The 44,869-nt window shown below is 47.4% G+C and carries 48 protein-coding genes and 1 pseudogene; 17 read left to right on the top strand and 32 right to left on the bottom strand.

The window, feature by feature from the left end; genetic code table 11:
* The 4 genes from ABY044_RS09925 to ABY044_RS09910 form a co-directional block, all read right to left on the bottom strand.
* Positions 1-568 (bottom strand): hypothetical protein (locus ABY044_RS09925; RefSeq protein WP_373020329.1); only part of this gene is annotated, 568 nt, incomplete at its 3' end.
* 175 nt (positions 569-743) lie between these two features.
* Positions 744-1,277 carry a DUF2062 domain-containing protein gene (locus ABY044_RS09920; protein ID WP_373020327.1) on the bottom strand — a complete coding sequence of 178 codons (534 nt, stop codon included), beginning with the start codon at positions 1,275-1,277 and terminating at the stop codon, positions 744-746.
* Between the two features lie 66 nt (positions 1,278-1,343).
* The gene (locus ABY044_RS09915; RefSeq protein ID WP_373020325.1) at positions 1,344-2,639 is read right to left on the bottom strand and encodes a 6-phosphofructokinase; all 1,296 of its coding nucleotides are present in this window, start codon (positions 2,637-2,639) and stop codon (positions 1,344-1,346) included.
* A gap of 66 nt (positions 2,640-2,705) precedes the next feature.
* The gene (locus tag ABY044_RS09910; protein WP_373020331.1) at positions 2,706-3,881 is read right to left on the bottom strand and encodes a ribonuclease D; all 1,176 of its coding nucleotides are present in this window, start codon (positions 3,879-3,881) and stop codon (positions 2,706-2,708) included.
* A gap of 45 nt (positions 3,882-3,926) precedes the next feature.
* Here ABY044_RS09910 and mpl point away from each other — a divergent pair, with 45 nt between their 5' ends.
* From mpl to ABY044_RS09895, 3 genes are all read left to right on the top strand, one after another.
* Positions 3,927-5,297 carry a UDP-N-acetylmuramate:L-alanyl-gamma-D-glutamyl-meso-diaminopimelate ligase gene (mpl, locus tag ABY044_RS09905; RefSeq protein WP_373020323.1) on the top strand — a complete coding sequence of 457 codons (1,371 nt, stop codon included), beginning with the start codon at positions 3,927-3,929 and terminating at the stop codon, positions 5,295-5,297.
* Positions 5,298-5,424: 127 nt separating this feature from the next.
* On the top strand, positions 5,425-6,066 hold the full coding sequence (locus tag ABY044_RS09900; RefSeq protein WP_373020321.1) for a DNA-J related domain-containing protein: 642 nt from the start codon (positions 5,425-5,427) through the stop codon (positions 6,064-6,066).
* Positions 6,067-6,408: 342 nt separating this feature from the next.
* Positions 6,409-8,538: a methyl-accepting chemotaxis protein gene (locus tag ABY044_RS09895; protein WP_373020320.1), complete on the top strand. Its 2,130-nt coding sequence runs from the start codon at positions 6,409-6,411 to the stop codon at positions 8,536-8,538.
* A 64-nt stretch (positions 8,539-8,602) separates the two neighbouring features.
* On the opposite strand, the gene ABY044_RS09890 is transcribed toward ABY044_RS09895, so the two are convergent.
* The 9 genes from ABY044_RS09890 to ABY044_RS09850 all read right to left on the bottom strand — a co-directional run bounded on the left by ABY044_RS09890 (position 8,603) and on the right by ABY044_RS09850 (position 16,337).
* A complete protein-coding gene (locus ABY044_RS09890; protein WP_373020319.1) occupies positions 8,603-9,103 on the bottom strand; it encodes a GNAT family N-acetyltransferase in 501 nt (166 codons plus the stop codon).
* A gap of 5 nt (positions 9,104-9,108) precedes the next feature.
* Positions 9,109-9,639 carry an elongation factor P hydroxylase gene (locus tag ABY044_RS09885; RefSeq protein ID WP_373020318.1) on the bottom strand — a complete coding sequence of 177 codons (531 nt, stop codon included), beginning with the start codon at positions 9,637-9,639 and terminating at the stop codon, positions 9,109-9,111.
* Positions 9,640-9,735: 96 nt separating this feature from the next.
* A complete protein-coding gene (hemL, locus tag ABY044_RS09880) occupies positions 9,736-11,016 on the bottom strand; it encodes a glutamate-1-semialdehyde 2,1-aminomutase (protein ID WP_373020317.1) in 1,281 nt (426 codons plus the stop codon).
* A gap of 38 nt (positions 11,017-11,054) precedes the next feature.
* Complete coding sequence (locus ABY044_RS09875) at positions 11,055-11,558, bottom strand: peroxiredoxin family protein (RefSeq protein WP_373020316.1); 504 nt, start codon at positions 11,556-11,558, stop codon at positions 11,055-11,057.
* 110 nt (positions 11,559-11,668) lie between these two features.
* Positions 11,669-12,334: a ribose-5-phosphate isomerase RpiA gene (rpiA, locus tag ABY044_RS09870; RefSeq protein WP_373020314.1), complete on the bottom strand. Its 666-nt coding sequence runs from the start codon at positions 12,332-12,334 to the stop codon at positions 11,669-11,671.
* A gap of 162 nt (positions 12,335-12,496) precedes the next feature.
* Positions 12,497-12,967, bottom strand: a complete 471-nt coding sequence (locus ABY044_RS09865) for a hypothetical protein (RefSeq protein WP_373020312.1) — start codon at positions 12,965-12,967, stop codon at positions 12,497-12,499.
* A 93-nt stretch (positions 12,968-13,060) separates the two neighbouring features.
* Positions 13,061-13,564, bottom strand: coding sequence for a copper chaperone PCu(A)C (locus ABY044_RS09860; protein WP_373020310.1), 504 nt, complete (start codon positions 13,562-13,564; stop codon positions 13,061-13,063).
* Positions 13,565-13,644: 80 nt separating this feature from the next.
* Entirely contained in the window at positions 13,645-14,250 is a 606-nt protein-coding gene (locus ABY044_RS09855) for an SCO family protein (protein WP_373020308.1), read from the bottom strand.
* Positions 14,251-14,333: 83 nt separating this feature from the next.
* Positions 14,334-16,337: a TonB-dependent receptor domain-containing protein gene (locus ABY044_RS09850; RefSeq protein WP_373020306.1), complete on the bottom strand. Its 2,004-nt coding sequence runs from the start codon at positions 16,335-16,337 to the stop codon at positions 14,334-14,336.
* Between the two features lie 256 nt (positions 16,338-16,593).
* Between ABY044_RS09850 and ilvA the strand changes: the two genes are divergently transcribed.
* Entirely contained in the window at positions 16,594-18,120 is a 1,527-nt protein-coding gene (gene ilvA / locus ABY044_RS09845; protein ID WP_373020304.1) for a threonine ammonia-lyase, biosynthetic, read from the top strand.
* A gap of 136 nt (positions 18,121-18,256) precedes the next feature.
* On the opposite strand, the gene ABY044_RS09840 is transcribed toward ilvA, so the two are convergent.
* The 6 genes from ABY044_RS09840 to purM form a co-directional block, all read right to left on the bottom strand.
* Positions 18,257-18,679 carry a hypothetical protein gene (locus tag ABY044_RS09840; protein WP_373020302.1) on the bottom strand — a complete coding sequence of 141 codons (423 nt, stop codon included), beginning with the start codon at positions 18,677-18,679 and terminating at the stop codon, positions 18,257-18,259.
* Positions 18,680-18,877: 198 nt separating this feature from the next.
* On the bottom strand, positions 18,878-19,921 hold the full coding sequence (gene gshB, locus ABY044_RS09835) for a glutathione synthase (protein ID WP_373020301.1): 1,044 nt from the start codon (positions 19,919-19,921) through the stop codon (positions 18,878-18,880).
* Between the two features lie 269 nt (positions 19,922-20,190).
* Positions 20,191-20,808: a dCTP deaminase gene (dcd, locus tag ABY044_RS09830; protein WP_373020300.1), complete on the bottom strand. Its 618-nt coding sequence runs from the start codon at positions 20,806-20,808 to the stop codon at positions 20,191-20,193.
* Positions 20,805-21,587, bottom strand: a complete 783-nt coding sequence (locus tag ABY044_RS09825; RefSeq protein WP_373020299.1) for a DUF3108 domain-containing protein — start codon at positions 21,585-21,587, stop codon at positions 20,805-20,807. The genes dcd and ABY044_RS09825 overlap by 4 nt, the downstream gene beginning before the upstream one ends.
* Before the next feature lie 46 nt (positions 21,588-21,633).
* Positions 21,634-22,308, bottom strand: a complete 675-nt coding sequence (purN, locus tag ABY044_RS09820; protein ID WP_373020298.1) for a phosphoribosylglycinamide formyltransferase — start codon at positions 22,306-22,308, stop codon at positions 21,634-21,636.
* A gap of 108 nt (positions 22,309-22,416) precedes the next feature.
* On the bottom strand, positions 22,417-23,466 hold the full coding sequence (purM, locus tag ABY044_RS09815; RefSeq protein WP_373020296.1) for a phosphoribosylformylglycinamidine cyclo-ligase: 1,050 nt from the start codon (positions 23,464-23,466) through the stop codon (positions 22,417-22,419).
* 171 nt (positions 23,467-23,637) lie between these two features.
* Between purM and ABY044_RS09810 the strand changes: the two genes are divergently transcribed.
* From ABY044_RS09810 to ABY044_RS09775, 8 genes are all read left to right on the top strand, one after another.
* Entirely contained in the window at positions 23,638-24,789 is a 1,152-nt protein-coding gene (locus tag ABY044_RS09810) for a DUF2066 domain-containing protein (RefSeq protein WP_373020294.1), read from the top strand.
* Positions 24,790-25,497, top strand: coding sequence for a DnaA regulatory inactivator Hda (gene hda, locus ABY044_RS09805; protein ID WP_373020292.1), 708 nt, complete (start codon positions 24,790-24,792; stop codon positions 25,495-25,497).
* A gap of 113 nt (positions 25,498-25,610) precedes the next feature.
* A complete protein-coding gene (locus ABY044_RS09800) occupies positions 25,611-26,153 on the top strand; it encodes a TlpA disulfide reductase family protein (RefSeq protein ID WP_373020290.1) in 543 nt (180 codons plus the stop codon).
* Between the two features lie 63 nt (positions 26,154-26,216).
* A complete protein-coding gene (locus ABY044_RS09795) occupies positions 26,217-26,744 on the top strand; it encodes a thioredoxin family protein (RefSeq protein ID WP_373020289.1) in 528 nt (175 codons plus the stop codon).
* The gene (locus ABY044_RS09790) at positions 26,737-28,119 is read left to right on the top strand and encodes a TolC family protein (protein ID WP_373020288.1); all 1,383 of its coding nucleotides are present in this window, start codon (positions 26,737-26,739) and stop codon (positions 28,117-28,119) included. The genes ABY044_RS09795 and ABY044_RS09790 overlap by 8 nt, the downstream gene beginning before the upstream one ends.
* Positions 28,116-28,649: an efflux RND transporter periplasmic adaptor subunit gene (locus ABY044_RS09785; RefSeq protein WP_373020287.1), complete on the top strand. Its 534-nt coding sequence runs from the start codon at positions 28,116-28,118 to the stop codon at positions 28,647-28,649. Before ABY044_RS09790 ends, ABY044_RS09785 begins: the two co-directional genes overlap by 4 nt.
* Positions 28,650-28,732: 83 nt before the next feature.
* Complete coding sequence (locus ABY044_RS09780) at positions 28,733-28,996, top strand: hypothetical protein (protein WP_373020286.1); 264 nt, start codon at positions 28,733-28,735, stop codon at positions 28,994-28,996.
* Between the two features lie 17 nt (positions 28,997-29,013).
* Positions 29,014-29,832, top strand: a complete 819-nt coding sequence (locus ABY044_RS09775; protein ID WP_373020284.1) for a PilZ domain-containing protein — start codon at positions 29,014-29,016, stop codon at positions 29,830-29,832.
* An 83-nt stretch (positions 29,833-29,915) separates the two neighbouring features.
* Here the strand turns inward: ABY044_RS09775 and ABY044_RS09770 are convergent, their stop codons facing one another.
* The 7 genes from ABY044_RS09770 to ylqF all read right to left on the bottom strand — a co-directional run bounded on the left by ABY044_RS09770 (position 29,916) and on the right by ylqF (position 36,233).
* The gene (locus tag ABY044_RS09770) at positions 29,916-30,560 is read right to left on the bottom strand and encodes a dienelactone hydrolase family protein (RefSeq protein ID WP_373020282.1); all 645 of its coding nucleotides are present in this window, start codon (positions 30,558-30,560) and stop codon (positions 29,916-29,918) included.
* Between the two features lie 20 nt (positions 30,561-30,580).
* Entirely contained in the window at positions 30,581-31,228 is a 648-nt protein-coding gene (locus ABY044_RS09765) for a phosphoribosyltransferase (protein WP_373020280.1), read from the bottom strand.
* A gap of 147 nt (positions 31,229-31,375) precedes the next feature.
* Entirely contained in the window at positions 31,376-31,741 is a 366-nt protein-coding gene (locus ABY044_RS09760; protein ID WP_373020278.1) for a DUF4870 family protein, read from the bottom strand.
* Between the two features lie 124 nt (positions 31,742-31,865).
* Positions 31,866-33,071 (bottom strand): ABC transporter permease, encoded by a 1,206-nt coding sequence (locus tag ABY044_RS09755; RefSeq protein ID WP_373020277.1) that lies wholly within the window; start codon positions 33,069-33,071, stop codon positions 31,866-31,868.
* Entirely contained in the window at positions 33,068-33,763 is a 696-nt protein-coding gene (locus ABY044_RS09750; RefSeq protein WP_373020275.1) for an ABC transporter ATP-binding protein, read from the bottom strand. Before ABY044_RS09750 ends, ABY044_RS09755 begins: the two co-directional genes overlap by 4 nt.
* A complete protein-coding gene (locus tag ABY044_RS09745; protein ID WP_373020273.1) occupies positions 33,763-35,025 on the bottom strand; it encodes an efflux RND transporter periplasmic adaptor subunit in 1,263 nt (420 codons plus the stop codon). The genes ABY044_RS09750 and ABY044_RS09745 overlap by 1 nt, the downstream gene beginning before the upstream one ends.
* A 266-nt stretch (positions 35,026-35,291) precedes the next feature.
* Positions 35,292-36,233 carry a ribosome biogenesis GTPase YlqF gene (gene ylqF / locus ABY044_RS09740; RefSeq protein ID WP_373020271.1) on the bottom strand — a complete coding sequence of 314 codons (942 nt, stop codon included), beginning with the start codon at positions 36,231-36,233 and terminating at the stop codon, positions 35,292-35,294.
* Positions 36,234-36,495: 262 nt separating this feature from the next.
* Here ylqF and ABY044_RS09735 point away from each other — a divergent pair, with 262 nt between their 5' ends.
* Positions 36,496-36,816: a hypothetical protein gene (locus ABY044_RS09735; protein ID WP_373020269.1), complete on the top strand. Its 321-nt coding sequence runs from the start codon at positions 36,496-36,498 to the stop codon at positions 36,814-36,816.
* A 91-nt stretch (positions 36,817-36,907) separates the two neighbouring features.
* On the opposite strand, the gene ABY044_RS09730 is transcribed toward ABY044_RS09735, so the two are convergent.
* Positions 36,908-37,681: a zinc-dependent peptidase gene (locus ABY044_RS09730; RefSeq protein ID WP_373020268.1), complete on the bottom strand. Its 774-nt coding sequence runs from the start codon at positions 37,679-37,681 to the stop codon at positions 36,908-36,910.
* A gap of 196 nt (positions 37,682-37,877) precedes the next feature.
* Between ABY044_RS09730 and ABY044_RS09725 the strand changes: the two genes are divergently transcribed.
* Positions 37,878-38,765, top strand: a complete 888-nt coding sequence (locus ABY044_RS09725; RefSeq protein ID WP_373020267.1) for a DUF808 domain-containing protein — start codon at positions 37,878-37,880, stop codon at positions 38,763-38,765.
* Positions 38,766-38,838: 73 nt separating this feature from the next.
* Here ABY044_RS09725 and ABY044_RS09720 read toward each other — a convergent pair whose 3' ends face one another.
* Positions 38,839-39,150 carry a DUF6172 family protein gene (locus ABY044_RS09720; protein ID WP_373020265.1) on the bottom strand — a complete coding sequence of 104 codons (312 nt, stop codon included), beginning with the start codon at positions 39,148-39,150 and terminating at the stop codon, positions 38,839-38,841.
* Positions 39,151-39,292: 142 nt separating this feature from the next.
* Positions 39,293-39,592, bottom strand: a complete 300-nt coding sequence (locus ABY044_RS09715) for a peptidylprolyl isomerase (protein WP_373020263.1) — start codon at positions 39,590-39,592, stop codon at positions 39,293-39,295.
* 155 nt (positions 39,593-39,747) lie between these two features.
* On the opposite strand from ABY044_RS09715, the gene ABY044_RS09710 reads away from it, so the two are divergent.
* Complete coding sequence (locus tag ABY044_RS09710) at positions 39,748-40,296, top strand: DUF2058 domain-containing protein (RefSeq protein ID WP_373020261.1); 549 nt, start codon at positions 39,748-39,750, stop codon at positions 40,294-40,296.
* A 209-nt stretch (positions 40,297-40,505) separates the two neighbouring features.
* On the opposite strand, the gene ABY044_RS09705 is transcribed toward ABY044_RS09710, so the two are convergent.
* Positions 40,506-40,637 (bottom strand): hypothetical protein, encoded by a 132-nt coding sequence (locus ABY044_RS09705; protein ID WP_373020260.1) that lies wholly within the window; start codon positions 40,635-40,637, stop codon positions 40,506-40,508.
* A gap of 85 nt (positions 40,638-40,722) precedes the next feature.
* Between ABY044_RS09705 and ABY044_RS09700 the strand changes: the two genes are divergently transcribed.
* Positions 40,723-41,103, top strand: a complete 381-nt coding sequence (locus ABY044_RS09700) for a hypothetical protein (protein WP_373020259.1) — start codon at positions 40,723-40,725, stop codon at positions 41,101-41,103.
* A gap of 244 nt (positions 41,104-41,347) precedes the next feature.
* Here ABY044_RS09700 and ABY044_RS09695 read toward each other — a convergent pair whose 3' ends face one another.
* Together ABY044_RS09695 and ald are read right to left on the bottom strand one after the other, a co-directional pair.
* The gene (locus tag ABY044_RS09695; RefSeq protein WP_373020258.1) at positions 41,348-42,661 is read right to left on the bottom strand and encodes an NAD(P)/FAD-dependent oxidoreductase; all 1,314 of its coding nucleotides are present in this window, start codon (positions 42,659-42,661) and stop codon (positions 41,348-41,350) included.
* Between the two features lie 226 nt (positions 42,662-42,887).
* Complete coding sequence (gene ald, locus ABY044_RS09690; RefSeq protein ID WP_373020256.1) at positions 42,888-44,009, bottom strand: alanine dehydrogenase; 1,122 nt, start codon at positions 44,007-44,009, stop codon at positions 42,888-42,890.
* A gap of 263 nt (positions 44,010-44,272) precedes the next feature.
* On the opposite strand from ald, the pseudogene ABY044_RS09685 reads away from it, so the two are divergent.
* Positions 44,273-44,869, top strand: a pseudogene (locus ABY044_RS09685) (hypothetical protein); the annotation flags it as partial.

The following is a 44,869-nucleotide window of genomic DNA, read 5'->3' as shown; positions in this document are numbered from 1 at the left end:
GCATACCGACCCGAATCACAGGCTTATAAGGTAATTCCACTTGTTTGTTCTCTATATTCAGATCTATTCTTGAAATGTAAATTTCATTCGGAGCGAGTTTGGAAATATCCTGGATATAGTAACGGTGGGTTTTGTTTTGTAATTTGTCGTCAGGCACAATGCTGGCGTGGCCGTCGTCGTAATTGATCCGGATAATTTCCTGGCCGTTTTCGCCGATATAACGAATCTGATTGTAACGGCCCCGCGTTTGAGAAACGGTTTTATAGGTGTCGGCAAGTTGGGTTTTTATCGCTTGATTGAAGTTCTGATTCACCAGGGCGCTTGGTGTCATGGGGAGTGAGCCGAGTGTCAGCAGGTCTGATAAAACCGATTCGTATTCCTGAAAGATGGAGGTTTCATGCAGCTTAAGCAGGCGGAGTTCTTGTTGCTTTAAATATTGAAACTCTTGATTGGATTTTACGTTATACCAGCTGCTAATAATCAGGCCTACGGCGAGTAATAAACCAATAAAGACAAGTAGAAATTGCTTTATGAGAGCGCACTGTTTGGGGGTGAGTCTACTTAACATTTGGCCGTGTTTGTTCTGCTTATACAGAGCGTTGCCTGTAATGGTTGATATTTATTTTGCATTTTAAAGGGTAAGCCCGCTGCTTAAAAATCCGGTTCAGTATATCCATATTTTATGTAGGGTGTCTAGAAAAGCAGCGGTGACGGATATAGATTTAATTTTGTATGTAGGAGATTTATCGTGATTGGCGGTTTTGCAAACGAGTTCGTACGGTTTGCCAGACGTTTAGCCAGTGAAAATGCGCGATAAAGATATAAAGTACGCTTCCGATCATGACGCCCAGAATCATGTTACCGAAGAAGAACGGTTGCCAAATGTGTGGAAATACTTCGTTGAACCACTGTTCCGAGGCGATAGGGATGTTCGAAGAAATGTCGTATAGGTCTTCGGTTCCCATGACAAACACACCGAATTTATAACCGCCGTACCAGATAGGCCACATGGTGATCGGGTTGGTAATCCAAGCCAGAGCGGTTGCCAGGGGAATGTTGGCTCGCAGGTAATAGGCAAACACCGACCCCAAGACCATTTGGAAGGGAACCGGCAACATCATGCAGAACGAACCGATAAATCCGGCGCGTGCGAATGATTTACGATCTCCAGCCCAATAGATTCGGTCTTTGAAGCGGGGAAAATATTTATTCAAAAAAACCGAGCGCTTGGTTTTACGCCCGATTTGATGAATTTTTAAACGGATATAACGAAACATATCGATATCTTAGCAGAGTTTGGCGAAAGTATTTGCTCGTATTGTTAAAAAACAAATTAAAAACAATTACTTAATTGCCTGGTATTTAGGTAGTCGAAGTTCGACGGTGTCGAATTTCAACGGGTGGATATCCGGCAGGCCGTCTTTAAATTGTATTGCACGTTCGCCTTGAATCAACGGTAACAGGTAGTCCAAGGCCGCTTCGGTGACATCCATGCCGTCCTCGGTGATGAACTCGTCCGGCACGCGGTATTCCAAGTCGGCAACGGCAAACAGGTCGATGTTTTTGTAACGCCACGTCAATGGGTTGTGCCCGATGGCTTCGACGACCGGTAATACGCCGTGTTCGCCGTCAAGCGCTGCTTGCACCGCTGCCTGACCGGCACCGTATGCCATTTCCCAATCGGTTTGCGAAACCAGGTGGCTGGCGGCGCGTTGCAGGTAATCGGGCACGGCGCTGTGGGTTTTGCAGTCGAACTCTTTATTGACGATTTTAGCGATCGTATGTGCGACGCCGCCAAGTTGGGTATAGTCTTTCAAATGGGTGTGTTCGACGTTTTCGATGGAGATGTACTGACCGTTTTCATCGGTTAAGCCTTCCGAGACGATGCAGGTGCAGTAGCCTTTGGTTTCCATGAAATAACGGACTTTCTGAAGGAATTGTTCGCGTTTGAAAGGGCGTTCGGCCGTTAGGACGATTAGCGGTACGTCCGGAATTTGTTTTTTGATCAAACCGCCTGCAATCGCCAGCCAGCCGGCGTTACGTCCCATCGCTTCGATAGCGAAAAAGCGGGTGGAGGTATTGTGCATCGAATACAGGTCTAAGGTTGCTTCAAGTAAGCTGGTCGCTAAGTATTTGGCGGCGCTGCCGAAACCGGGACTGCAATGCGAAAGCGCCAGATCGTTGTCGATGGTTTTAGGTACGCCGATACAGACCACCGGATGACCGTGTTCCGAACAATAGTCTGCAACCTTTTGCGCGGTGACCATTGAGCCGTTGCCGCCGTTGTAAAAGAAGTAGCCGATGTCATAGGCCATGAAAACTTCCAGAACGCGTTGATATTGAGCCGGGTTTTCTTCAATCGGGTCCAGGTCGAAACGGCAGGCTTGGAATGCGGCGGCGGGCTGATTCTTGATACGTTCCATCACGTCGCCGGAAAGTTGGCTGACGTCGACTAATTGTTCTTCAAGTACGCCCTTAATGCCGTTGATGGCGGCGTAAATCGTTCCGAACGTTTCAGGATGAGCATGGCATTTTTCGATCACACCTGCGGCACTGGCGTTAATCACCGCTGTCGGGCCGCCCGCTTGGGCGAAAAGAACGTTTTTCGAGGGTTTGTTGTGTGAATGAGATGTGCTCATGATCCTAGCCTATCAATTTTATTAATAGGCATTATAAACGAATTACAAGCGTTTCTAGGTTGCTTTTTAATGACGCTTCAGTTGCAGTTTTCCCTGCTCGATTTGCAGGCAAGACTCGCCGGAAAGTACCGATCTTAAAGGCGCTTCGACCAATAATTTGCGCCAACCGCTTAGGGCGTCCGATTCTGGCGTACGGATCATTTTAAGCAGTTCCGATTTATGAATCAGGTTGTGTAGATTGATGTGGTAGTCGTGGGCGACTTGCTGGCAGAAACTCATGCACAATCCGACCAAAACGTCTTCTTGCGGACTGATCGGTTCCGGCTTCGGTTCCGGCTGCGGCCAGGAATCCGGCGAAGAGGCAAACACCTTGTCGATACATTCAATCCATTGATCACCAAAATCGCGAACGGATGAGGACTTGACGTTCGGCACTTTGTAGAGTGCTTCGACGACCTGCGGAGGACGTTTGGCGATGCCGATAATCACTTCGTCGCTCATAACCCATTTTTTAGGCTGGTTATGTTCGATCGCAAAGCGTTCGCGCCATTCGGCCAAAGCGTGAACGATCGCAAGTTGCTTCGGTTTGAAGTTGCGTACGCCTTTGACTTTTTCACCTGCCGACGCCGGATCGGGTCTGTACAAGGTTTCGTTCAGCAAAGCATCGCAGTCGTGCTGGATGGCGGCTTTCTGTTCCGGGCTTAGGTTGTGGATGAATTTTTCATACAAGGGAGCCAGATAATGAACGTCATCGATAGCGTATTGAATCTGTTCTTCGGTCAGAGGGCGCGCATGCCAGTTGGTGCGAGTTTGGGTCTTATCCAGTTTATGATTCAATTCGGCTTCGACCACACGCGCAAAACCGGCTATATCGCCGTGTTTGAAGAAGATGGCGGCCAACTGGGTATCGAAAATTGAAACGGGCATTTTATGTGCGAGTTGATACAATACTTCAATGTCTTGACGGGCCGAATGAAACACTTTGAGCAGGTCGGGTTGGATCAGTAGATCGATTAAACCGGTTAATTGACCGTTTTCCTGAATAGCCAGCGGATCGATAATCGCCACTTCGCCCAGATTGTCTTGGATTTGTACCAGACTCAGTTCGGCAAAGTAAGTGTCGGTACGGACGAATTCGGTATCGATCGCGATCCAGTTGATGTCGGCATGATCAATCAAATGCTGACTGTAACGGTTCAATTCGTCTTCGGTTTGGATATAAAGATAGGCTATATTTTGCATAGCCAAAGTGTAAGAGTAACCTCAATTGAGAGCAAGGATAATTGTGTGAAAAAGCAAAAGATTCATATTTTGGGTATTGCGGGAACGTTTATGGGCGGCATTGCCCAGATCGCTAAAGCGATGGGGCACGACGTAAGCGGTTCGGATAAAGCGATTTATCCGCCGATGAGCACACAATTGGAACAGGCTGGCATTGAGGTTAGCGACGAACAGGATCTGGAATTTTTAAAAGCCGAACCCGATGCGGTGGTGATCGGGAATGCATTGAGTCGCGGCCATGTTGCCGTCGAAGCGACCTTGAACGCCCAGCAGGTGTATACCTCCGGTCCGCAGTGGTTGGCGGAAACGATTCTTAAAGACCGTTGGGTAATTGCCGTGGCCGGTACGCACGGCAAAACTTCGACCGCCTCGATGGTGGCGTGGATTTTGGAATACGCCAAGCTTAATCCGGGCTTCTTGATCGGCGGCGTACCCGAGAATTTCGGGGTTTCCGCACGTCTGGGCGATTCGCCGTTTTTTGTGGTGGAAGCGGACGAATACGACACCGCCTTTTTTGACAAACGTTCCAAGTTCGTTCATTACCGCCCTAGAACGTGCGTGTTGAATAATTTGGAATTCGATCACGCCGATATTTTCGATTCGATCAAAGATATTCAAAAGCAGTTCCATCATCTAGTGCGCACGGTGCCGGGTAACGGTCTGATTGTGATGCCAACCGACGAACCGAATCTGGACGAAGTGATTGAAAAGGGGTGCTGGACGGCGGTCGAAAAGCAAGGCTCGGCAGGCGAATGGAGTTACAAGCTATACGAACAGGATGGCTCGGAATTCGAGGTGATGTTTAGAGGCAGTTGCATGGGACGGGTCAAATGGTCGATGAGCGGTTTGCATAACGTGCGTAATGCATTGAGTGCGATTGCCGCTGCCGTGCATTGCGGCGTACCGGCGCGTATTGCGGTGGAAGGCTTGTCGGAATTTAAAGGTATCCGTCGCAGAATGACCCTGATCGGCGAAGCCGATGATATTCAGATTTACGATGATTTCGCACATCATCCGACGGCGATCGCGACGACCTTGCAAGGGGCGAGAAACCAGCTTAAAAAGCTGAACAGGCCCGGTCGATTGGTCGCCGTGTTCGAACCGCGTTCCAACACCATGCGAATGGGCGTTCATGCACAGACATTACCGGCGGCCTTCTCGGAAGCGGATGCGGTTTATGCGTTTATCGATTCTGCCTGGAACTGGCAGTTGCCATTGGAGGCTTTCGAGGCGCCGGTGGTGGTTGAACATGAGTACGAAAGCCTGTTGAAACGTTTAACCGAAGAACTCCAGCCAAACGATACTGTGGTGATTATGAGTAACGGCGGTTTCGGCGGTATTCATTACAAATTGTTGAGCGCACTGGAAAATCGTTGATGTGGGCGTTGCTTGAAATTGGCGTTTTAATTTTGGTGGTGGCTTGGATTGTCTGGATGATCAAGCCGCCTAAGAAACAAGACGAAAAGTCACATAAATAATCAAACCTCAGGAAGGAACTTCAACTATGCCCGCTTCGATTGAGGTTCCGCCGATTCCCGAAAGATTCGAATCGTTGGTATGGCAAATTTTAAATGCCGAGGAAACGATCAGCGAATATCGGTTGATGCTGTATTTGGCGTCGAAAGGGCTGGAAGAGTTCAAACCGGACTTGGAGCCTTTGACAATGTTCCGGTCGCATTTTCTATTGTTCCATCTGCTTTATCGTCTCCAAGACCGCTGGCATGAAGAATGTCGCGGTTGGTTGAGCATTCATACCACGGACATTCATCTCGATGAAAACAGCCCGGTTGCCAATGCCTCCGGCAATTCTCAATCCGAACTGCTTAAACACGATCCGATCAAATCTTACTATTTGGACTACAACGAATTTTTAAGTACGCAGCAAGAAGACGTGCTTGGATTATTGGACGATTTTTGGCGAACAATGGCCGGAGAACCGCTTCAACCGATTGATTCGGCGGCTAAGTCGAACGCACTGGAAACCTTAGGCTTGGAGGAGGAGTCGTTATCTTCACAGCAAGTGAAGCAACGGTTTCGTGCTTTGTGCCAGCAACATCACCCCGATAAGGGCGGCGACCCTAAACGGTTTAGACAAATTTGCGACGCCAAAGATATTTTGTTATCGAGTTTAAGGTCGTCTTCTTAATAAATTTTAAGTGGCTGTAAATCGCGAATTGCCATCTAGGAACAGAACTGTTCTTAAAACAAATTTCTTATTGATAATTGTCAATATTAATACCCATTATCCAATGGGACACCCAATAAGTAACTATTCTAAGTTATTAATATTTAATACTTTTATTAGTTTTGCCTGATATTTAAAACTTTTCCCTCTCTATAAAAAGAAACTGTTCTTGGAAAGCCATTTTAATTTTATGGTTATGGGAGAATGGATGAGAAACAATAAAATAATAATAAGCATAGCGGGTTAAGCGTCATTCTCCTCAATTGGATACGCTTCAGCCGCTTATTGATGGAGTGGCTTATAGTGAACTATTTTTTAAATTTAAAGCTTAAAACCAAGTTGATTACGGTATTGGTCGCCGTACTCCTTTCTTTTGTTTTTATCGCCGGTTTGAACCTATACGGCCAATATAAACAAATGTCTAAAGACAAAGCTTTATTGATCGAATCCGTGGTGGACGGGTTGACCGATCAGGTCATAAACCTCAGCCAACAAGCCAAAGAAGGCAAGATGTCCGTTGAAGAGGCTCAAGGTTTGGCAAAGACTTTGATTGCTGCTTATCGTTATGACAATGGTAATTATATTTGGATCAATGATTATGAGCCTAAGATGGTCATGCATCCAATTAAACCCGAATTAAACGGCAAAAGTTTGAAGCAGTCCAAGGATCCGTACGGGGTTTATCTATTTAACGAGATGGTTGCGGCCGTCAAACAATCCGGTTCCGGGTATGTCAGTTATTACTGGAGCAAACCCGGAAGTGATAAGCCGGTAGAAAAACTGAGTTATGTCAAAGGCGTAAAAGAGTGGGGATGGATTATCGGCACGGGACTGTATGTCGATGACGTTAAAGCCACCTTGATCGACGAGTCGATTAAAACGGCGGTGATTATCGCGATTGTTCTATCCATTATTTCCGGGTTGTTCTTCGCTTTGAACCGTTCGGTCGTGTCTCCGGTGTTGATGATGTCGAATGCGTTGGGACAAGTACGCGATCAAGGCGATTTGACGGCGCAGATCAATTTGAACCAGAAAGATGAAATAGGCGAGATCGTTCGTCAATTCAACGAACATGTGGCATTTCTTCGTGAGACGTTTTCCGAAGTTAATCGGGTGGTGGCACACATTGCGATGGGTGAGTTTAAGGAACGAATTAACTTACAGATGGAAGGTGATTTCCTGAAACTGAAAAATGGGGTGAATCACTCTGCAGGACAGATCGACTCGACCATGCAGGAGTTGGTCGGTGTCATGCATGCGCTGTCCGAGGGGAATTTTTCGGTTAAGATCGAATCCGATGCGGAAGGCGGTTATCGGGAAATTCTCGATCAGAGCCAAGCCACCATAGATGTTTTAAACGCTTCCATTAACGGGATTGTCGGGGTGATGGAAAATATGCGGGCGGGACGCTTCGATCAAAGAGTGACCGTCGACGTCAAAGGCGATTTGGCTAAATTGAAGGACGGCATCAACCAGTCGATGGCCAACCTTGATAATGCCGTGAAAGATTTGACTAAAGTGATGGTGGCGCAATCAAAAGGCGATTTGACGCAGAGTATTACCAATAATTACGAGGGCGAACTGCATACCCTTAAAGAAGCGGTAAACACCAGCATCAGAAACTTGAATTCAATTGTGGCGGACATTCTCGATGTGTCGAGTAATGTGGCCGATACGTCGGGCGAGGTTTCGGAAGGTTCGTTGAGTTTGAACGAACGGACCCAACAAATGGCGGCGTCGCTAGAGGAAACCGCCGCTTCCATGGAGCAGATTACCGCAACGGTTAATCACAATATGGATACGTCCAATCAGGCCAATCAATATGCGGTTCAGGCTTCCGAGGAGGCTAAAAACAGCGGGGCAATCGCCAGTCGGGCCGTGGAAGCCATGCAAAGTATTACCGAGTCTTCCAAGCGTATCGCCGAGATTATCACTTTGTTGGATAGCATTACTTTCCAAACCAATTTGTTGGCGTTGAACGCAGCGGTTGAGGCGGCAAGGGCGGGTGAGCACGGACGGGGATTTGCCGTGGTTGCAGGTGAGGTTCGTTCTTTGGCTCAGAAGTCTGCAGAAGCGTCGAAAGAGATTAAGGTCTTAATCGAGGCATCGGTTGCCAATGTCGAAAACGGTTCCAAGTTCGTTGTGCAAACCGGTGAAACGCTGGAGAGCATTAACCAAACCATTCAAAAGGTTGCGGATATGGTTTCGGAAATTACCGGCGCTTCGAAAGAACAGGCGCAGGGCATTTCACAGATCAATCAGGCAGTGACCAATTTGGACGCCGTTACCCAGCAGAATGCGGCCTTGGTAGAAGAGACTTCGGCTTCTGCCGAAACCTTGAATCACCAATCAGCCAATTTGAAATCGTTGATGGAGTTCTTTGAAATTTTAGATAAGAAGGCCGGTGGAGAAAGCCTGATTCACAAACAGTAATGACGGTACAGGTTACTGATCTAGCGCTGTTGCCGTTGATGAGTTTGGACAAGCCGAAGGTTCGTTAGCTTTCGGCGTTAAACGCTTTATGAAATGTCACCGTACCTTTGGGCACCTTGTCGTAGAACGGTAGAACGAGGAATACTTCCTGTGGAATGCCTTCATGAATCAATTGCGGAAAATTCTTAAACCCGAAACGGTTGTAGTATTCCGGCATGCCTACCAATGCGCAACCTTGTGCTCCCAAGTCTTTTAATTCAGATAAGCCTTTGTTGATTAATGCTGTTCCGATGCCTTTTTGCTGATATTCGGGTAACACGGATATAGGCCCCAATCCGAACCATTCCTGCGTTCCGTCAGAGATTTCGATAGGCGAAAAAGCGATGTGCCCGACGATTTGGCCGTTGATTTCAACTACTAACGAAAGTGTTAACGCTTCCGCCGCTCTTAATGCCCTGATGATAAAGTGTTCAGTCTGACGGCTGATAGGGTGGCTTTTGAAAGCTTCAACGGTAACGTTGGTAATGGACTCAAAATCGGCTGGGGTTTCTTTTCGAATAATCATGCTGATTACTCTAATCGAAATTCGCCTGAATTCAATAGCGTGTCGGGGCGATAGTGATTCATCAGAGCGTCCGACCACATACGGGCGCGTTCGGGCAGGCCGTTGTTCAGATAGTCTTGCACTTGTTGATAAACCGCTTGTTTAAAGCTTGCAGACGGTTGATTGTCTAATGCCAGGTTGTCGGCGCTAAACTGAAATGGAAAACCGGCGGACTGCGAAAAAATCCATTCCAACGCCTGCGGTTTGACTTCCACCTTCTCGAATTCCGCTTGTTGTTCAACCGTGCGTCCGTCCGGTTCGTACCAGTAACCAAAATCTTCCAACAAACGTCTTTCTTTTCCCGCAACACACCAATGCGCGATTTCGTGCAGGGCACTGGCAAAAAAACCGTGGGCGAAAATGATACGGTGATGCGGGTGTTGATCGTCTGCCGGACGGTAGATCGGTTCTTCTTCGCAACAGACCAGTTCGGTGTTGTAGGTGGGAATAAAAAGGGCGTTAAACAGTTTAACGGCTTGTTCGGGGGTATGATTCATGGTGTTCGAAAGTGGCGAAATTGATTGCGGGGAATCGTAAGAAGTCATGGAAAGGATGAGTGTTTATATAATAACACTCATCCACAAAGGCCTGGATTACAGGTTTGCCATCACGCGGCGGGCCGCATCGACGGTGGCGTCGATATCGGCATCGGTGTGAGCCGATGAGACAAAGCCCGCTTCGAAAGCCGAAGGCGCCAGGTAAACGCCTTCATCCAACATGCCGTGGTAGAACGCTTTGAAGCGTTCCATATCACCTTTGGCAACTTGTGCATAACGGCTGATGTTTTTCTCTTCGTTGAAGAAGAATCCGAACATGCCGCCGACTTGGTTGGTGGTGAACGGGATGTTGTTTTCGTCCGCCGCTGCTTGCAAGCCTTTGACCAAACGGGTGGTTCTTGCTTCAAGTGCTTCGAAGAAGCCTTCTTCGCTAATTAATTCCAAGGTTTTCAAACCGGCCGCCATGGCAATTGGGTTGCCCGAAAGTGTTCCCGCCTGATAAACCGGGCCAAGAGGCGCAATGTGTTCCATTACTTCGCGTTTACCGCCGAAAGCGCCGACCGGCATACCGCCGCCGATGACTTTACCGAAGGTAGTCAGGTCAGGGGTGACGTTATAGCGACCTTGTGCACCGGTCAGGCCGACACGGAAACCGCACATGACTTCGTCGAAGATCAAAACCGAACCGTGTTGGTCGCAAACTTCGCGCAGAGTTTCCAGGAAACCTTCTTCCGGCGGGATACAGTTCATGTTTCCTGCCACCGGTTCGACGATGATACAAGCGATCTGGTCGCCGATTTCCGAGAAGACTTTTTTAACTTCTTCCGCATCGTTGTGCGTCAGAGTCAACGTCTCTTCGGCTAGCGCCGCCGGAACACCCGGAGAAGAAGGAACGCCTAGCGTTAAAGCACCGGAACCGGCTTTAACCAACAAAGAGTCGGAATGGCCGTGGTAGCAGCCTTCGAATTTAACGATCTTGTCGCGTCCCGTATAGCCACGTGCCAGACGAATCGCGGTCATGGTAGCTTCGGTACCTGAACTGACCATACGAACCATGTCGATGGAAGGAATCAAGTCACAGACCAAATCAGCCATCGTGGTTTCGATTTTGGTCGGCGCACCGAAGGATAAACCGTCTTCGGCTTTGTCTTGAACGGCTTTAATGACTTGCGGATGAGCGTGCCCTAGAATGGCCGGACCCCAGGAACCGACATAATCGATGTAGCTTTTATCGTCTTCATCAACCAGATACGCGCCTTTGGCGGCCTTAAAGAACACCGGATCACCACCAACGCCTTTAAAAGCGCGGACAGGTGAGTTGACACCACCGGGAATATGTTTCTGGGCGGCTTGGAATAGGTCGTGTGAATTGCTCATCGGGTTTCCTTTAATGCGTGATCTGATAATGTCTGGACTTAAAGTTTCGGGCTCATCTGCTTGATGCGTTCTTTCACCAAGTCAAACTGCACTTCGCCGATCTGTTGATAGACGATGTTGCCGTTTGGCGCGATCAAAAAGCTGGTCGGTGTTAATAGTACTTCACCGAACGCTTTAGAGAGTTTGCCGTCGCTGTCCATAACGAAAATAAACGGGTAAGGGTTGTTCTGAATGAATTTCTGAACTTGCGAAGCCGGGTCGTATTGCATGGAAATGGCAACCAGTTCAAAACGGTCTCCCAACTCTTGCTTCATTTTGGCCAAATGCGGCATTTCGGCAATACAGCCGGGACAAGAGGTCGCCCAGAAATTGACTAATACCGGTTTTTTAGGATGGCTAAGGTCGATGCTTTGACCTTGGGTGTTGTTAACGGTTACGGCAGGTGCCTTGCCTAATCCGTCGGAAAAGACTGTGAAGTAGAGCAGGGTGGCCAGCAGTGCAATGACTAATAAGCCGAAAAGTTTACTACCAATGTTTTGCATGGGATTGAATCACTTTTTATATGGGGTGAAAAACTACTCTATATACAAAAATCGGGTCTACATTGCAGCAATGGACCCGATTTAAAACAAGCGTTATTTTCGATGCGGTTTTATTCAGCCGTAATCGTCTCGACGCCGTTTGGCGTTCCGCAAAGGAAAACGTCCGCTTTACGGGCAGCAAATAGACCGTTGGTGACGACACCGACGATGCTGTTCAGTTCGTTTTCCATCGCAACCGGATCGGTAATTTCCAAACCGTGAATGTCCAGGATCACATTTCCGTTGTCGGTAGTGAAGCCGTCGCGTAGCACAGGTTCGCCGCCGAAACGTTTAACGATTTCGCGGGCAACATAGCTGCGAGCCATTGGAATGACTTCAACCGGTAGCGGGAATTTACCTAAAACGTCTACTTTTTTGCTGTCGTCGGCAATGCAGACGAATTTTTTGGCAACCGCCAAAACGATTTTTTCGCGAGTCAAAGCACCGCCGCCGCCTTTTACAAGGTGAAGTCCTGGATCGGCTTCATCGGCGCCGTCGATGTACACGGACATTTCAGCGACCGAGTTCAAGTCTAAAACTGGAATACCATGACCTTTAAGACGTTCCGCCGTGGCTTCAGAACTGGCGACGGCACCTTCAATGGTTCCTTTGATTTTTGCCAATTCGTCAATGAAGAAGTTTGCGGTTGAACCCGTTCCCACACCGATGATAGTGTCCGGTACGACATACTCGATCGCTGCTTGAGCTACTTTTTGTTTTAGTTCATCTTGTGTCATGATTATCTCTCTAATTATTTTATTGATTTAATTTTGTCGCTATTTTTTGTGGCGTAATTGTAATCAATAACATGGAGGTTGTATAGCGTTGCACTTGCCGTGAAAATACAAGGCTGAAGCCGCCGACAATGATCGGCGGCTTGTTGAATGCTCAACCTTGGTTTATTTAGGCGCTTTGTATAAAACCGGTGGTGGTTCTACGTCCGGTTTATCGGCAGCAAGTTGAGGAGGCATGGTGCCTTCCTTACGTTCGAAAGTTTCAACAATCATCCCTGATTGTGAGACATAGTACATGTCCGGATAGACGTGTACCGCTTTGAATGTCATCGGACGGATTTGGCGAGCTTGTTCGGCAAGCGGCTTTCCTAGCGCCATATACATTCCGCAGATCGTCGAGCTGTTACCCACTTCTTTTTTTGGAAGGCGTTCGATATCTTTGTAACTCAACTGGCCGCGATGATTCAATTCATCATAGTAAGCTTTTTTATCTTCTTCGGATTCCAGTGTCGAGTAGTTCACACACATATCCAGATTTTTCATCTCGCTTATTTTGGTCTCTCCAGCTTGAACCGAGCCGATCATCAAGCCTGAAACAAGGATGCCGTAAAAGCTTTTTTGGATGTTCTTTTTCATTCTATGTACCTATTATTATTAAGGTTTTTTGATAGGTAAAACGCCGGGTAGTGTACCTTTAACCCATCAAAAAATCCAGTCTTTTGCCTGGTCTTAGTGCATGTCGCCATGGTTATGGTTCATTGGCATACTCATGGTTTTCAACGACTTAACCGGCATAGAAACCGCTTTTTGGCTACCGTCTTCAAACTTAAGTTTTAACTTGACGGTTTGTCCTTGTTGAAGGGGCTCTACCGGTTCGATCAACATAATGTGCAATCCGCCAGGTTGAAGTACGGCTTGACCGTGAGCGGGAATGTTGATGTTTTCGATCTTGCGCATGCGCATAACGCCGTTGTCGTTGCTGTGCGTGTGTAGTTCAACCACTTCCGCGGCTCCGGATTGGGCTTCAACCAGTTTAATGTCCTGATCGCTGTTATTGGTCAATGTCATGAAGCTGGCGCTGGCCGGTGCACCGGGAGGTACTTCACGGGCGTAAGCGTTGCTGATTTCGATCTGTTCGGCCTGGTCGGCAAAAACGCTGAAAGAACTGAATGAGGCCATGGTTCCGAAAGCGATGGCGACAAGTTTGGTTTTGAACGATGAAGGTAATGACATGATGATTTCCTTTGATTGTAAGTCCCTAAAAGGGGGTGAAGCCGTTTAGAGAAGATTTTAGTCTAAATAGTGATTCTCGTTTAATTTTCAAGGTATTTACGGATGGTTTTTATAAATTGTTCCGGATGGGTTGCATGCGGAAGTTGTTCCCGTAATTTGCCTTGCTGATCGACGACATAGGTGAATGCAGAGTGATCCACTGCGTAGTTGGTTCCGTTATTGGGATCGTCGACTTTCGCATAAACCACACCGTAATGGCGACTGATTTCGGCGATCGTCGCCGGGTCAGCGGTCAAACCGATGATGTTGGATTCGAAATAATCCGAGTATTGCTTCAATCGTTTCGGGGTATCGCGTTCGGGATCGACGGAGATGAATAGAATTTGTATCTTGGCTTTTTCTTCCGGCGTTAATTGACGGTAAGCAACGGATAAATTCCCCAGATTGGTCGGGCAGATATCAGGACAGTAAGTGTAGCCGAAATAGATTAATACCAACTTGTTTTTGAAATCGCTTAAGGAGTGTTTGCCGTCCGCGGCGGTGAGCGTAAAGTCGCCTCCGACCGGAGTGTCGTTTGATATCAGTTTGGCTTCCGTTGCGGCGGTGTTCTGGCTGGGAACAAAGAAAGAGCCAATGCCTAAAAGAATGCCTAGACCGATGATGGTAATCAGATATTTGGTTTTCACGCTGAGGTGTCCTTGTTTAAATCAAAAAAACCGCCGGGAAGAGATTCCGAGGCGGTTTTAGAAAAGTTCATACTAACTGACGCTTAGAACTTAGCGGTAACTTTTGCCCAGACGTTACGACCCGGTTCATTAACTTTGTAGATGTTCCCTGTTGTAGGGTCTTCACGGTTAATGTGGTTGTAGTAGGCGTGGTCGAATAGGTTATCAACACCGGCCGATAGGCTAAAGGTTTTATTGACATTATAACCCGCATAAAGATCCACCGTACTCCAAGCCGGAGTGGCTTTTTCGTCGATGACGTCGTAAACCTCATCCTGTTCGGTTGCAAAGTTGAAGCGTCCGCCGGCGTACATTTTTTCGGTGTAATATTCCGCAAAAACGTTACCCGATAACGGTGTCATGCTCGCCAAGTTGGTGTTGTCCGTGGTGTTGTCGCCTTTGGTTAACGCCGCATTGAAACCGGTTTTGAATGCTTGGTTAACATAGTAAGTGGCCGCTAGTTCCATTCCGTAGATGGTGGCGTCTTTGTTAACGTAGACGGATGAACCTGCCGCATTTTTAGTTCTTAGGATGTAATCTTCAACCGAGTCGTAGTAGGCCGATGCACTAACGTCGTAAGACTTGGTGTTACGGCTGACGCCGATGTCGAACTGGTTGTGTTTTTCAGGATTCAAATCCGGGTTACCAACCCACCACATGGAAGGCATGGAACCGCCTTTGTTCATGAAACGCTCGGTCGCATCAGCCGTGCGGGTTGAGTGGCTCAAGCCTGCGAACCAGCTGACGCCGTTATTGTATGCACGCTCGTAACGGGCCAATGCATTCCAGTTTCCTTCGTCTACCGATGTATCGCCGGAGTAGTCGCTGTTGGCATTGGTGTATAGGTTGGTAGCCATCATGTTCACGTCGCGCGCTTCGGCTTTAACCTGGTCGTAACGCAAGCCAAGAATCACTTTCTGGTTGTCGCGGAACAAAGAGGTACTTTCTGCGAATACGCTGTTTTGTTCGGTTAAGACATCCGGCCACATTTTGAACAATAGGGCATCCGGATCCGGGTAACGGTTGTATAGAGAAGCTTTCTTCTGTTCGGATTGAAGAATGACCCCATAGTCCAGTTTGGTGTGGCCGAATTGGCTGGTTAAGGTTACTTTACCGCCGGTTGTTTCGGTTTTAGACGGAGTTTCCATTAGTTTGGTTGGATCCATCGCAGTGCGTAGTTCAAAGTTGTTCATGACGTGTTCGACGTTTGACTGATACACTTCGACTTTTAAGCCTTGCAGGTTCTTAGCCAGGTTTTTACCTTCATAGCTCAGACGCTTGATGTCTGCATCGGACAGTGGCGCATCCATGCTGGCACCTTGATATAACGCATCGTCAGTGCGGCTTTTCTCGTAAGAGAATTTGAATTCGTTGTTCGCGTCCGGACGCCATCCTAAATCGATACGGCCTTGTTGGCTTTCATAGCTGGAATTGACTTCGTCTCCATTCCCGTCTTTATAGTTGTCAGCCGACTTTTTAGAACCTTGAAGTACGACATAACCTTTGTCGCTACCCGCCGCCACTTTGGCGTTCAAGTCTTGGGTCAGTCCGTTAGAAGCGGTTGCCGCGCTGATTTCACCTTGATAAGGTTTGCCTTCTTCAAAGGTTGGAGCCGTGCGTTCGAAAATTACGGTTCCGCCTGTTCCGCCGGCACCGTACTGTACCGATTGAACACCTTTGATGACGGTGACTTTGTCATAACTACCGACTTCGGCGTAAGAGGTTGGAGGGTCCATGCGGTTAGGACAGCCGCCGGCAATTTCGGCACCGTCTAGAATCACGTTTAACTGAGTGTTTTGCTGACCGCGAATTTGAACGTCAAGACCGTGACCGCCCATGCGAATGGCATCCACGCCGTTAAGTTGTCTCAAGATTTGTCCCGTTTCCGTATTGCCTGTGTGCGTCAACTCTTCAGAGGTGTAAGTTTCTTGCTGAGAGGCTTCTTTCTTATCGACGACTTCAATGGTCGTGATGTCCGCAGCAAATACCGCGGAAGGTGCGGAAAGCGCCGCTAAAATAGCAATGGAAAGTTTTTTTCTTGAAAACATGATTATGCCTTTAGTCTAGGATAGTTGATATTTAATTTGCGGGTATTTTACTAATCCATATTGTTGGTAAGGGTTGAGATATTCTTAACGGTTTGCCGTGAAGTATTGAGGAATGTTTGAATACATGATGTCGATCAATTATCACGTGTTTTCATCGCACAATTCATCCAGTTTTATAAATGCTATAATGGCCGCCAGTTTTATTCTTCAATAAATGTTTTAGCCGTGTTCCATTGAATGAGCCTAAGGAAGTTGAATGCCAGAAGAAATTTTGCGCCGAGTGTTAACCGTTCCCGTTTATGACGTTGCCGAGGAGACGCCGCTTGAGGTGGCGCCTTTGTTGTCTAAACGTTTGCAGAATAATGTGTGGTTGAAACGCGAAGATCTGCAACCGGTGTTTTCGTTTAAATTACGCGGTGCCTATAACTGTATGGTGCATTTGAACGAAGAGCAGAAAAAAGCGGGTGTGATTGCCGCGTCGGCGGGGAACCATGCGCAGGGCGTTGCTTTGTCGGCTTCCAAGATGGGCATTAAGGCGACCATTGTCATGCCGCGAACCACGCCGCCGATCAAAGTTAATTCGGTTAAAAACTTGGGCGGTAATGTTGTGTTGCACGGCGACACTTTCGACGAAGCTTCCAAATACGCTAAACAATTGATGGCGGAAGAGAACCTGACGTATATCCATCCGTATGATGATTTGGATGTGATTGCCGGGCAGGGCACCATTGCGCTCGAGATGCTTCGTCAGCACAGTAAACCGTTCGACGTGATTTTTGTCGCGGTCGGCGGCGGCGGATTGATTTCCGGTGTGGCTTCCGTTATTAAACAGGTATCCCCTAAAACCCGGATTATCGGGGTGGAACCGGAAGATGCCGCTTGTATGACCGAAGCCTTAAAGGCCGGCGAGCGAGTGGTGTTGGATCAGGTCGGTTTGTTTGCCGATGGTGTGGCCGTCGCTCAGGTTGGGGAAATTCCGTTTAGAATCGCGCAAACTTGCGTTGACGAAATGATCACCGTTAAAACCGATGAGATTTGCGCTGCGGTCAAAGATATTTTTGAAGATACGCGTGCGATTGCCGAACCAGCCGGTGCAGTGGCGTTGGCGGGAATGAAGAAATTCGTCGAAAAGTATGAAGTTTCCGGTTTGGAAATGGCGTCGATCGTCAGTGGTGCGAATATGAATTTCGATCGTTTGCGTCATATTTCCGAACGTACCGAACTGGGTGAAAAACGCGAAGCGATTTTTGCGGTAACCATTAACGAGCAGCCGGGCAGTTTCAAACAGTTTTGCGAACTCTTGGGCGGACGACGTTCGATTACCGAATTCAATTACCGTTATTCCGATCCAAAATCGGCGGTGGTATTTGCCGGGGTGCGAACCGAAGGCGGACGTCCCGAACGCGAAGCGATCCTGAACGAACTGGCGTCCAAAGGTTATGCGGTGGAAGATATGACCGATAACGAAATGGCGAAGCTGCATTTGCGTTATATGGTCGGCGGTCACGCCAACGGCGTTCAAAACGAATTGTTGTACCGTTTCGAGTTTCCCGAAAGACCGGGGGCGTTGTTGCAATTTTTGTCGCAGATGAGCGAAGAGTGGAATATCAGTCTGTTCCATTATCGAAACCATGGCGCAGCCTACGGACGTGTTTTGGTTGGCGTACAAGTGCCGCCGGAACAAAGTGACGACTTTGAGGTTTATTTGCAGAATTTAGGCTATCCGTTCGTGAATGAACAGGATAATCCCGGTTATCGTCTGTTTTTAAAGTCGAAACAGTAATAAGGTATTTTCAGGTTTGAATTGAATTGAATTGGATGGTTGAAACCGTCTGAGTCAATTTGAATGTGTTTGACAGGCCCGGTAAGAAGCGTTTCTTACCGGGCCTGTTTTGTTTTTGGCTTGGCGGTCGAACGGATTATTTCAGTTGATCGCAAATATGGGTTTGGCTGTTGCCTTGGTCGTCAATCTCTAAAGTCGGCAGCTTAGGCATGAAACCTTGCTGTTGCATCTCTTGTGTACAGGATTGAATCTGTTTGAAGATTTTAGAATCTTGTATTTCCCGACTGAATTTCAATGCTTCTGTTTGTGCTTCATCACGTTTCCCATCGCTGCATAAGGCTCTTAATTTGTTTTCCAAGCGACTCATGTTTTCTTGATTTTTTTGCAGTTCGATTTCGTCGATTTGTTGTAGGCAGCGCTGCATTTCGTTCATTTGTTGAATCATTTGCTGCATGTGGACGTTTTCCATCGACGACATGTTTTCCGCGTTGGCTTGCGGCAAGTAAGCTAGAAAAGAACCCAGTAATAGGGTGAAAAGCGGGCGTAAAAGCGTATGCATAACCTCTCCTTTATTTGTGTTTGAGGTGCGGGTACAGGCTGGCTGTTCATGTTCGTTCGACGGTATGTGTTTGTAAACGCATCGCAGAGGTTGAACGAAAGCTGGGGCTTGTTGTTTATTGTGGTTGGTGCCGGGAATTAACCGTTGTTTCGGTATCAGCATTCCCGGCTACGGACGAGCTTTTAAGTGGAAAACGAATTAATGTTCGGACTGTCTAAAGTCGCTGAGACGTTTGATCAAGTATTCCAAGTCGGCACGTTTTTCTTCTTTTTCGTGTACTTTTTCTTCGATAAAGTCGACAACCGGAACATGCAGTTTTTTCTTGTCCAGTCGGTTGATGTTGCTGATGCCGCCCGGATTCAATACGTTGACTTCCAGGATTTTGTCGCCAATCATGTCGACACCGACGAAATAGAGGCCGTCGGCCGCCAGGCGAGGGCCGATTTTACGGCAGACCGCCATTTGCGAATCGGTCATTTTGTATTTGTGTGCGGTTCCACCCACTTGAATGTTGGCACGCACGTCACCTTCAGGCGGCTTGCGGTTATAAGCACCAAGGAATTTTCCGTTTAACATCAATACGCGAACGTCACCATCTTCGGCGCCTTCGATGTATTCTTGGATGATAATGTAGTTATCGTCGCCTTGGCCGTGAATATAAAAATCAAGGATCGAATTAATATTGGATTGAGCGTTTTTCTCAAGTACGATCACGCCGTGTCCGCCCGAACCGACCAACGGTTTTAGAATGACTTTGTCGCCCGGCATTTCGTCGATGGTGTGGCGAATGAACTCTTTGTTTTTGGAGACATAAGTGATCGGCAAGAAGTTGTTGTTTGGATCGTTGAACGTGGTGGTATACAGTTTGTTGTTGGCTTTACGCACGCCGTCGATGTCGTTAATGATGACACATTCGTCCTTGATCGCATCCAGGAAGTTGAACATGATCGGGTCGATTGGCGGATCCTTGCGAATCATTAGGCTGTCCAGGCCGTGCAAAGGCGTCAGCGTCTGTTTGAAGGTTACTTTTTTGTAGAACTGGACGATGTTCTCGGGAATCTTATCCATTTTCTCTACTTTTTTAACGTATCCGTAGGCGATGTTATTGCGCACGGTCAGGTTTTGGGGGTAGAGAATGAAGACGTTATGTCCTCGTTTCATACACTCTCGAATGATCAAAATGGTGGAATTTTTGGTTGGTTCGATTTGATCCCAGTTTGCAATAATAAAGCCGATATTCATTAGTCGTTACCTATGTAAAGAGGCCAAAAATTGTGAACAGCGTATGTGTTCAAAGAGTGATGTGATACCCGTTCAAGACGGCTGTAAAGATAGGACGAATTATCGGTTAATTTGTAAAAATGTAAAGCAAAGCGTGACAATTAATCGCAAACTAATGCGAAAAAATACAAAAAGAAAGATGGAATTGTTCGTGTAGAGGAGGGGGGGGGGCAGTTGAAAGCTATCCTGCCGGTCGGTTTGATCGCCGGCAGGACCATCGGGGCGACGGCTTAGCTTTCAAGCAAATCTAATTGTGCGTCGTCTTTTTGATCTTGGTTGATTCGGCTGGCGATCGGCCCGCTTTGATTGCGGTATTTTGCATCAGCACGTTTATTGTAGGGTTTAACAGCGGCGCTGGATAGCGTCTCGAAATTGATGGCGCAGATGTCCATGCCCGGACGCAGAGCCAGAGGAAGTTTACCGCTATTGAAAATTTCAAGTACGATTTGACCGTGCCAGCCCGGATCGATACGGTGAGCGGTTACGTGAACCATCAACCCCAAACGCGCCAAGCTCGAACGTCCGTCCAACCAGCCGACCAGGTCATCGGGAATGGTGACCGATTCAGCCGTTGCCGCCAACGCCAACTCGCCGGGATGCAAAAAGAATGCATCGCCTTCGGGAATTAGAATCTCTTCGCCCATGACAGTGTCCATAATCGCTTGCATTTCGTCGCGCGGACCGCTTAAGTCAATGAAAGGGGCGGTGTGGTCATTGAAGACGCGGAAGCGGTTATCCAGACGTAAATCGACACTGATCCCTTTGATTTTGTCTTGCGTTGGTTGCGGGTCAATGGTTATTTTGCCCACTTTAAGGTATTGGATAATGTCGCGATCGCTTAATTTCATAGTGGTTTGGGAAGCTCTTCTAATATAAGGGTAATAGTTTTTTCAGATTCGATATTATAAACGTCAATGCGTCCGGGAAAATAGTCATATCTCGGTAGTAACCATATTTTTACTTTGGCCTTACTGGTCTCAAAACGATACTGTTCGCTTTCCACGCTGGTTTCCAGGTCGGCTAATTCGAGATTTTCGGCTTCCCCGTAAGGTTCAACCGTGACGGCATCCTGAGCTCCGGTATCTTGTAGATAGAAGTTGTTCAGAGGTTGTTGGTTGAGTTTGGCGTACTGTAATGCATAGGCCATTGAAACCATATCGAATAGTTTGGAATGCAGCGGCCAGAAGCGGTCTTTTTCCACATAATGCACTTGAACCGGATCGGTTTCGGTTTTAACGAATTTAACGGTTTTCAGTATTTCAGGTGTTTTGGAATTAGTGTGCGTGGTTTTTTGATAACTCTGCCAAATCAATTCGTTGTCGGTCTGCTTGAGATGAATAACTTCTTCGGTGGCTTCGTTAATGAACATGCTGGCCAAACCGCTGGGTTTTGCCTTAGCGGTCAGAGTGCACTCCTGTCCATTGCATTCCAGGGTTTGTACCGAAGTACCCAGTTTGATATCAAAAGCCTGCACTTCGTACTTGGCGGAAAACGTTTTAATCGTAGCGGCATGAGCGGCATGGGTTGCAAAGAGTAAAGTCAGTGCAAAGAATGAGAACAACGAAAAAGAGCGATGTTTATTCAAAACGAAGTTCGAGAATCGACTGTTTGAGGTTGGGTGGAACATGCGGCACGGACTCCCTTAAATGAAGGTTGCTTGGCGTAACATTGCGTCAGTTCACTGCCGGTTCCGCGATTTGCATCGACTCGAGTTGCAGTGGTTGAAGCAGAGGACTGTGATTATACCAGGCCTGCCCATTTTCATATTTCAACTTGCCTTCCGCGAACCATTGAACCACAAGAGGGTAAGCGATATGTTCCTGACGATGAATTTTTTCCCTGAGGCTTTCTGCATCATCCTCTGGAACGATATCCACGGCTGATTGCAGAATGACCGGGCCGCCGTCGAGTTCCGGAGTCACGAAATGGACACTCAAACCGTGTTGGGCGTCTCCGGCATCAATGGCTTTTTGGTGCGTATTCAGGCCTGGATATTTAGGTAATAAAGAGGGATGAATATTGAGCATTCTACCAAGGTAGTGCTCGGTGAAACCGTCGGTCAGGATGCGCATGAAACCTGCAAGCACCACTAAATCGACCTGTTTAGCGTCAATCTGTTTTTTTAATTCGGCATCGAATGCGGCACGGTCCGGATAGTTGCGATGGTCAATCGCCAAATGTTCGATGTTGGCGGTTTGCGCCCGCACTAAACCATAGGCGTCAGCCTTGTTGGATAAAACCAAAACAATTTCGTAGAGATCGGGATGATGTTGCTGATGCTCGATTATCGCTTGAAGGTTGGAACCGCTTCCTGAGATAAGAACGGCAATACGCAAAGGTTGTTTCATAGGTCGATTTGTTCGAGTGGTCGTTAAAAAGGCCTCTAACGGAGTTGTATCGAGATTTTAGAGACCGGATAGTCGGCTGGCAATTATGTGTTGCCAGCCGTCGGTTTTTTAACCCTTAAATAGGGAAACGCTTGGTTCCGCTTGATCCGAAGCTTCGATTTGCCCGATGACGGAAACGGTTTCACCCATTTGGGTTAAGGCGTCAATCGCTTTCTGCTGATCGTTTTGGTCAACCACGATGACCAGACCGATACCGCAGTTGAACGTACGGTGCATCTCTTCATACTCGACGTTACCGGCTTCTTCCAGCCAGTCGAATACTGCAGGACGCTGCCAGCTGTTAGTGTCGATCTTAGCCATGGTGTTTTCAGGCATGACGCGAGGAAGGTTCTCCAATAGACCGCCACCGGTAATATGAGATACCGCATGAACTTCAACCGACTTCATTAATTCCAATAGGGATTTAACATAGATTTTGGTCGGTGCCATTAAGGCATCGATCAACGGTTGTCCGTCGATGTCTTTTTGCAGGTCAACTCCGGAAACTTCGATGATTTTACGAATCAACGAGTAACCGTTAGAGTGTGGGCCGCTGGAAGCCAAACCAAGCATGATGTCACCGGCTTTTACTTTGGTGCCGTCAATCAAATCCGCTTTTTCGACAATTCCGACACAGAAACCGGCAAGGTCGTAGTCGCCTTTAGGGTACATGCCAGGCATTTCAGCCGTTTCACCACCGATCAACGCACAGCCTGACTGCAAACAGCCTTCGCCGATTCCTTTGACGACGTCCGTAGCAACGGCAACGTCCAAGTGGCCGGTCGCATAATAGTCGAGGAAGAATAAAGGCTCCGCACCTTGTACGATCAGGTCGTTAACACACATGGCGACCAAGTCGATTCCGACCTGATCGTGTTTGCCGCTGTCGATTGCAAGACGCAGTTTGGTACCGACACCATCGGTTCCGGAAACCAATACCGGATTTTTATATTTATCCATTGGCAGTTCAAATAGGGCTCCAAACCCGCCTAGAGAAGCGGATACTTCAGGGCGCGCCGTTGCTTTGGCAATGGGTTTGATCGCGTCGACTAACGCGTTTCCTGCATCGATGTCGACACCGGCATCTTTATAGCTGATCGATTGGTTGTTTGAAGTCATAGCGTTTTTCTAATTTCCAATTAAAAGGCTTTGTTAATGCGAAGCGCCTCGGTATGCTTGTTACGGAGCCATTTGGATGCGGGGCGGGGCCTTTGCAAAAGTCTCTATAAAAGTCTCTACTGAGTACACAAAAAATATTATGATATTGTAACGAAAATTTAAGAGTCAGATATGAGAAGTTTTATTCTAATCGCGTTAATTGTCGCATTTAATGCTTTAAGTACAGTTCAGGCAAATGAAGAGAGTAACGGAACGTCGGAGTTATTTACCATTATTGAATCCTTCGATCCTGAGATCGATGCGTCGGGTAATGTCGTCGAAACTCCCAATCTAGACACTAAGATTCGTCAAGGTATGCGAGACCTTTTGGTTCGAGTGACGGGAGACGGCGGGATTTTACAGGCCGACGTCGGCCGCGATTTGATCGGTCAGGCCAAAGCCTGGTTGAGCAGTTACCATTTTGCACCGCGCAAAGAGGAAGGGGTGGTCATCGGTCAAAATCTGGTATTGGAATTCGACCGCCAGCGTTTGTTGGAAAAATTTCAGCGTAGCAGTATTTTAGTTTGGCCGAGCTCGGAACGTCCGATGACGCTGGTTTTGGGGACGCTGCGCGAAGCCGGTTCCTCTTTAAAACTGAATCCCGAGGCTTTGAGTTATCGTCCAGATATCGAATTTCGAGGTTACCCACGTTTGTTGGCGTTGCCTTTATTATTCCCGTCTACAGCCGATTGGCTTTATCCCCAAGCAGGACGTGTCTCCGAACAACAAGTTCAGCAGCGTTTAAGCCAATTTGCCAGTCAGTATTTATTGTTGTTTGAATTGAGTGTTCTTCCTAACCGCAATTACGAATTGGTTTGGCGGGTTTACGATCGAAACGGTGCTGAATTTCTGAGCGGAAACAGTCAGGGTGACCGTGTTCAGCCGTTGATGAATGCCATGTTCGACCGCATGATGGCGAGTTACTCTTACGAATACCGTCAAAGTGCCAGTATGGTGGGGCTGGCAACGCTTGGTATAAACCAGGTCGCCGATGCTCAGCAGTTGGTCGACGTAGAAAATTATTTAAATGCACAGAAGCCGGCGATTCATAAGGTGTTTTTACAGGAAATTAAAGGCAGCCGTGCAGAATTTGAAGTCGTTTACCAAGGGCGCTATGATGATGTGTTGCAAATCTTTCAGCGGATCGACGGCAGCACTTTAGAGTCCGAAAGCGGACTTACCGGAAAAGTGGAAATGAAATTGCAGGGACTGGCGCAGAGGCCGGAAACGCAATTAATTGATTTATCAAAAGAATATGAAGCCAATTTACGAGAGGGGCAATAAGTGTTTGTACAGATGCCTTTGAAAATTGGTCTACGGGATGATGCCTGTTTTGAGACTTTTGTCACCGAGCAGGAGTCTTTGGCGGTTGCTTTGAATTCGTTGCAATCGGCGCTTAAACAGCCGAAAGGTAACGCCTTTTATCTGTATGCGGAAAGCGGCGCGGGTAAAACGCATTTATTGCAGGCGGCTTGTCGTTACGTCACTGAAAAGGGGCAGGCCAGTGTGTACTTACCGATGAACGATGCCGGTTTGCCGTTGATTCCCGATGTGTTGATCGGACTTGAGCAAACGCCGTTGGTTTGTTTGGACGACATGGAACATATTATCGGCAATCCTAAATGGGAGCAGGCGCTGGCGAATTTGCTGACCAAGTCGAGCGTGCAGGGACACAATGTGATCTTGGCCGGAGAACATTCGGTGGTCGATTGGTCGCTGGTAACGCCTGAATTGACCAAAGCACTGATGAATGTATTGCCGATTAAACTTTCGGCCTTGCATGAAAAAGAAGAAGTCATTATGGCATTGCAACGTCACGCCAAACGTCTCGGCTTCGAGCTTCCGGTTGAAGTCGGAAACTATTTGATCAAGCAATTCTCGAATGATCTTCAGGAATTGTTGGCGGTATTGAAAATGTTGGAGCAGGCGACGTTGGTCGAGAAACGCCGCTTGACCTTGCCTTTTGTGAAAAAGGTCTTGGGACATGCCTAACCAAATAATTAAGTTTTAAATCTGTTTTTAACCTACCTGAATCGGGTATTTAAAGTGGAACGGACTTGTCTAAAAGGCCGTTCAACTATCAAGAATTATTAAAAGGATTTTGAATGAAATCACGTTTTTTAAACATGAGTAATCAGATTTTGACATTGAAGAAATTTCTGCGGGTTGCCGCGGCAGCCAGTTTGTTAAGCATCGCTTCCAGCGCGTTTGCGGAACCTCCTGGCAAACCGATCGAATTCGTCGATTTGGACGGCAAGCCTTCACAGCTTTCCGACTATAAAGGAAAGTGGGTTATCGTGAATTTATGGGCAACTTGGTGTCCGCCGTGTTTGGTGGAAATTCCGGATTTGGTCATGTTTCATGAGGCACATAAGGACAAGGATGCTATCGTCATCGGAGTGAATTATGAAGATAACGATCCAGCCAAGGTCAAGGCGTTTGCCGAATCTCAGATGATCAACTATGACATTGTGCGTTTCAAACAGAAAATCGACGGCAGAACTTCGCCGTTAGGCAAGTTGCAAGGGTTGCCGACCACTTATATGGTTGCACCGGACGGTACGGTGGTTGCTGCAAGAACCGGGATGGTCGATCAGAAAATGCTGGAAGAATTTATTCAGCGTTTCGGTGAGATGACGAAAAAATAGTCGGTCGAATTTTCGGAAAGGGCCAATGCCTTTAGGTGAAAAACCAGCATGAGGATAATAAAAATGAAAAAAAGGATTTTAACCGCTTTAGCGTTAAGTGTTTGGATGCTAAGTTCGCCTAGTTGGGCGAAAGAGAGTAACTTCTTTGACGAGTCTTTCGGGAATTATAAGGAAGAGTTGGAGGTTGCCAAGGAAGCGGGTAAAAAAGGTATTTTTATGTTTTTTGAAATGGACGAGTGTCCGTTTTGTCACCGCATGAAAACGACCATCATGACCGAGCCGGATGTGATTAAACTGTTTAAAGAAAACTTTTTAACCTTTAAGGTCGATATCGAAGGCAGTAACGAAGTTACCGATTTTGACGGCACCGTGTCGACTTCACAGCATATGTCGGAAAAGAAATACCGCGTTCGAGCTACGCCGGTGATGATGATTTTCGATCTGGAAGGCAAGCCGATTCTGAAATATACCGGTCCGACCCGCACCAAAGAAGAATTCAAGTGGTTGGCCGAATACGTGATTAGCGGCGCTTATAAAGAGATGCCGTTTACTAAATACAAACGTGAACAGAAGCGAGCGAACCGTGACTAAACAGACCTTCTCCGGATTATCCGTGGTGCCGGCCAAAAGCGGTTTGCGTCGGATCGGTTTGGCGTTGGCACTGTGTTTCGGCACTTCCGCTCAGGCCGAATTACCGAATCCGCTGACGTTGGATTATGTCTTGTCGACACCGGTTGCGGAACTGCCTCAAATGAGTCTTCAGCAAGCGAAGCTGAATAAGTTGCAATCCCAAATGGAATCTCAGGATTCCAAAGACGGTTTACAGTTAAATCTAGTCGGTCGATTGGCGTGGAGAGACTATGCCGAGAAAACCGAAGATTTTCATTTAGCCGCTATTCACGCCAATCAGACGTTGTATGATTTTGATCGCAACCAGAATTTGACCGACGCGCTCAAGGCCCGTTCGGATGCTGAAAATATTCTTTATACGGATGCCGAACAACAGCTTAAGTTGCAGTTGATGCAGGGATTTTTCAATGTGTTGTTGGCGGATTTTCAGTACCGGATCGATAACGAAGATATGGCGGTTGCGTATGTGGCGCTGGATAAAGCCAAAGACCGCCTGGAACTCAAACGCATTTCGGACGTCGATTATCTGAAGATCGAAAACGATTACGAAAAAATCTTGGTTAAACGTAAGCGTGCCGAATTCAATCAATTAAAAACCCGTATTGAATTAGCCAATCTTTTGGGGCAACCGGAAGCACGTCCGGACGAACTAACGTTTCCCAAATTGGAAGACTACGCCAAACGTAAAGCGGACGACACAAAATTGGAAGAACTGCAGCAGCAGGCGTTAGAGCAAAACACTCAGGTGAATGCGCTTAAACAGCAGTTGCAGGCAGCACAATTGACGTTGCAAAGCCAACAAGCCGGAAACAAACCTCATATCAGTTTAGACGCCTGGGCGGGTAAATTGTCCAGTTATCCCGAGATTCGCGAAGGTAACTGGAATATCGGCATCATGTTGGATATGCCGTTGTACGACGGCGGTCTGATTTCGGCCAAGGTCAGTGAGGCAAAAGCGGATATTCAAGCGGTACAGGCAAAGCTGCGCTTGCTTGAACAGAATTTGCGTGACGAAGTGGCGGATCTGTATTTTCAGTTGAAAATGTTGCAAGCGGAAAAGAACCAGAACCAAATTTTCGGCGATTATGCCGACCTGTACTTGGATTACAGCCGTGCCTTGTATGAAAACGAAACCGCAACCGATTTGGGCGATTCGATGGTACGTCTTTCCGAAGCCAACTACGAACAAGTCGCCTGGAAGTTTAAACAAGCGCTTCTATGGGCCAAACTGGATTATTTAATGGGTAAAGAGGTGTTTTCTGCCGCCGGAAATGCGGAACCGATGACCCAACCTGAGAACGCCTCTTCTGAGCCAATGCAAGGAAACCAATCATGAAATTTACGATGAATCGAAAGCCTGTTTACACTTTATTGGGTTCGGTGATGTTCAGCGGCCTGATGGCTTTGGCGCCGACAAACGCTTTTGCAACGAATGTAACCATCGGCGCTTTGGTCAGCGGACAAGTGACTAAGATGAACGTTGAGGAAGGTCAGCAAGTTAAGGCCGGCACGGTTTTAATGGAGATCGATCAACAGCGCTATTGGGCGAAGCTCGCATATTTAAAAGCGGATGTCTCCGCAAAAAAAGTGCAGTTTGAAGATGCAAAGGTTGAGTTGGATCAAGCGATGGATTTATTTGATCGCACCGTAACCGCCAAGCGTACTTTGGATGCGGCCCAGTTGCAGCATGATATGGCCAAAGCTAACTTGGATAAAGCCAAGGCGGAATTATCGATGGCGCAGGCGTGGAGTCGTTACTATAAAATCACCGCACCGTTTGAGGCCAAAGTGGTGAAAATTCATGCGCCTTTGGGTTCGACCGTGTATAAAGAGAATAACCCTTTAATTGAGTTGCAAACGCAGTAAACCGAACAAGTTGTGAATAAGTGTTCAGGTGCTTTACACTTGTGCTCGATAAGACGAAAAAGAAATAGAAAAGAGACGAATTGATGTTATCAACCCGAATTCAGTATGCATTGAAATATTGGCGTCTAGCCATTCATTTAGTGTTTAAAACCAAACATTTTGGCGTGAACAATCTATGGTGGTCGTCACAGCCGTCGGCAATCGGTTGGCATTGGTATCAAATAGTATGGGGTGTGATTACGGTTATGCCGATCGTGCGTAATTATCAATCCTTGAAAGTTAGAAGCTGTCTTGGGTGGTTGCCCGAAGCGGAATGTTTGGCTTTAGGTTTCAAACCTAAAGGGTAACAGAGAAGGATTTTATTGTGAGTCAGTCCGCCAGCGAACAGCGCCAGTCATCCCGTTTTTCACGTCAGTTTCTCGTGACGGATTACGAAGATATTGAATTTACGGTGCCTTTTGAGGGCTTTGACGTTAACTTGACCGGCTTGAGTTTCTGGGTCGACGAACAGGATTTATTTTATCCTCAGCAGTTGTTGAGCTTAAGGGTCAAAAATCTCGAAACCGACGAGGTCTATGGACTTGAAGCGGTTGAAGTCATTCATCTCCGCGAACATCAGGGGCGGTTTATTTGCGGCTGTCACATCACTCATGTTACTAGCCCGCAATTACTTGCACACCATCGTATTGTCACTTCCGATGCCAAAGACGCGTTTATTTCCATGGCGGCCAGCCAGGTTTCGGAATTCAATTTTGTTGAAGACGGTTCGCCGATATCGAATGACCAAGCCGATTATCAGCAGGCCGGTATGGCCTTGAATCTGGCCGTATCCCAAATGCATTCCGGACATCGTAAAGGGCAAGCGCTTTTGGCGCAGATTCAAGAATCGTTGGATCAAATCACGGAGCCGGTGTTAAAAGAGCAGTTGAAAAACCGGATCGAAGCGTTTTCGAATTCTTATCAAACCATGACCGAAAGTACGATTGCGTTGGGTATGCTGGCTAAATTGTTGGCGCATACGCCGGACCAATCCGAAGATAAGCAGGCTTGGAAGACCATGATCGCCGATTATGAGAACCGCTTTTTGACCGAAGAGCAACAGATCGCCTATGACTTTATGCACCAAGGATTGAATGCGGAAGAGGCATTGGAAATCGCTGAAAAGTTTATCGAAAACGAGTGATTAAATTCGGTCTGTACAGAATCGACTGTATCTAACCCTGTTGAAAATGTCGTGTTATTTTTAAACACTTTTTCGCAGGTGTTTTATAAAAATCTTGTAAACCAATCCCTTGCCGCCAAGGCAGCTTGTTCGAGCGTACCGGGTTCTTCAAACAGATGGGTGGCGCCTTCGATCGTTTTCAATTCGCATTGGTTTTTCATGGCTTGCTGGGCTTTCAGGTTTAGCTGCATGACTTCATGATCGAATCCGCCGACAATCAGCAGAGTTGGTGCTAAAACATCGGGCAGGGCTTCCATTGCCAGATCCGGTCTTCCTCCGCGCGAAACCACACACTCCACTTCATTTGGTCTGGCCTTGGCGGCATTTAGGGCGGCAGCGGCTCCGGTACTGGCACCGAATAACCCGATTGAAAGCTTGCTCAATTGAGGGTGCTCGCTTAACCAGTCTACCGTAGCGATTGTTCGTTGGCTTAATAACTCAATATCAAAACGGTATTCTCGGGTGAATTCGTCGATCTGGTTCTCCTCAGGCGTCAGCAGATCGAACTGCAAAGTCACTAGACCGATATCGTTAAGCAACTCCGCCACGTAATGATTGCGCGGACTGAAACGGCTGCTGCCGCTGCCGTGGACAAATACCACCAATCCTCCGGCATTTTTAGGAATGGTCAGAATGCCTTCCAGTTGTACGTTTCCGGCATCGATCAAGATAGTTTGTGGTGTATCCATAAGCATAGGCCTTAGGTGAATCATGATTGCCAAGCCTGCAAGAGTAACGAGGTCACTTCTTCGTCGCTCACTTGGGAAAAGTCGTCGTACCACTGTCCGATTGAAGAAAAATAATGCGGTTGAACCGGGCAGATTACTTCGTCCACTTTTTGGCGTAATTCATAAATGGTATCCGGCGGTGCGACCGGAACGGCGACGGTGACGGTTTGCGGATTTTGCTGGCGTACGGCATCAATCGCCGCATGCATGGTCGAACCGGTCGCCAGTCCGTCGTCGACTAGAATCACGTTTTTGCCGCTTAAATCGGGATGGGGGCGCTGCCCTCGGTAGGCTTGTTCGCGTCGTTGTAATTCCTGGCGTTCTCGGACTTCCACGGCTTCAATATCCGCTTCGCTGATGGCGTAGCTACGAATGACTTGTGAGTTAAGTACTCTGATTCCGCCGCTGGCAATCGCGCCCATCGCTAATTCGGGAAAGCCGGGTGTACCGAGTTTTCTGACTAGGAGAAGGTCGAGGGGGGCGTTTAATTTCCGTGCAATTTCATAGGCGACGGGAACCCCGCCGCGAGGAAGTGCCAGCACAATGAGGTTCTCGCGCCTGAACAAATCCCGCATTTCGTCTGCAAGTTCTTTTCCGGCAACGGTTCGATTGGGAATTGGGGTTTGCATCACACATCCTTGTTATTGCATTGGTGTAAATCCGAATCAAATTAAAGCTTAAAAATGGCTTGGAATTATGTCAATAAAATTAAGGATAAAATGTAAGGTTAATGCAAATTTATTGTTTTAAATCAACAAATAACCTGGGGTTTAAGCTTAAAGATACATTGCCCGATTGTCGTTTAAATTTAGCCAGCCGCGTACGACACGGTAGATCATCCAGACGAAGTTAATCATGAGTACGAAATAGCCGACGCCAATCGGACTGGTTATGATGCCGATGGTCAGCCACAACATTCCGAACCAGAAAGTGCGAATCTGCCAACGAAAGTGGCTGGCGATCCAAGTGTCTCGCACATCGTCGCGTTTAACGTAGTTGATGATGACGGCGATTACAAAGGTAATGACGGTGATAAAACTGAAGGCTTGCAGAATGTAGACGACCAGCGCTACGTTTTTAGCGGATTCTTCTTGTTCCGTGGCAACCGAATTGATCGGGTTTGGATTGTTTTCTGAATTCATGACGTCTTCCCGGCGGTTTCTTGTAGACAGGTTTGGCTTAAGCAATCAATGGCGGATTTAGTATACAAAATCCGCCATTGAATTGGCTAGCAATACCCTTGAATACCCTTTGGATAAAATAGGGTTACTCATGACGTAAAGCGACGATCGGATCCAGTCTGGCCGCTTTTCGTGCAGGGAAATAGCCGAAAATTACACCGATAAGTGCAGAAAAGGCGAAAGCCAATAGAATGACTAGCGGATTGAAGACCAAAGGAATCGACATAATAATCGAAAGCAGGTAAGAAGCGACGACCGCGAGTAATACGCCGAAAAAACCACCGAAAGACGAGAGTACGATCGACTCGACCAGGAACTGTAAAAGAACTTCTTTTTCCAAAGCGCCGATCGCCAGACGAATCCCGATTTCCCGGGTACGCTCCGTCACCGATACCAACATGATGTTCATGATGCCGATGCCGCCAACCAATAAGCTGACGGCCGCCACCGCACCCAATAACATTGTCAGCACCTTGGTGATGTTGCTCAGCATGCTGGCGATTTCCTTCATATCGGTGACCGAGAAGTTATTGTCTTCGTTATCCGACAGGTGACGGCGTTCGCGCAGTAATTTTTCAATTTTGGTTTTATAAGCCGTTGTGTCCAAGCCTTCTTGAATGGCGACCTGAATACGACCGACATCGGTATTGCCGCTGATTCGACGCTGGAACGTTTTTAACGGCATAAGAATCAGATCGTCCTGATCCGAACCGAAAGAACTTTGGCCTTTGGATTCCAATACACCGATTACCTGACACGCCATTTTGTTAAAACGGATTTTGCTGCCGACCGGATTTTCCGTGCCGAAGAGTTCTTTTTGGACGGTGGTTCCGATCACGCATAAGGCTCTTCCCGAGCGTTCTTCTGCATCGGTGAAAACACGGCCTAAATGCGGTTCCCATTCACGGATAGTGAAATATTTCGTCGTGGTTCCGTGTACCGTAGTCGACCAGTTATTGTTTCCGAAGACAGCAGTCGCAGCCGAACTGGAGATCGGGGCGGCGGCTTTGACACCGCGAACGTCGCGTTCGATCGCAAGCGCGTCATCCAGTTTAAAAGCCGCTGCCGAACTGCGTACGCCCATGCTCATACGTTGGCCGGGATGGACGCTTAATAGGTTGGTTCCTAAGCTGGCGACATCTTGTGTAACCTGTAAGGTTGCGCCGCTCCCCAAGGTGACCATGGTAATGACGGAGGCGACCCCGATGACGATACCCAGAACGGTGAGAAACGAACGCATCAAATTACGGCGGATTTCTCGAATGGCGAGTGTTAAGGCGTTCCAGATCATGAGTTTGCCTCCTGTTCCGTAACGATTTGACCGTCTTTAAATAGGATGCGGCGGTGTGCGTAAGCAGCCATGTCCTCTTCATGGGTTACCATGATGACGGTGATGCCTTGTTTCTGGTTAAGTTCGGAAAGAATTTCCATGATTTCAATTGAACGAGCAGTGTCCAGGTTTCCGGTCGGTTCGTCCGCTAATAGGACCTTGGGTTGAGTGACGATTGCGCGGGCGATTGCCACACGCTGTTGTTGTCCACCGGAAAGTTCCCCGGGGGTATGATCGACATAGTCTTCCAAACCGACGGTTTTCAGGGCATCCATTGCCGCTTGATGACGTTCTTTGGCGGACATTCCCCGGTAAATCAACGGTAACTCGACATTTTCCAATGCCGAGGTACGGTTGAGCAGATTAAACCCCTGAAAGACGAATCCGAGATAGTAACGGCGTAGCAGTGCCCGTTGTTGAGTACTCATCTGTTCAACCGGTAAGCCGTCAAATAGATATTCTCCGGAAGTCGGTGTATCCAGACAACCTAAGATATTCAGTGATGTCGACTTTCCGGAACCGGAATGTCCCATGATGGCGATAAATTCACCTTCCTGAATCTTTAGATCAATTCCTTTAAGTACCGTGGATTGAGCCATGCCGGTACCGTAAGTTTTGACGATTTGACGGAATTCAATTAACGGATGACTCATTATTTTTTCTCGTTAACGGTGTCGACAATGAGATCTTGCCCCAGTTCAAGTCCGCTCAAAACCTGAGTGTTGACGCCGTCGGTCAAACCGACTTCGACGTCAATCATGACCGGTTGGTTGTTTTCCAAAATCCATACATGCGGGGTCGTGCTATTGTTGGCTTTTTTCTTTTTGACGGCACGGGGCGGTCTAGGAATAAGTTGGCTGATCACGCTACGCGACGATTGGCTGCTGGAAGCAGGGGGTTCGAAGCGTAAGGCCGCATTGGGTATCAATAGCGCATCTTTTACGCCGGCGATGGTAATGTCGGCGGTAGACGTCATTCCCGGACGCAGTCTGCCGTCGGGGTTCTGCACGCTTAAACGCGCTTGGTAGGTGACCACGCCGTCGACGGTTTCGGAAGCCAAGTGGACTTTGGTGATGGTGGCCGAAAAGGTTTCGTCGGGATAAGCATCTACCGTAAAGGTCGCGTGTTGTCCGGCTTGAACCGAACCGATATCTGCTTCGTCAATGTCCAATAGAAGCTCCATTTCGGTCAGGTTTCTCGCCAGAGTAAATAGTACCGGTGCCTGCAAAGACGCCGCTACGGTTTGTCCTGGATCGATTTCGCGCGATAAGACCACACCGTCAAACGGCGAGTGTATGGTCGCTTTACGAAGTTTATCCTGTTGCAGCGCCAATGCAGCTTCCATTTGCAACAGTTGTGCCTTGCTGGATTCCAAGTCTGCCGACGCTCTCAAATAGGCGGATTTGACGGTGTTTAACTCTTCTTCGGAGACGTATTTGCTCGGGAGCAGTTTCTTTTTACGTTCGTAGGTAGTTTTGGTTTCCGAAAGACTGATTTGCGCCTGCTTAACCTGTGCTTTGGAAACGGCCACATTCGCAATTGCCTGTTGGACTTGGGCTTCCAACGTTGTCGTGTCGAGTTTTAATAGAACCTGTCCGGTTTTAACCAAGTCGTTTTCTTCCACCATGACTTCTTTGACCGTTCCCGAGGTTTCCGAACTCATCTCGACGCTGTCCAGTGGCTGCAAAGTGCCCGTGGCGGTGACTTTTACCGTCAGATTGCCCTTAAAGCTTTCCTCGGTCTGATAACTGAAACCGCCGTTTCCACCATTTTGGGTTTTCATGAAATACCAAATGCCCGCACCCATGAGGGCAACGATAACCAATAACGTTAGCCAGCGTTTGCCGTGTGAAGCCGCAGGTGAGGTTTTGAGGATGTGATTTTTTAAATCGTTATCGGAAGGCGATGCGGCCATGTTGCTAATCCTTAAGGTACTAAATTAAGTAAGGTTAATCATAGCATGTAGATAAAAATGAGGTCTATAAGAAGTGTAACCAGAATTACTTTATTTGATTAGGATCAAAAAAATAACAGACTGTTAGCCGGTTTACCTATATTTGAAAGAATGGAGGAGTGGTTGAGCCGTGAAGATTTCGATTTTAAGTTGGCTCACCCGCAGAACCTCTGCGGGTGAGACGGTGGTGGAAGGGAGCCGGAGCGTTTGTTTTGTATGCGAAATTGTTAAGCGTTACGTTTACGGCGTGCGCGGCGTGCTTTTTTATCGGCTTCGCGTGCTTTTTTCTTCTCTTCCTTTTGCTGGCGAATAATTTCCACCTGCTTGAGTTCCTGTTCCATCATCTCCGGAGTTTCCAGCGTGATGCCGCCTAGTTTGCTGTCGCGGTATTCCATGATCAGAATGCGCGAAATTTTATCCAGATCGACTATCCCGCCGGAACGTAGGCAGCCGCGTTTTCGGCCGATGGTTTCGAGGAAATCGATGTCGCTGTGCGGTAGTTCGTCCAGCTCGAACCGTTCTTTAAGCTGTTCAGGATAGGCCTGCATCAGATACTCCGCCGCATAGGAAGCGATATCGGGCAATTCAAACGCCGTTTCCTTGATACCGCCGGTAATCGCAAGACGGTAACCGCTGTTTTCGTTTTCAATGTTAGGCCACAACATACCCGGAGTGTCGATCAGAGTGATGTTCTCTTCCAGTTTGATGCGCTGCTGGTTTTTGGTTACCGCCGGTTCGTTACCGGTTTTGGCGATAGTGCGTCCGGTGATGTTATTTATCAACGTGGATTTACCGACATTGGGAATACCGATAATCAAAGCGTGAATGGTTTTGACCGTATTGGCTTTCTCCGGCGCCATTTTTTTAATCAGGCTTAGAACCTGTTCACGCTTGTCGGACTGTTGGGCGTTGAACGCCAGAGTTTGTACGCTTTTTTCGCGTTCCAGATATTCCTGCCAAGCTTGAGTCTTTAGAGGGTCAGCCAAATCGGTCTTGTTTAGGATTTTAATGGTCGGTTTGTCTTTACGGATTTCTTCAATCAGCGGGTTTTGGCTGCTGAACGGAATGCGGGCATCCAGCACTTCGATAAATACATCAACCTGGTTGAAGATTTCGCGAACTTCTTTCTGGGCTTTATGCATATGCCCCGGATACCATTGAATTCCCATAATTTTTTCCTTAAACGTTAGATGGAGGGATTATAGCGTTTTCGGCGGATTTTATCTTTCTAATTGGGGTTTAAGGTTGAGTAAGGGATTTAAATAATAAAAAATTGAATAACTAATGTAGAGTTTTTTGTATAACTAATGTTTAATGTTAACTGAATCGTTTTAATTCCTGGTATTTCACTAGGTTTATAGAATTGGTTCGTGAGGTAAGGTCTTCAACAACAGTTTTCGTTTTATTACGTTCGCTCAAGGAGAAAGGCCCATGACAACAGTATCGAGTTTACAGCCTAAGATTTTAGATCAATCGGAATCACCTAAAACAAAAGGGCGAAACGCGACATCCTATTCGGGTAAGGTTGTCGAGTTTCACTCTAAAGAGGTGGATATGATGCCCGGGGATTGGGCAGAGGCGGGAAATCCGTCGCCTTACGAACTAAGGGTGACTTTGCATACCTGCAAACGCCTTTGGAAGCTTAATCAGGATGCACTGGCGCATCCCGATTGCGACCGAGAAATCACACAGGAAAACATTAAGGTTCTGGAAAAACTGTACATTATCTTGATGGATTATTTAGTCGAATAAATCCTGTTGTAACCCACGTTGCCCCTGCCGTTCCGGCAGGGCCTAAAAGACCGTTTATATAACCGACGGTTAAGTCTGATTATCTTATTATTCAATCTCTTATCCGTGTTTTCGGATCCTGCCGATAAAACAGTTCGAGTTGTTCGTATACTTTCGGAAATTGCTGATGCAGTTTGTTGGGAGCGGTAAAAAAATATTCGCTGCATACCGCAAAGAATTCTGCGGCCGACGTCGCGGCGTAAGCGTTGATGGCCGGATTATGATGTCGTTCCAATTGATTCTGTAAGTGATCGAAGGCTTCGCTGAAGGCCTTGGTCCATTCCTGTCGAATCATATTGGTGTGCAGGGGCGGCATGCCGTTAGTCGAGCCGTTTAGCATATCGAGTTTATGGGCGAACTCATGTACCACGACATTGTGTCCGTGGCGATGATGGTATAGGTCGGCCTCGGCCGTATCCCAGGAAATAATCACCGGTCCTTTCGACCATGCTTCGCCGCCGAGAAATTGTTCTTGATGCGTCACCAGACCGATGGAGTCGGTAATGTTGCGATTGGTCTTGAATGCTGCGGGATAGATGATAATGTCGGTCCAGCCGTCGTAATATCCCAACCCCAAGTTCAAGATAGGTAAGCAGGCTTGGGCGGCAAGGAGGGTTGCCATTTGGTGAGTCAGTTCCATTTCCCGCGTCGCAACGAAATTCTTTTGATGCAAAAACAGCGTACTTAATTCCCGCAAGTGCGCTTTTTCAACCGAAGTCAGGTTTTTAAACAGGTGTCCTTGTTGCAACAAGGTATGCCAAATATCGTGGGGAATCGGGTGTCGGTTCAAGATATAGAGCGTACGCAGATGTTTAAACCATTTCATCGTTCATTCTCGGCTGGACTAAGCGGGTGGGGCGGAAACAATGACATGGTTTAACATCAACCTTCAAAGAATAGAATTTTTTAAACCTTAATCTTAGGTCGCTTAACGGCAGTAAGCAAATGCTATTTCGCTTTGCTTGATTGTTTGCGGCAAAACGAACATGATAGTCGGCAAGATTAGTTGAAGGGGATAGAGCATGGCTTCCGGAATTTTTGTCATACTGGACGATATTGCAACGCTGTTTGACGATGCGGCGACTATGACCAAAGTGGCCGCCAAGAAAACCGCCGGCGTATTGGGTGACGATCTGGCGGTCGGAGCCGAAAAAGCTTCCGGCTTCAAAGCTTCCAGAGAATTGCCGGTTTTATGGGCGATTACCAAAGGTTCGTTTAAAAACAAACTGATTATCTTACCCGTCGCTTTTTTATTAAGCGCCTTTGCCCCCTGGTTAATCGTGCCTATCTTGCTATTGGGAGGCATCTATCTGAGTTTCGAAGGTGCCGAAAAAATCTACGAATTCCTGTTCCATAAAACATCTGAATCAAAACCGGTTGCCGAAACCGAAGAGAGCAAAGCGGCGATTCTTGAAGAAGAAAAGCGTAAGATCAAATCCGCCATCTTGATGGATTTTATTTTATCCATCGAAATCGTGATTCTGGCTTTAAGCGCTGTGGCCGAGCAAACGTTGCCGATTCAAATCGTGGCCGTCACGGTGGTCGCTTTTCTTGCTACGGTAGGGGTTTACGGAATTGTCGCCTTGTTGGTAAGAATGGACGATGCAGGGCTGTATTTGATGGAAGTCGCCGAGAATTTGAAAGGTTTTAAACGCACGTTGACTGAAAAGACTGGAAGAGGGTTGGTTCTGGCGTTACCAAAAGTGATTCGTCTGCTTTCTATTGTGGGAACGCTTGCCATGCTGCTGGTCGGCGGAGGCATCTTTGTTCATAATTTGGACTCTGTACACCACGCGGTCGATTTCATGCCGACGATCATTGCCGAATTGTTGATCGGATTGGTTGTTGGCGTCATTGCGTTAGTCATTGAGAAGTTTGTTCATGCGGTTTTTGCGAAGAAAACCGAGTGAATATGGCTTTGAGTTAAAAAATAAGTGTACAAAAAAGCGGCCATATAGGCCGCTTTTTTGTATTAGTTAGACGTTATTCCATCTCTTCTTCAATGGCTTCGGTTCTTTTCTGGCGATTTCCGGGTTTGGCCAGAATTTCCAAGTAGAAGCTTTCCAGATTATCCGCTTCGGCCTGGTTGATCGATTTGTCGATTTCGGCGACATGGATCATGACGCTGTTTTCCTGATCGGCACCGAATTTACAGTCGAAATCCCAGAAGTCTGCTCCTTGAGGTAGCGGCTTGTTGCGCTCTCTTTTAATGTATTTTTTGACTTCGTGTTTAATGGCTTCAACCAGTCTGGCAGGGGCAATTTTTTCGTGGGTTAATTTAAAGGTTTTTTTCATTGGAATCTCGAATAAGGTGGGCAAAAGCCGATGTGAGAAAAGTAATGCTGAAATTATAAGTTATTTTGTGAAACTGCATCGATTTTCCGTGCATCAGAGGAACGCCAAATTTTGGGGCCTTCGATTTGGCTTTTTAGGGTGCCTATTCGCCGAAATGGCGTTTTTTAATCCACAACAGATGGTAGCCGTGAACGGTTTTGATTGGGCCGACGACGGTTTCCAGCGGTGCTTCGAAAATGGCCTTTTCCAGTTCGGTGACGATGACGCCCGGTTTGGTCAGCCCGAGATCGCCGCCAATTTTGGCAGACGGGCAAATAGAGTGTTGCTTTGCCATTTGCATGAATTCTTCTAACGAATGAATCTGCGGTTTCAGTTCCAAACAGGCCTGTTCGGTTTCCAGCAAAATGTGATGGGCTTTAGCGCGTGAATCTGGATGAAGCATAGCGTCGTCTTTTTTATGGTTGTGTTTCTAGCGCCTAATTAAAGCATAAATTGGTTTAAAACGTCTAAAGTCCGTATGTCATGATTTAGGGTTTGTCATTTGGATTTTGGTTGGATAGGGTAGAATAGCGGCAAATTTTTAGAAGAGTGGAAATCATGGCGGGAAACCTATTTGACCAGCTTAAGAAAGCGGGCTTAATTAATGAGCAGAAAGCTAAGCAGGTGAAGAAAGAGAAGTATCAACAGACTAAGCAGAAAAAAGGCAAGAAGGGCGGAAGTGCAGAAAGTGATGCGGCGAAATTAGCTGCCGAGGCTGCACAGCAGAAAGCCGAGCGTGACCGTCAGTTGAATTTGGAGCGCCAGCAAGCGCAAGAGAAAAAAGCGGAACAAGCCGCATTACGCCAATTGATTGAGTCTAATCGAATCAACGGTTACGAAGGCGATGTGACCTATAACTTTGCGGATGATGGCAAGGTGAAAAGCTTACAGGTGAATAAACAGACCCGCCAAAAACTGGTTGCGGGCGATGTTCGGATCGCACGATTCAACGGTGGTTACGTGTTGCTTTCGCTGGAAGCGGCTGAAAAGGTGGAACAACGCGATACGGCCGTATTGATACCTTTCGGTGATAAGGATGATTCTATGTCCGAAGAAGATCGAGAGTATTACGCTAAGTTTGAAATTCCTGACGATTTAATGTGGTAGAAACGTTTGTTTCATACGAATTTGAATCATTTTGAAAGCCGTTTTTTGTTTTGCTTTGTATTTCTAAATATGTCTTAATTGAAACCTGTTCGTCGAAATTATTTTATGCAGAATCCATAAAATTGAGTAAGCGGTCTTGCGGAACCAGAGTGTTTGGAAGATAGTTTCGCAAGATGGAAACGATTCAATCTCGAGTGGTTCAATCACCTCTACAGGTCCTTGACCACGGTCAATGAGGGCATCAACATGAAACGATTCATGATTTCTTTAGCGTTAGCCGCCGCGAGCACTACGGCTTCTTTGAGTACGTCGGCATCCGCTGCCGACGTCGGGGTGACCATCACCGTCGGCCAGCCCGGTTTCTACGGGGTGATCCAATTGGGTGATTACCCGTACCGGCCGCGATTGGTCTATGATCATCCCATTATGATAGAGCATTCCCCGCACCGCCTCCCGCCGCTGTATCTACACGTACCGCCGGGGCACATCAAGCACTGGCGAATGCATTGTAGGGAATACAATGCCTGTGGTCGACGAGTCTTTTTTGTGGACGATAATTGGTATAACCATGAGTATGTGCCTCACTATCAGCAAAGACATCGCGATCGCCGCGAAGAACAGTATCAATATGAGAACCGCAAGCACTTTGATAAACACCAACAGCGCTATGATCCTCGTTATGAGAACGATAAAAGAGATCGCAGGGATTATGACGATAGAAAGTATCGAGACGATGACCGCGACAAAAAAGATCGTGATAAGGGACGTGATAAAGATCGCGACCGTTATGAGGATCGACGCGATTAATGTTAATCAAGGGGTTCTTAAGGATTTAACTCTTTAGAGCCTTAAAGTTTTAACGCCATTCGTTTCAGATTGATTCGTTTGCACCTTGATCTTGAGGTGAGCGCTATTAGAAACGGATGGCTCATATCGATGCTCTGAAATAGTCAGGGCATTTTTTGTTTTTATTGATTTCAGGTTTTCTAATCAATTTTAAAACCGGGTTTAAAGCCACATTTAATACGCTTAACGTTTTTCCTTTTTTCTTTCAGTAAAGCTTCAATTTGGGTTTAACCCGCTTTTCAATAAATCCGGTCAGCATAATCCAAAACGTTTTCCATGGACCGTGAAGCGTCAATTGATGTTGGCGGTATAGACTGGCGTAAATCCATTGTGCAATTGTTCCTTCGACTTTCCAGTTTTTCTTGAAAATTTCGTCCAGCAGACTGCCTAACGTTTGGAATCGGCTCAATGAAATGAGGGTGCCGTGGTCGTGGTATTGAAAAGTTCTTAAAGGTTTTCCGTTAAAAATCGTTTCTATATTGTGTGCGCAGACTTCCGCCATTTGATGAGCCGCCTGCGCGGTTGCCGGAACAGGTTTGGATGTGACTGCATCTATGAGAGCTGCGCAGTCGCCGATGGCGTAAATGTTCTCTTCCTCTTTAACTTGCAGCGTCGGGGTGATTTCAATCTGATTGATTCTGTTGGTCGGCAAATCGAGTTCGGAAAGGAATTTGGGCGCCTTAACTCCTGCCGCCCAGACGATTAAGTCGGCATCGAAAACCTCGTTGTCGGTGGTTATCTTATTGGCACTTACACCCTTGACTGCCGTGTTTGTGAGTACTTTGACACCTAAATCGGTCAAAGTACGTTCCGCTTTGGCGGACAGGTTTTCCGGCATGAATGGCAGGATTCGTCCCGTCGCTTCAATGAGTGTGATATTAAGGCTTTGGTGGTGAATTTGGTGGATTCCGAATTGTTCCAGGCGATCTACGGCATTATAGAGTTCCGCAGCCAGTTCAACGCCGGTCGCGCCACCGCCGACGATGGAGATTTGCACTTTCTCGTTTTCATGCGCTTCTTCGGAGTATTTCAGAAAGCGGTTTAGGAACGAGAGGTGAAAATCCTCGGCTTCCTCCGACGTGTCCAGAGTAAAGCAATTCTCTCGAACCCCCTCTAATCCGAAGTCGTTGCAGCGTGCACCGATGGCGATCACCAGAAAATCGTAAGGCAGGGTGCGTTCTCCTAAGAGTTCTTTGCCGTGATGATCGAGCAGGGGAGCAAGGGTAATGGTTTGGGCGTTTTTGTCCAGACTTTGAAAAGCACCCATACGAAAATAGTAATGATTTTCTGCCGAATGAGCGCGGTAACTGAGGGCTTCACGGCCGGTATCTAACGAACCGGAGGCGACTTCGTGCAGTAGGGGTTTCCAAAGATGGATGCGGTTCGGGTCGATGAGAGTGATTCGGGCAAGCTGTTTTTTACCGAGCGCATGACCGAGCCGGGTGGCAAGTTCAAGTCCGCCGGCGCCGCCGCCTACAATTACGATGTCCGGGCATTTTGTGCAATCGGGTAGAATCATGAATCACTCCTTTCCGTAAAACGGGATCGAGTTGTTCAAAGGCTTTCATGTCACTCACTAAAGTTTAGTGTAATTCAAAGAAGTGAGATATCCCAGTCTAACTGATTAATTTTTAAATGTTTTTTGGTTTTATCTTTGTACTGTTGTGTACGGGTTTAATACAGCCCGTTTAGTTAAATGAAAGCGTGAACGCCTACGATGAGATTTAGCGGTCAGGTTACTTGTTTTAAACAGGTCGTAATGCGGTTCTCGGATCGGAAAACGGCAAGTTGAGCGCCTCGGCCACCGATTGATTGGTGACTTGTCCTTGAAATACATTCAACCCTTGTAGGAACCCTTCGTCGTCAAGCAGAGCCTGTTTGTAACCCTTATTGGCGAGGTTAAGAATATAAGGCAGGGTGGCATTGTTAAGCGCAAAGGCCGATGTGGTTGGAACGGCACCGGGCATGTTGGTCACGCAGTAATGCACGACGCCGTCGACGATATAGGTCGGGTTCTCATGAGACGTTGGACGGGAGGTTTCCGTGCAGCCGCCCTGGTCGATCGCCACGTCCACAATCACCGAACCGGGCTTCATCTTTTTGATGTGTTCGGCGGTCACCAATTTAGGCGCGCTTGCTCCGGGAATTAGTACCGCACCAATGACAACGTCGGCTTCCAGAACATGTTTCTCCAGGGATTCGGCCGTGGAATAGATGGTTTTGATGCTGTTGCCGAATTGCATTTCTATCAGGCGCAACGCATCGAGATTGCGATCTAATACTACTGTTTCAGCCCCTAAGCCGACGGCGACCTGCACGGCATTGCGACCGACCGTACCGCCGCCGATTACGACGACTTTGGCCGTTTCAACTCCGGTCACGCCCGCGAGTAGAACACCGCGTCCGCCGTACATTTTTTGTAAAAAGTGCGCGCCAACCTGTACCGACATACGTCCGGCAACTTCGGACATCGGCGCCAGAAGCGGCAAACCGCCGTGATTGTCTTTAACGGTTTCATAGGCAATGCAGATTGCTTTGCTGTTAATCAGATCTTGGGTTTGGGCGAGGTCGGGAGCTAGATGTAGATAGGTGAATAAAATCTGTCCTTCGCGAAGCATGGCGCGTTCCTGTGCAAGCGGTTCTTTGACTTTAATTATCATGTCCGCACGCTTGAAAATATCGGCGGCATCGACAACGATTTCCGCACCGGCCTGCCGGTAATCTTCATCGCTGAAACCGATTCCGTCCGCGGCATGGGTTTCCACCAGCACTTGATGGTTATGCTTAACCAATTCACGCACATTGGCGGGAATCATTCCGACACGGTATTCGTTGTTTTTGATTTCTTTAGGTACGCCGATAATCATCGTTCAATCCTCTTTGATTAAAACGTTTACCGAAAATTCGTGTATCAGAACTTAGTGTATCTTAATTCCACATAGGAATCAGTAGATTGATTTAGGACTCTGTTAAGTGCGGTTTTCAATGTTTATGAAACGGTAATGGGGGGAATTCCCATTGATTTTGTTGTGAAATTTTCAAGATAGAGGAGTAAAGTATAAGTCAGTCAGTAACAGAATCCGCATCACCGCTGGATGCGCTTAAGTGATTGCTTAAGGAGTTGCACGCTATGAAGCGAATCGCACGACCGTCTATTTTAACACTGTTGCTAACGGCAACCGTTTTTATGCTGTATTACGTTACTTCCTATTCTGCACAGGCCGGAATCGGTTCGGTCGTGCAACTTTCCATTAATGACGCCATCGGACCTGCAACGGACGACTATATCGAACGCGCCTTGAAAGGGGCGGAAAAAACCGGTTCGGAGTTGATTGTCATCCAAATGGATACGCCGGGTGGGCTTGATTCCGCGATGCGCAGCATTATCAAGAACATCGCCAACTCCACTATTCCCGTCGCTACATTCGTTGCACCGACCGGTGCCCGTGCCGCCAGTGCCGGAACCTATATCCTTTATGCCAGTCATATCGCCGCTATGGCACCAGGAACGAATCTTGGTGCGGCGACCCCTGTACAAATAGGCGGCGTTTTCCCTCCGGATCCAACCAAAATTGATAAAAGCAAACCGGACGAGGGTAACAATAAAGGTAATTCACCGCAGAATGTCGAGGATGCACACAAAAGTAAGGCGATTAACGATGCGGTCGCCTATATTAGGGGATTGGCAAAACTGCACGGCCGTAATGCCGAATGGGCCGAGCAGGCG

This window comes from Thiomicrorhabdus sp. (assembly GCF_041583835.1).
Taxonomy (GTDB): Bacteria; Pseudomonadota; Gammaproteobacteria; order Thiomicrospirales; family Thiomicrospiraceae; genus Thiomicrorhabdus.
Note: the sequence above shows the minus strand (reverse complement) of the source record. Positions and strands in the feature narration are given on the sequence as shown.

Excerpts from the sequence above, each read along its gene's own strand:
- ABY044_RS09920 (WP_373020327.1), bottom strand. The coding sequence starts at position 1,277 with ATGTTTCGTTATATCCGTTTAAAAATTCATCAAATCGGGCGTAAAACC.
- ABY044_RS09915 (WP_373020325.1), bottom strand. The coding sequence starts at position 2,639 with ATGAGCACATCTCATTCACACAACAAACCCTCGAAAAACGTTCTTTTC.
- ABY044_RS09910 (WP_373020331.1), bottom strand. The coding sequence starts at position 3,881 with ATGCAAAATATAGCCTATCTTTATATCCAAACCGAAGACGAATTGAAC.
- ABY044_RS09900 (WP_373020321.1), top strand. The coding sequence starts at position 5,425 with ATGCCCGCTTCGATTGAGGTTCCGCCGATTCCCGAAAGATTCGAATCG.
- ABY044_RS09890 (WP_373020319.1), bottom strand. The coding sequence starts at position 9,103 with ATGATTATTCGAAAAGAAACCCCAGCCGATTTTGAGTCCATTACCAAC.
- ABY044_RS09885 (WP_373020318.1), bottom strand. The coding sequence starts at position 9,639 with ATGAATCATACCCCCGAACAAGCCGTTAAACTGTTTAACGCCCTTTTT.
- hemL (WP_373020317.1), bottom strand. The coding sequence starts at position 11,016 with ATGAGCAATTCACACGACCTATTCCAAGCCGCCCAGAAACATATTCCC.
- ABY044_RS09875 (WP_373020316.1), bottom strand. The coding sequence starts at position 11,558 with ATGCAAAACATTGGTAGTAAACTTTTCGGCTTATTAGTCATTGCACTG.
- rpiA (WP_373020314.1), bottom strand. The coding sequence starts at position 12,334 with ATGACACAAGATGAACTAAAACAAAAAGTAGCTCAAGCAGCGATCGAG.
- ABY044_RS09865 (WP_373020312.1), bottom strand. The coding sequence starts at position 12,967 with ATGAAAAAGAACATCCAAAAAAGCTTTTACGGCATCCTTGTTTCAGGC.
- ABY044_RS09860 (WP_373020310.1), bottom strand. The coding sequence starts at position 13,564 with ATGTCATTACCTTCATCGTTCAAAACCAAACTTGTCGCCATCGCTTTC.
- ABY044_RS09850 (WP_373020306.1), bottom strand. The coding sequence starts at position 16,337 with ATGTTTTCAAGAAAAAAACTTTCCATTGCTATTTTAGCGGCGCTTTCC.
- ilvA (WP_373020304.1), top strand. The coding sequence starts at position 16,594 with ATGCCAGAAGAAATTTTGCGCCGAGTGTTAACCGTTCCCGTTTATGAC.
- ABY044_RS09840 (WP_373020302.1), bottom strand. The coding sequence starts at position 18,679 with ATGCATACGCTTTTACGCCCGCTTTTCACCCTATTACTGGGTTCTTTT.
- gshB (WP_373020301.1), bottom strand. The coding sequence starts at position 19,921 with ATGAATATCGGCTTTATTATTGCAAACTGGGATCAAATCGAACCAACC.
- dcd (WP_373020300.1), bottom strand. The coding sequence starts at position 20,808 with ATGAAATTAAGCGATCGCGACATTATCCAATACCTTAAAGTGGGCAAA.
- ABY044_RS09825 (WP_373020299.1), bottom strand. The coding sequence starts at position 21,587 with ATGTTCCACCCAACCTCAAACAGTCGATTCTCGAACTTCGTTTTGAAT.
- purN (WP_373020298.1), bottom strand. The coding sequence starts at position 22,308 with ATGAAACAACCTTTGCGTATTGCCGTTCTTATCTCAGGAAGCGGTTCC.
- purM (WP_373020296.1), bottom strand. The coding sequence starts at position 23,466 with ATGACTTCAAACAACCAATCGATCAGCTATAAAGATGCCGGTGTCGAC.
- ABY044_RS09810 (WP_373020294.1), top strand. The coding sequence starts at position 23,638 with ATGAGAAGTTTTATTCTAATCGCGTTAATTGTCGCATTTAATGCTTTA.
- ABY044_RS09800 (WP_373020290.1), top strand. The coding sequence starts at position 25,611 with ATGAAATCACGTTTTTTAAACATGAGTAATCAGATTTTGACATTGAAG.
- ABY044_RS09795 (WP_373020289.1), top strand. The coding sequence starts at position 26,217 with ATGAAAAAAAGGATTTTAACCGCTTTAGCGTTAAGTGTTTGGATGCTA.
- ABY044_RS09785 (WP_373020287.1), top strand. The coding sequence starts at position 28,116 with ATGAAATTTACGATGAATCGAAAGCCTGTTTACACTTTATTGGGTTCG.
- ABY044_RS09780 (WP_373020286.1), top strand. The coding sequence starts at position 28,733 with ATGTTATCAACCCGAATTCAGTATGCATTGAAATATTGGCGTCTAGCC.
- ABY044_RS09770 (WP_373020282.1), bottom strand. The coding sequence starts at position 30,560 with ATGGATACACCACAAACTATCTTGATCGATGCCGGAAACGTACAACTG.
- ABY044_RS09765 (WP_373020280.1), bottom strand. The coding sequence starts at position 31,228 with ATGCAAACCCCAATTCCCAATCGAACCGTTGCCGGAAAAGAACTTGCA.
- ABY044_RS09760 (WP_373020278.1), bottom strand. The coding sequence starts at position 31,741 with ATGAATTCAGAAAACAATCCAAACCCGATCAATTCGGTTGCCACGGAA.
- ABY044_RS09755 (WP_373020277.1), bottom strand. The coding sequence starts at position 33,071 with ATGATCTGGAACGCCTTAACACTCGCCATTCGAGAAATCCGCCGTAAT.
- ABY044_RS09750 (WP_373020275.1), bottom strand. The coding sequence starts at position 33,763 with ATGAGTCATCCGTTAATTGAATTCCGTCAAATCGTCAAAACTTACGGT.
- ABY044_RS09745 (WP_373020273.1), bottom strand. The coding sequence starts at position 35,025 with ATGGCCGCATCGCCTTCCGATAACGATTTAAAAAATCACATCCTCAAA.
- ylqF (WP_373020271.1), bottom strand. The coding sequence starts at position 36,233 with ATGGGAATTCAATGGTATCCGGGGCATATGCATAAAGCCCAGAAAGAA.
- ABY044_RS09735 (WP_373020269.1), top strand. The coding sequence starts at position 36,496 with ATGACAACAGTATCGAGTTTACAGCCTAAGATTTTAGATCAATCGGAA.
- ABY044_RS09730 (WP_373020268.1), bottom strand. The coding sequence starts at position 37,681 with ATGAAATGGTTTAAACATCTGCGTACGCTCTATATCTTGAACCGACAC.
- ABY044_RS09725 (WP_373020267.1), top strand. The coding sequence starts at position 37,878 with ATGGCTTCCGGAATTTTTGTCATACTGGACGATATTGCAACGCTGTTT.
- ABY044_RS09720 (WP_373020265.1), bottom strand. The coding sequence starts at position 39,150 with ATGAAAAAAACCTTTAAATTAACCCACGAAAAAATTGCCCCTGCCAGA.
- ABY044_RS09715 (WP_373020263.1), bottom strand. The coding sequence starts at position 39,592 with ATGCTTCATCCAGATTCACGCGCTAAAGCCCATCACATTTTGCTGGAA.
- ABY044_RS09710 (WP_373020261.1), top strand. The coding sequence starts at position 39,748 with ATGGCGGGAAACCTATTTGACCAGCTTAAGAAAGCGGGCTTAATTAAT.
- ABY044_RS09705 (WP_373020260.1), bottom strand. The coding sequence starts at position 40,637 with ATGGTCACCCCGACGTCGGCAGCGGATGCCGACGTACTCAAAGAAGCC.
- ABY044_RS09700 (WP_373020259.1), top strand. The coding sequence starts at position 40,723 with ATGATAGAGCATTCCCCGCACCGCCTCCCGCCGCTGTATCTACACGTA.
- ABY044_RS09695 (WP_373020258.1), bottom strand. The coding sequence starts at position 42,661 with ATGATTCTACCCGATTGCACAAAATGCCCGGACATCGTAATTGTAGGC.
- ald (WP_373020256.1), bottom strand. The coding sequence starts at position 44,009 with ATGATTATCGGCGTACCTAAAGAAATCAAAAACAACGAATACCGTGTC.